This window comes from Allocatelliglobosispora scoriae (genome assembly GCF_014204945.1).
GTDB lineage: Bacteria > Actinomycetota > Actinomycetes > Mycobacteriales > Micromonosporaceae > Allocatelliglobosispora > Allocatelliglobosispora scoriae.
In genome coordinates this window covers 848126-905796 of sequence record NZ_JACHMN010000001.1, presented here as the reverse complement: position 1 = coordinate 905796, position 57671 = coordinate 848126, and the positions used below count along the sequence as shown (strand labels likewise).

Genomic DNA, 57671 nt, shown 5'->3' with positions numbered 1-57671 from the left:
TCGACTTGTCGGCGCTGCGCTACGGACGGGTCCTGATCATGGCCGACGCCGATGTCGACGGTTCCCATATCCGTACGCTGCTCATCACGCTCTTCGCCAAGTACATGCGGCCGCTCATCGAGGCCGGGCGGTTGTACACCGCGGTTCCGCCGCTGCACAAGGTGGTGACCAAGGGCCGCAACCCGGAGACCATCTACACGTACACCGAGGTCGAGGTGTCGAGCGTGGTGGCCCGGCTGCAGAAGGCCGGCAAGCAGGTGGTGACCCCGATTCCCCGGTTCAAGGGCCTCGGTGAGATGGACGCGGACGAGCTGTGGGACACCACGATGAACCCGGCGGTCCGCGCGGTTCGCCGCATCACCATCGACGACGTCGACGCCGCCCAGCGGGTACTGGAACTGCTGATGGGCGAGAAGGTGGAACCGCGCCGGAACTGGCTCATCGATTCGGCGAGCCGGGTCGACCAAGCAACGATCGACGCCTGAGAAGATCACCGAGGAGCGCGCAACGATGGCCCGCAGCCAGAGCACCAAGTCCCGAGTGGACCTCTCGTCCTTTGACCGGGCAGGGGCCCGGATTCTCGACAATCCGCTGGTCACGGAGGTCGAGGACTCCTATCTGGAGTACGCGTTCTCGGTCATCCACTCCCGCGCGCTGCCGGATGCCCGGGACGGTCTCAAGCCGGTGCACCGGCGCATCCTGTTCTCGATGAGTGAGCAGGGGTATCGGCCCGACCGTGCGCACGTGAAGTCGGCCCGCGTCGTCGGCGATGTCATGGGCAAGTACCACCCGCACGGTGATGGTGCCATCTACGACGCGATGGTTCGCCTGGCTCAGAACTTCTCGCTGAACGCACCGCTGATCGACGGCCACGGAAACTTCGGCTCCCCCGACGACGGGCCGGCCGCCTCCAGGTACACCGAGGCGCGGATGTCGCGCGAGGCGATGCTTCTGGTCGGCGAACTCGGCGAGGGTACCGTCGATTTCAAGCCGAACTACGACGGATCGCTGCAGGAGCCGACGGTGCTTCCGGCGGCCTTTCCGAACCTGCTGGTCAACGGCACGTCGGGCATCGCGGTCGGTATGGCGACCAACATGATCCCGCACAACCTGGGCGAAGTCGTCGCGGCCGCTCGGTGGCTTATCGAGCACCCGACCGCGACCTTGGACGAGTTGATGGCGTTCATCCCCGGCCCCGACCTGCCCACCGGTGGGCTCCTGCTGGGCCTGGATGAGGTACGCCGAGCGTACGAGACTGGTCGGGGTGTCGTCCGCATGCGGGCCCGGGTCGAGATAGGGCTGCTGGAAGGCAGCCGTGGGCGCCACGCCATCACGGTGACGGAACTGCCCTACGGCGTGGGAGCCGAGAAGGTCATCGAAGCGATCACCGAGGAGGTCAAAGGCAAGCCGATCACCACCGGTCCCCGCCGGGGCCAGCGTCAGCCCGCCCGCTTGCAGGGGATCGCCGACATCAAGGACCTCACCGACCGGGAGAACGGCACCCGGCTGGTCATCGAGTGCAAGGTCGGAGTGAACCCGCAAGCGCTGCTGGCGGATCTGTACCGTCTCAGTCCGCTGGAGCAGTCGTTCGGCGTCAACAACCTCGTGCTGCTCGACGGGCAGCCGCAGACGCTGGGGCTCAAGGCACTCCTGGAAGTGTTCCTGGCACATCGCTACGAGGTGGTCACCCGACGCAGCGACTTCCGCCGCCGCAAGCGCCAGGAGCGCCTGCACGTGGTCGACGGCCTGCTGATCGCGTTGATCGACATCGACAAGGTGGTCCGGCTGATCCGTGGCAGCGACAACGCGTCGTCCGCCAAGGAGAGCCTGATGCGGGAGTTCGCCCTGTCGGACATCCAGGCCGCGTACATCCTCGACACCCCGCTGCGGCGCCTCACGAAGTTCGACCGGCTCGAACTCGAAAACGAGCAGGGCGTCCTGCGCGGTGAGATCGCGGAACTCTCGCGGATTCTGGATGACGAGAGTGTCCTCAAGGCGGTGGTCTCCGATGAGCTGACAGCGGTCGGCACGGAGTTCGCCGCCCCGCGCCGGACGACCCTGATCGACGGGGACCTCAAGGAGGTGCTGGCAGCCTCGGCACCAGCGGGGCCGCTGGAGGTGGCCGACGACCCCTGCCAGGTGATCCTCTCCGCGACCGGCCTTGTCGCCCGGACAGCCGCCGAATCCGAGGAAGCCACCGAGGGTCGCCGCCACAGGGGCCGGGCCAAGCACGACGCGGTACGGGCCGTCGTTCACGTCACCGCCCGCGGCCAACTGCTGCTGGTCACGAACCGCGGCCGGGCATTCAAGGCCGACGTGCTGCCGCTGCCGGTGCTGCCGGCACAGTCCGGCACCGTCTCGGTGAGCGGCGGAATGTCGGCATCCGAAATAGTGCCCCTGGAAGCCGGCGAAAGAGTCATCGGCCTTGCCCCGCTGGGGCAGTCCACCGCGGGGTCGCCCGGACTCGCCCTGGGCACCCGGCAGGGCGTGGTCAAGGTGTGCGCCCCGGAATGGCCGGTCCGCTCCGACGAGTTCGAGGTCATCGCCCTCCGCGACGGCGACGAGGTCGTCGGCGCGACGTGGCTCCCCGACACGACGGCGACTCTCGCGTTCGTGGCATCCGACGCGTCGATGCTCAGATTCAGCGCGGGACTCGTACGCCCACAGGGCCTCAAGGGCGGCGGCATGATCGGAATCAACCTCGCCGCAGATGTCGACGTCGCGTTCTTCGGGGCGGTCCACACCGACGATCCACAACACGGCGAGCCCATGGTCGTCACCTCGACCGGCCGTGCGGTCAAGGTCACCCCCTTCGCGGAGTACCCCGACAAGGGACGGGCGACCGGCGGCGTACGAGCCCACCGGTTCCTGAAGGGTGACGCCCGCCTGACGCTGGCCTGGATCGGCCCGCGCCCGGCGGGCGCCAGCAGCGCCGGAGACCCGCTGGAGCTTCCGGCCCCGGATCCGCGCCGGGACGGCTCCGGCACCGCCATGGCCGCCCCCGACGTGGTCGGCCATCTCGTCGACCAGGTTTGAGCGCATGCGGGTCGACTCGCTACTCCTGGAGTCCGGTCGCCCCGTGCCTCATTCGAAGATCCGCAGATCGAGCAGGCCCGGCATCGCGGCGAGCGCGAAGTCGTACCGGTTCAGCGGCGTACGCGCTGCGACGATCATCGCCTCGAACTGCAGCTGCGACAGGCCCAGGGCAGGCGGCTCAGCCGGGGCGCTGGGCCGGCGCACGTACGCAGCTGGTGAGGCATCCAGGCCGCCGAGCCGCCAGCGGCTCGATGCCCCGCTCGGCGCACCAGCCCAGGACGACCCGTAAAGCAGCAGCGCGTCGGCTGCACCTGCAGCGCCTTCGAGCAAGGCGGTCATCACCCGACGATGGACGTACTCTCGCGACCGCTATGCCATCCCGCACCGCTCTGCATACGGCAGATGCGGACATTCTAGAAGGAGAATTCCTCCGGGGCCCCTTCGCCGACGCGGCCGTCTACCGCTTCACGGAGGATGTCGGCGTGACCCGTGTGCCGGGCGTACTCCTCGACCATGTCCAGGAGCATGGCGCGGACGGTCGGCGTGCGGCCGTCGGGCCAGGTGAAGGAAGCGAATCCGTCGAGCCCGCGTTCCCGGATGACCTCGGCCACGAGCTCACGCGACCGCTCGACAGCGTCTCGCCAGACCCTGTAGACCTCCTCCGGAGCGTCCAGCGCTCCGGTCCGCCATTCCCAGTCGGAGTCCGCGTCGAAATCCACGGCGTCCCACGGGGCTCCGTACTGCCGACCAGCCAGCTTCACCGCCAGCCAGTCCGCCTCGACCAGGGCCACATGTTTGACCAGACCGCCGAGCGTCATCGTGCTGGCGGCCGTCGTCGCCCGCAATCCCTTCTCATCGAGCCCCGACGTCTTCCAGGCGAAGGTCCGCCGGTTGCGCTCAAGAACGGACAGCAAGGACTCGGCCTCGGCCGAGTACGCCGACAGCGAAGGATCTGTCACGGACTCACTCATGATCGGAGCATAGCCAGCGGGTGGTGGCTATGCGGCGTGGCTGTTCGATGTCGGGACCGCGCCCTCTGCGCACGACTCGGCCGGTCCATGACGCTCAAGGAACCCGCATCTACGTCAGTGAGGTACCCCATGGTCGGCGGTGCTCCTGGCGGTGGCTGCAGGTCCTCAACGCGATCGTGTGGAAGATCCGGTCCGGGGTGCCGTGGCGGATCTGCCTGTGCGGTACGGGCCCGCCGGCTCGGCTGAAGTTCAGCCGGTGGGGGCGGTCGGGCCGATGACTGCGAGGAGTTGCAGCTTGTCGTGGCTTTCGCTGCCGGGTGCCGCGGTGTACACGAGAAGCGAGTGCGAGTCCTGTGGGTCGAGCAGGATCTGGCAGTTGAGCTCGAGCAGGCCGACCTCGGGATGCCGGTAGCGTTTGAGGTCTCTGGGGGTGAGACCGATCTGGTGTTCCTTCCACAGGCTGCGGAACTCCTCGCTGCGCGCGGTGAGCAGCTCGGCGAGGTGGGCGGCCTTCGACTCCGGGCCGCGGCGGGTGAGGACGCCACGCAGCCCGGAGACGTAGAGGCGGGAGTAGAACTCGTGATCTTCAGGCGGGTGCAGGTCGCGGGCGGCCGGGTCGGTGAACCACCGGTACCCGATGCTGCGTGACGGCCCGGCGTGGCGCGTGGCGTCACCGACGAGCGCGACCCCGAGCGGGGTCTGGCGCAGGGTCTCGCCGAGCTCGGTGACGATCTCGGCCGGAGTGTCGGTGAGGCGGTCGAATATGCGCAGCATGCCAGGACTGATGTGATCGCTGCCGCCGCCGCGCGGCGGCGGCTCGTGACCGGCGAGCCTGAGCAGGTGGTCGCGCTCGTCACGGGACAGGTGAAGGCCCTGGGCGATGGAAGCGATCATCTGGGCTGAAGGCTGCGGTCCGCGCTCGCGCTCGAGGCGTGAGTAGTAGTCGGTGGACATGTGGGACAGCGCGGCTACCTCTTCGCGGCGCAGGCCGCCGGTGCGGCGGCGCCGGCCACGGGGCAAGCCGACGTCCTCGGGTTGCAGCGCCTCGCGCCGGGTACGGAGGAACTGAGCCAGCCCTGCTCGATCGATCACACATGCATCCTCCCCCAGCCCGCGGCTGCTCAGCCACGGATCGTCAGGCCGTGGATAACCGTCGCGATGCCAGGCATCGTCGTTGACAAGAGCGGATCACCCATACACCCGGGAGCGGAACATGGCACGCAGGCAGCACGACATCGTGATACCCGATCTGAGCGGCAGGCGGGCGGTGGTCACCGGAGCCAGCGACGGCATCGGGCTGGGCATCGCGGCGAGGCTCGCCGGTGCGGGCGCCGAGGTGGTCATGCCCGTGCGCAACCTGCGCAAGGGCGAGACGGCCGTCGCGAAGATCCGGGCGAAGCACTCGGGCGCGAGGCTGTTGCTGGCAGAACTGGATCTGTCGTCGCTGGCGTCGGTCGCGGCGCTGGGCGAGAAGCTCATCGCCGGGGGTGAGCCGATCCACTTCTTGATCAACAACGCCGGTCTGATGACGCCCCCGTCGCGGCAGACCACGGCAGACGGGTTCGAGGTGCAGCTGGGCACAAACCACCTCGGACATTTCGCGCTCACCGGCCGGCTGCTGCCGCTGCTGAAGGCAGGACGTGCCCGAGTGACGTCACAGACGAGCATCGCCGCCCGCACCGGGAAGATCAACTGGGATGACCTCAACGAGGAGCAGTCCTACGACGCGATGCGCGCCTACCGGCAGTCCAAGCTCGCCGTCGGGCTGTTCGGACTGGAGCTCAGCCGCCGCAGCCGGGCCGAGGGCTGGGGCGTCACCAGCAACATCAGCCACCCGGGCGTCGCGCCGACCAGCCTGCTGGCCGCCCGACCGGAGCTGGGACGGGCCAAGGACACCACCGGCGTACGGGTCATCCGCTGGCTGTCGGCCCGCGGCATCCTCGTAGGCACTGTGGAGACCGCGCAGCTGCCGGCCCTGCTCGCCGCGACGTCGCCGCAGGCAGAGGACGGCGGTTTCTACGGCCCGCAGGGCCCAGGCAACGCCGGCGGCCCTCCCGGCGAGCAGAAGCCATGGGCGCCGCTGCGCGACGTAGCTACCGCGTCGCGGTTGTGGACCGCGTCCGAGGAGCTGACCGGCGTGACCTTCGGCTGAGCCGGGTCAACGGCGCACCCGGTACCGGATCTGGCTGGCATCTGATGGGCACGCGGGCCGTCTCCAAGGGCATCACGTGGGTGGCGAGATGCCCGGATCGACGGCCTAAGATCCGGTGCACGCTCATCGGCATGAGCACGCGGACAGCGGCCGATGCGGACGCGGGCCCCGGCGGCGGGGGACCGTGGTCGGATCACGGGGCGAAATCGGCCGCAATGTGTTCTACGTTGTCCGCATGCTTGCCGATCGTTCGACGGACGACCTCACCATCCGGCCGCTGACGCCTGACACCTGGCGTGCCTTCGCCGACCTTGTCGAGCGGCACAACGGCGTGTTCGGCGGGTGCTGGTGCACCTATTTCCACTCGCTGTCACGCGACCCGGACCGCACCTACGAGAGCAATCGCGACCTGAAGTGCCAACTGGTCGAGCAGGGGCGTGCACACGCCGCACTGGTCTTCGACGGCGACGAGGCCGTGGCCTGGGCGGAGTTCGGGCCGCCGGAGGAGCTGCCGAACCTCCACCATCGCCAGGAGTACGAGGCGGGCCTCGTGACGGCGCCCGACTACCGGATCACCTGCATCTTCGTGGATCGACGCTACCGCCGCGGCGGCGTCGCTGCACTGGCACTACGAGCAGCGCTGGACCTGATCTCCCAGGCGGGCGGCGGGGTGGTCGAGGGATACCCGCACGACATGTCGAAGCAGCCCGAAGGCAAGAAGATGTCGTCCTCCTTCCTCTACAACGGCACCCGCAGGATGTACGAGGAGGCCGGCTTCACCTACCAGCGGCCGAAGGGACTGAAGAACTGCGTCATGATCCAGACGATCGCTCCGGCCTGACAATCCTCGCGGACAACCAGCTGTTGCTGGTCAGGGCGTTGGTGACGGTGCGTAGTGGCGGGCGAGGTCGGTGGCGAGGGCGCGGAGGTGGGCCCTGGCTTCGGCGGGGCCGTGCACGGTGATGGCGCTCCCGAACGGCAGCAACGCTCGCACGTCCTCAAGCTGCATGAAGCGGATTGTCACCGTGTGGCCGGTGGCGGATTCCTCGTGGTTGTCCCGGACGAGTCGCGGGCCGAAAATCCGCTGCGCCCGCTCGATCTGGGTCTGGTCGATGGTGGCGCTGACCTCGATCGCGTGGCCGTGTGCCCACTGGTCGATGAGCGCTGCAGCGACGGTGGCCAGGGTCTGGTTCGGGCGGATCCGTCGTGGCTGGTCGAGTTCGTTCCACGTCGTGATCCGTTCGAGTCGGTACATCCGTGGCGCTCGGGCGCAGTCGGCGACGAGATACCAGACACCGGCCTTGGCGAGCAGCCCGTAGGGATCCACGACCACGCCACCTGGGGGTGACTCGCGTGGGCTGTCGTACGCGATCCGCAGTCGTCGGCCGCGCCGCACCGGTCCGATCAGCGAAGCCGGAGTCGCGCCGGACGGTCGCGACTGGAGCCAGGGACGGCTGTCCACGTGCACGACGTCGGCGAGCGGCAGGAGCTCGTGAACTCGACGTGACTGTGCCGCGGCGAGCTTGGCGAGCGCGCGCCGGCTCTCGCCCGATGCATTGAGCTCCGCGCGCTGCTTGTCGTCCAGCCCGATGAGCGAGAGATGATCACGCTCGCCGGGCGTGAGCCGCGTGAGGTCGGGCCCGGATCCGGGCAGCATCGCCACGCCGCCGAGTCGGCCCCGGTGCGCGGTCACCGGCAGACCGGCGTCGCGGAGCCAGTTCAGGTCCCGGGTGATGGTTCGCAGGGAGACCCCGAGCGCCGAGGCGAGCTCCTGGGTGGTCGCGCCATCCCTCGATTCGAGCAGCAGCATCAGTGCGAAGAAGCGGTCCGGGGTCACAGACCAAGTCTTCCAGTAATTACGACACCATACGGCGTATATTCTGGTCAGGCTGGTGGATGCGTACCTGCCACCTGCGAGAAGGAACAACCATGACCACATCCGTCGTGTCCATCGTCTATGTGAACGACGCGCCCGCCGCAGCCCGCTTCTACGGCGACCTGCTCGGCATCACCCCTTCGCTCGAGACTCCGGGATACATCACCTTCGACCTCGGGCCAGGCGCTGACCTCGCTCTGTGGTCCGGCCAGTTCGAGGACCTGTCGCCCGACGTGCCGCGTACCAGTGAGGTCTGCCTGGCCATCGAAGGCGGACGACCCGACGAGATCAACGCGATCTTCCAGCAGTGGCGGTCCAAGGGCGTCACCATCCTGCACGAGCCCCACGACGCGGGATTCGGCCTGACCTTCCTCGCGGCCGACCCTGACGGAAACCGCATCCGGGTCGCACCGAAAGACTGAAAGCGCCCATGCGGCAGGCGCGCACGTAAGTGTCGCGCCTGCCGTTGGCTGCCTTCGGCGCGCTTACATCGGCAGATCCGAGCGGACTTCAGGATTGGTTCTGGGGTCGGTGCCGTTCTGCCAGGGCGCCCGTACCGAGTCCGGAGAGACCGCCGAGCGGACGTCTGGGTGTGCTACTACGTTGATGAGCTGCTCGCGGAGGATCTCTGCGTGTCCGCAGTGCTGGGCGAGCTCGCGCAGCATGTGGAGATACACCCAGCGCAGTGGGACCGGACCCCGCCGGTGGCCGGTCAGGATGTCGTCGAGACCCAGCGACGACGTCGCGCGGCGGGATGCCTCGCATGCTTCGCGGTGGGCCTGCTGGACCGTGGCGATGGTGTCGGCATCATCGAGGACGAACGACTCGTCCGATGCCGCGGGGATGCCGATCTCGGCCCGCGACCGGCCCGTGATGGCCTCGTCGAACCAGATCTTCTCGACGAAGGTCGCGTGTTTTACCAGGCCCAGCAGTGTGGTCTGGGAGGCGACCAGCGATCGGCGTACCTGCTCCTCGGTCAGCCCGTCCAGATAGCCGTTGAGCGCACCGCGGTGCTCGTCGAGGAACGCCTCGAACTGGGCACCTGGCGGCAGCTCGACGACCCGGTCGGAGAAAGTAGGTGGGAAGGAAGGCATGGGCAGAGCATTCCAGACCGTCGCCCGGAGCCGGCGGCGGAATCGCGCAACCCGCACAGGCGCGGTGGTGGCGGCTGGTCTGTGTGGATCGGCCGCCGGTGGGTCACCGCTGGGACGAGCCGGCTTGTTCTCCGAGCATGATGCGGCGCTTGCCGACCTCGAACGCCTCTGTGCTCAGGGCTCCCGCGTCCCGCTGGTCGGCCAACTGTCGGATCATCGCGACGCGATCGATCCTCGGTTCCGCGACGGTGAGGTCGGCTTTGAGCGCGTCGAACTCCTCGCGGGTGAGGGCTCCCGTACTCCGCAGATCGTTGAGGGCCTTCAGCCGCGACCAGGGGTCGCGCGGGGCCTTCGCCGGACCGCCGGACCGCCGCGAGCCGCCGCCCTTGGTCCGTGACCCGTCGCCGCGCCGGCGGCGGACCAGCTGAACGACTCCGACGACCCCGACGACCAGGCCCATCGGGATGAACACCGCAGCCACGATGGAAGCACCGAGGCGCGCGTCCGGCGGCATCGACTCCTGGGTAAGCACCTTGATCAGCATGGCCGCGCCGCCGCCGGCGAAGCCGGCCGTCCACAGGAACTGCCCGGCGCCCGGTGCGGTGAAGTTGTTTCTGCTCACGATGATCCCTGCGATCCACATGAGCGCACCGGCCATCGACAGCCAGAACAAGGCATCCGAGCCCTCCGGGCAGGGACGCGCGATCTCGTACGGGCCGCCTGATGCGCAGCTGCCGATGTCGAGCACTTGGTTGAGCCCGATGCCCAGCAGCACGACGCCGGCCAGGCCGATCACCAGGCAGGCGACTTCACGTACGACGGGCTTCATCCACGCTCCAGAATGGGCTTCAGATACTTCGAAGGGTGTGCCACCAGGCCATCCTTCCTACTGGTCCTTCTCACAGGGTGTCGGATCTCGGGGGTGGAACTTCAGTCTGGTGACCAGTAGGAGTCAGGTGGCGGGCAGGTCATTGTGCTGAATGCTTGCTATGGGGGGAGTGGGCGGTTTTGGCCTTGCCTGGTGGCTGGCCGAGGCGTGGTTCGTCCTGGACCGGTCAACGGCAGTCGCCCTGGCGACACCGGTCGGTCCGCTGTCGACGACGCCGTTGGATGGTAAGCCACGCCGGAGATTACACCGGCAACATCATCCAAGGCACGTCACCCGCTTGGCGGACTCCCGGGCGCGATCTCAACGGATCACGTGGTCGTCTGCTATAGCCGCCGTAACGGGACCGCCTATGCCGAGCGGCTGGCCGGAGTTCCGGTTGCCGCCGGTGTGCCCGTCTGGTTCGACAGACAGATCTGCTCCGGTCACGTCGCTGCCGCAGCGTGCACCCACGTGCCGAGGTTGAGCGGGCCATGCTAACCGGCGTCGTCCGGTTGGATCCAGCGTGCGATCGTTGCGTACCTGGCCGCCTGCGCACCCGTGTGGAACGCCCAGTAGCGGTCGCCGTAGGACCAGTGCCACCACTGCGTCGGGTAGTTCACCAGGCCCACCGCTTGCAGGGCTCGGGCCAGCTCGTTGCGGTGACGCCGGGCCTGCGGCGGGAGGTCGGCGCAATCGGTGTAGCACGCCTCGGACGCGATGTCGTTGAGCTGCGAGCCGAGCCACAGCTCGGCGCCGTCGGCATCACACAGGGTGAGGTCGACGGCGGCGCCCGCGACGTGCCCGGAAACCTCCGGCGGGGCGACGAAGCGGCTGGTCTCCTGGCGCAGCCAGGCGGCGTTGCGGTGCGGATGGGCCCGAGTGAGGTTGTCCAACCGCAGTGTGTAGCTGTCGGCCTGCACCTCGAGCGGACGGTAGCCCTCCACGATGAGCAGTCGAATGCCGATCGGCAGCATGGTCTGGGCGGTGACGAGCCGGTCCACGACACCCGCGCGGAGGTGGGCGTACTCGCCGGCCGGGTCGGCGAGCCTCGGGTCGAGGCGCAGGGCGGGTGCCCGGCGCAGGTCTTGAAGCGGTTCACCGCACTCGTGCACGGCGATGGCGCTGATGGCTTGATCGCCTAGCAGCATGATGTCGGACATGATCTACCTCGGGTTGGGTTTGGCTTTCCGAGCACAATGACCGGGGCCGCTAAAGAGTTGCTTAAACCCGGCGGGTCAACGCGCGTTCGGGGGCACGGACCGCATGGTCCGTGCCCCCGGGGACGAGTTACGAAGATCTAGTAGGGGTACGGGGCACCCGAACCGGCCGAGCCGTAGCCGAAGACGTAGTCGGCGGTGCCGGCACTGTTGGAGTTCTTCAGGTAGAACGTGTGGCCGCCGGTCTCCCAGGTCCCGATGCTGGTGACGCCATCGCCGTTCCAGTCGCCGGCGACCGGGACGTGGCTGCCGCCGCCGTAGGCGATGACGTAGTCGGCGGTGCCGGCGCTGTTGGAGTTGTGCAGGTAGAAGGTGCCCGCGCTGGGTACGTAGGTGCCGATGGTGTCGATGCCGTCGTTGTTCCAGTCGCCGACCACCGGCTTGTGCCCGCCGCCGCCGTAGCCGAAGACGTAGTCGGCGGTGCCGGCACTGTTGGAGTTGTGCAGGTAGAACGTGGCCGCGCTGGCCACGTAGGTGCCGATGGTGTCGATGCCGTCGCCGTTCCAGTCGCCGACCACCGGGTAGTGCCCCGCGCCGCCGTAGCTGAAGATGTAGTCGGCGGTGCCGGAGCTGTTGGAGTTCTTCAGGTAGAACTGGCCTGAGCTGGGCCGGAAGATGCCGATGGTGTCGATGCCGTCGCCGTTCCAGTCGCCGGCCACCGGGATGTCACCGCACCCGCTGCAGCCGTAGCCGAACACGTAGTCAGCGGCACCGGAGCTGTTGGAGTTCTTCAGGTAGAAGGTGCTCGACGCGGTGTCCCAGCTGCCGATGGTGGTGGTGCCGTCACCGTTCCAGTCCCCGGCTACCGGGATGTGTCCGTTGTAGGTGTCGACAACGTTCTTGTACCCGAACGCGCTGTAGTTGGTGGCGGTCCACGAATCGATGGTGCCCGACGTGAGGCTGGCGGTGCGGTATTTGACGTCGTTGCTGCCGAACGAGTAGTACTCGAAGGTTGGATACGCCGGTGCCCACCGGGCGAAGAGCACCACGTGTCCGCTGGGGCCGCTTCCGCCGACGGTCAGGATGTCGCCTGCCTTCAGATCCTGCTTGGCGACCGGATTGGCGTAGGTGCTCGTTCCCAGGCCGACCGAGTTCGGGTCGGCATTGAGGTGCCAGGCCATGTCGATGAGCCCGGAGCAGTCGCGTCGATACATTCTCGTATTGCCGACGTCCCATTTGTCGGTGGCATTCGGGTTGTAGGTCACCGGGTTGGTGCTGAGCCAGTGCGCGGCGCGGTCGAGGATCTCCTGGCGGCTGATCTGTCCGCCGAGCGAGGACGCGGCGTGGGCGGCCTGCGGAGTCGCCGTCATGCTGGAGGCGGCCCCGCCGACGATGCCGAAGGCGGCTGCGGCAATGGCGGCCAATGCGGTGGTGAGGACTCGGGTAAGCGCTTTGTTTGTCATGCCGAAAGACTGCGGGCAGGCGCCAAAACTCCGCTAAAGCGCGGCTTAACCGCTCGGTTTAGTGCCGGTGAGCTCGGCATACTCCCGCGCATTGCGGTCGTGGAAGGCGCTCAGTGCTCGCGATTCAAGCTCCGCCGACAGGTCCGTTCTGCCCTGCGCGGCGTACACCAGGGACAGGTCGTGTTCGGTGCGCGCCGTCCACAGCGGGGCCTCCAAAACCGATAGAACCTCCCTGGCCGCGATGAGCTGGGCCTCGGCTTGGTCCAGCTCGCCTCGGGCCAGATACCACTCGCCGAGTACGCGCAGCGTCGCGCCCTGCCCCCAGCGGTCCTCCATCGTCCGGCTGACCTCCAGCGCCCATTCGAGCTCTTCGCGTACGTCGTCGCTCGGGTCAAGCCGGAAGCGTGCCTTGCACATGGCCCGCACGGCGAAGGCCTCCAACAGTTCGTCGCCGAGATCGCTGAATATCTGTCGCGATCGGCCGCACAGCTCGATCGACTCGGCGTAGTTGCCCAGAGCCCGATGGAAGAGCCCGAGCGTGCGTAGCGTCAGCGCCTCGCCGCGGCGGCTACCTGCCCGCTGGTAGCAGCTCAGGGCCTCCTGCAGGTCTGCCAGGGCCTGGCTGAAATCACCTGCTTCCAGGCGCACCGATCCGGCTAGGCGCTGGGCATAGCCGATCCCGATGTCGTCGTCGAGACCCCGCAGCAGGCCGACCGCCTGGTCCAGAAAGTGCAGTGCTTCCAGCAGGAAGCCCGATTCGCGGCATGCCGCGCCCAGCCCGGCCAAGGTGGCTGCCTGCCCACGCTCGTCACCCAGCTCGCGAAAGCGCCCGAGTGCCTCCCGGAACAGCAGGCGTGACTCGTCGAACCGGTCGTGCAGGTAGCGCAACTGGCCCATCTCTGCGGTCATCACCGCCTCGATGCGCAGGTCCCCGGCGGTGCGGGCCGCGTTGAGCACCGCGTCGATGATCCGGGCGCGGGTGTCGAAGCGATTGGCCCCGCTCAGCACGGCCGAGTACTGCTCGGGCGCGAAGTCGCAGGCCAGCTCGTGCAGACCCAGCGCCGCCGCCCGTTCCACCCCGGCCACCATGCAGATCTGCTCCGCTTCGAACCAGGCGCGCGGGTCGTCCAGCGGCGGACCGACCACACCGTGATCTCGCGTCACCCGCCAGCGAATGTCGTCAGGCTGCGTCTCCTTGGCGGCACGATCTACATAGGACAGCCAGCCGATCAGGACCCTGGTCACCGAGGCTCGTAACTGTTCGAGCGGCTCGGTAGCCTCTGCGTTCTCCCTGGCCCAGATGCGGACCAGGTCGTGCAGGCCGTAGCGCAGGTTGCCCAGCCGATCCACTCCCGAGAACTCGACGAGCTGGGCATCGACCAGGCGCTCGATCACATCTTCCGCGTCCGCCTCAGACACCCCGGTAAGCCAGCCCACGGTCCACGCCGCGAAGTCGGGTACGCCGAAGAATCCGATCCGACCCAGCGCCAGTTTGCTCACCGAGTCGAGGGCCTGGTGGCTCAGCTCGATGCTTGCCCGTACGCCCATATCCTGGATGGACAGCTCATCGAGCCTGCGTGTCTCATCGGCGAGCCGATCGGCCAGCCAGCTCAGCGGCAGTCGGCCGCGGCTGGCGAGCCGGGCACCGGCGATGCGGATCGCGAGCGGGAGCCCACCGCAATGCCCCACAATCTGCCGCGCCGCATCAAGGTCCTGGCGCACACGCTGTTCCCCGACCACGTGGCTGAGCAGCTCGATCGCCTCCCCCGCAGCGAGGACGCCGAGTTCGGTCAGCTGCGCCCCGGCCAGACCGGTGAGCCGGTCCCGAGACGTGATCAGCACTGAGCTCTGCGGTGTCGCCGGTATGAGCGGCTGGATCTGAGCCAGGTTGCGCGCATCGTCGAGCAGGATCAACACCCGCCTGCCCTCCAGCAGGCCCCGGAACAGCTCGGCCCGCTCGACGGTGGACTCCGGTATCCGGCCCGCCTCCACGCCCAACGCTCGCAGAAAGCGCGCCAGCACCTCAGCGGGCTCGGCCGGGTTGTCACTCATTCCGCGCAGCTCGGCATGCAACTGGCCATCGGGATACCACGATGCCAGGGACCTGGCGACGTGAGCTGCCAAGGCCGACTTGCCGCAGCCACCCTGCCCGGCGATGATCTGCAGCCTGCTTCGACCCGGGCGGGTCAGGACGGTGATCTCCTCGCTTCGGCCGGTGAAATCATCCGGTACGCGGGGAAGCTGGGTGGGTACCCGATGCTGCCTTTGCTGAAGGTCCCCACGCAAGATGCCCTCATGCAGCGCGACCAGTTCAGGCCCGGGGTCCAACCCCAGCTCCTGGGCGAGGTGTTCGCGGCACTCGCGGAAGGTGGCCAGCGCGTCGGCCTGCTTGCCCTGCCGCTGCAACGCGAGCATGAACTGCCCACGCAATCGCTCGTTGGCCGGGTGCTGGGCCACCAACCTGGCGAGCTCGCCGACGAGCTGGTCGTGGAGTCCGAGCTCCAGCTCTGCGGCGATCCGCTCCTCCGTGGCGGACAGTCGCTGCTGCTCCAGGCGGAGCGCCTCGCTCACCAGCACCGCCTGCTCCAGCCCGCCCAGCGCCGGGCCCCGCCACAGCTCCAGTGCCATGCGCAGCAGCCCGACCCGCTGGGCTCCCGTCACCGTACGGCTCTGCTCGACCAGGCGCAGGAAAACGTCTCGGTCCACCGCCTCGGCGGGAACCTGCAACACGTAGCCCGGCGCCTGGGTGACGATCACGTCAGGCAGGCCGTGGTCGGCCAGGTTGCGGCGCAGCGTCGAGACGTACACCTGGATCAGCGACCGAACCGTCTCCGGCGGATCCTCGCCCCAGATGATGTCGATCAGGCGGTGGGTGGCCACGACATGGCCTCGTTCGAGCATGAGCAGCGCCAGCAACGCCTTCGGTTTCGCCCCGCCGAGCGGCACCGACGTCTCGCCAGACCACACCTCAACCGAGCCGAGCAACCTGAACCTCAACACGCCCCCCGTATTTCCGGCTGCGTTGAACGTATGTGGCTCAGCGGTGAGCGTCAATCAACGAGGCACGCAGCCCGGCCGCTCCCACGCTGCCGCCTGTCATGCGCTCGGTATTGGAAAGCACCAGGCCGCGATGACCGCAGGCCCCGCCGAGATTGCCACCGCGGAAAGCGGCAGCCTGTCCGCAAGCCGACCGACCGGAGTCCGGCTGGCTCGGCCGCCATCGACACCGCGCGCCTCGACGCAACGGCAACAGGCTGCTCGCGCCGCCGGTAGAGTGAAGCGTTCGAGCCGGAAGGAGACACATGGCGAAGCTCATCTATTCGATGATCACCTCACTCGACGGCTACGCCGAGGCGGCGGAGGGCGGCCTCGGCACCGGGGCCGACGACCAGGAGGTGCACACCTTCGTCAACGACCTCTTCCGCCCGGTCGGCACGTACCTCTACGGGCGGCGGATGTACGAGACGATGGTCTACTGGGAGACCGCGCACACCGTGCCCGACCAGCCGCCGCACATCCTGCAGTACGCCCATGACTGGCAGGCCGCGGAGAAGGTCGTGTACTCCACGACGCTGGACTCGGTGTCCAGCGCGAAGACCAGGATCGAGCGGACCTTCGACCCGGACGCGGTACGCGCGCTCAAGGCCGAAGCCGAACACGACCTCACCGTCGACGGACCGAACCTCGCAGCCCAGGCGATCAAGGCCGGCTTGGTGGACGAATACCACCTGTTCATCACCACCAGCGTGGTCGGCGGCGGCAAGCGGTTCTTCCCCGACGGCGTGCGTCTGGACCTCGATCTGGTCGAGGAGCGTGCGTTCGCCAGCGGACTGATCTACGCGCGCTACCGCACCCGCTGAGCGGCACCGGCCGCGTGGAGCGGTCCTTCAGTTCGCGCCGGGCATGATCGACCCTCGACGGGGCGCTCGCCGCCCGGAATGAGCGGTCGGTGTCATCTCCGGCGATCTCGTCGCCGGGCCGGCTACGTTCCGTGCATGTGCCGTTGCGCATGGCGGTGAGCGGGATTCCCCTCGTTCGGCGCTTGAGCGTCTCTGCCTTGATCGTGGTCATGCAGATGATCGAACGGCCGTGGGGTGTCAGCGCCTACGGCGCGGCGAGCGTGAAGGCCCTGCCCGACCTCGTCCGGGTCCGGTTCCAGATCGTCCGAACGGAGCAGACGCCGTCCGCCGCATTCGAGGCCGCCAGCGCCGCCATTCGCAGCGTGCGGGGTGTGCTGCGGGACAAGGGCGTCCCGGATGCCGCCGTCGACGGGTCCCGGCTGGACCTCACGACGGCCTGGACCCATCGGGACGGAGTACGGGTATTCCTGGGCTACCGGTGCCAGGCGGGGTTTGCGGCGGAGTCGTCGCATCTGGACGACGTGGAGTCGTTGCTGATCGACCTTGTCGCAGTCGGCGCCCGCGACATCGAAGGAGTGGACTTCGATGTCGCTGCCAAGCGCGATCTCCGCGCCGATGCCCGCCGAAAGGCGGTCGCGGCCGCCCGCCAGTAGGCCGAGCTGGTCGCCGAAGCGGCCGGCGTCCGCCTCGGCGCCGTGGTCCACATCGAGGACGTAGACCCCGACCGGGTCGGCGCGGAACGGTATCGCGGCCACGGTTCCGTCTCGGGAGCGGGTTCGGATCAGGACCTCGCCCCGGGACATGTGGTGGTCTCGGCGGCGGTGATACTCGGCTTCGCTCCGGCGCAAGACTGACAACTCACAGGCCTGTTGCATCAGGATGCTTGTCGGCGAAGCTCGCCAGCCGCCCGGTGCCTGCCCGTATCCGTTGCCGCAGTGACGACGACGGTCATCGTCATTGGCTGTCAGGCCGGGCCCGTAGCTGCTGCAGCAGGAGGATCTCCAGTTGCTGGGGCAGGCGGAACCATCCCTTGCCGGTCAGCAGACGGTGCCGGGAGTTGTGCTGGTAGGAGTCGGCCACGATCTGACCACCGGTGACGGCGACGGCGCCGATGATGTCTTCCGGCGGCACGCGGCCGCCGGGGTCGGTGGTCCGCGCGTCGAGCAGGTACACGTACCCTTCGGCCTGGATCCCGGCCTCGCGTTGCAGGTTCTCGTCCTGGTCGAGATGGTCGAAGAGCACTCCCGACAACAGCCGCACGAACGCGGGATTCTCCTGGAAGTCTTCCGGGCCGGCCTGGTCGAGATGTACGCCCTCACGCAGTGAGCCCACGATCGCTTCTGGATGCAGACCGTGTTTGAAGACCCAGTCGGGTTCGAGGACGGAGACGAAACCGCGCTCACCTTCACCGGTGTTCACCTGATATACGAACACCTTGAGCCCATCAGTCATAACCCGGCATGCTACTGCCAGGAACCGTCGTCATGATCACAGAGCCCTGCCCGCGGCGCATAGCCGCTGCCCTGGATGTGCAGGCGGCCCTGGCATAGGCAGCCGGTGTGGTGGGCCTGCGCCGCGGGGCTACAGCTTGCACTCGACATCAGCCGCGCCGTCCTCGACGACTACGGGGTACCGCGGCATGAAGGCCCCGGTCGGCCCGGTACCCGCACGCGTCACAGGCGGGCGAGCTGCAGCGCCCCGGCGAGCCAGGCACTGACAATGGAGTGCCTGCCGTAGGAGCGGGACTCGTACTCTTTCTGGGTGAGCGGTAGCGATGACTATGTGAGTCTGCGAGAGACTTTCAACGAGGATGCTGAACGGTATGACCGTGCGCGGCCCCGGTACCCGGAACTGATATTCGATGATCTCCTTGCGGCCGGAGTGGCGCCCGGGGCGAGGGTGTTGGAGATCGGCTGTGGCACTGGGCAGGCGACCGTGCCGCTGGCGGAACGGGGCTACCGGATCGTGGCCGTCGAGTTGGGCGCGGACCTGGCCGCTGTGGCTCGACGAAATCTCGCCGGATTCGACTCGGTGGAGGTCGTGACGGCAGCGTTCGAGGAGTGGTCCTTGCCGGGGGAACCGTTCGACGTGGTCTTCTCCGCGACGGCGTTTCACTGGATCGATCCGGCCGTGCGGGTGTCGAAGTCTGCTGACGCCTTGCGTCTCGGTGGTCTGCTGGCCACCGTGGGAACCCACCACATCGCCGGTGGCACCTGGACCGAGGCGTTCTTCGTGGAGATTCAGAAGCTTTACGAGCGCTTCGATCCGTCGACCCCGCCGGGCCTGCGTCTTACGGGTGCTCAAGACATCGCGGAGGATGATCGGGAGCTGACCTCGTCGGAGCGGTTCGGGCCTGCGAGCTTCCACCGATACGAGTGGGAGTTGCCGTACTCGACGGCGGAGTACCTGGATCTTCTGTTGACCTACTCCGGCCACCGTGCCTTGCCGGACCCGCAGCAGAGCGCATTGCTGAACTCCATCGCGCGGCTCATAGACGTCAACTACGGGGGCCAGGTCGTCAAGCGCTACCTGACGGAGCTGAGGCTCGCCGAGCGTGTCCGGTGAATCGCTTCCATCGGTAGCGGTCGTCGGATTCGGCTGAGTGCACTCATAGAACGAGCGCACTCAGCGAGGGCGTCGAGGGAGTCGTTGCTCCCGGTCCCGTTGCGGAAGCGCAGCGACCGCACTTGATCAGCACCAGTGGCGCCGTGATGGTGGAGTGGTCCACCGAGGCCGGCCGCCGGGTCGTGCCGTCTCCGAACAGCACTGCGACCTCGCTGGAACAGTCCTAAGCCGTCGGCCGTGCCGTCAGAGGACGAAGTTGACCAGAATGGTCAAAAGCACCGAGGCGACGACTGAAACCAGTAGCATTATCAGGCATCCCCATCCGCCTCCCAGAAAGCGGACCTCGCTGTTTCCTATTCGCATGGTCGGATTATCCCCCGTGAGGACAGCCGCAACGGCTGCGACGACGCATGCCCGTTGCCCGTTCAGCGATTGGCGTGTTTCACCCTCTACCCACGGGGCATAAGGGCCTCCAGGGAGGAGGCCGTGAAGATCGAGTTGGCGACATTTGCGTCGTCCGTGGTGGACGGGCGTTGTGTGGTTTCCATCGCGGGCGAGCTCGACATATCCGGTGCGTCCAATGCGTTCGTCTGCCTCATGGCGGCCGTCGACGGCGGCCACGCCGCCGTCTGCGTCGACTGCGCGGAATTGTCGTTCCTGGATATGGCAGGACTGGCCAGTCTGACAGCGGCCGCGCGGCGCGCAGAGGCAGTCAAGGTCCCCTTTGCGCTGGTCAACGTGCAGTCCATCGTGCGACTTGTCATCGACGCTACCGGGACGGCTTACCTCCTCGGCGTCGGTGGCGCGGTGGGCCGGCACTGAGGGGAAGGTCCCGCACGACCGGGATCGTGCTTGGCCATCTGCCTGCAACCCCGACAGTCGAGACAGGGAGGAGCGCGCCCTGCTTCGTCACCGGCAGATGGCTGCCGTCTCAGCGCTGTCCGGCTGCGCTGGAACGCTGGTCGATCAGAAAGCGTCCAGTGGTGTCGTTCCACTTCACGCAGGCGGTCAGCAGGCAACTGAGCGCAGCGGCATGAGCCGGATCCGATCGCGCGGCAGCGGTCCGGAACCGCTGCAGGCTCTGGCTGAGCATCCGGGAGGCCTCCGCGATGGCGTCGGCGGCAGAACAGTTCCTTTCAGCGGCGAGCACGGTGAGGAGGTTGTGGTGCCCGTGCGAGGCGTCATTGCCGGCGGAGGCGAGATCGTTGGCGATGGCGATGGCGTCGACGAGGGCCTCTCGCAGGTCCGGTGCATCGGGCGGTGCCGAATGCAACGCCAGGCACTCCACGATGTCGATCACCGGGTAGATGGCGATGGTCCGGTGACGCAGCGGCAGGTATGCGATGAGGGTAGGTCGTCTCGAGCTGGATCGCAGGTCGGCCTCAGCCACGAGAGCGGCAGCGAAGTCCTGGTAGTGGGTGACGAAGGCGGACCGCCCTTGCGGTGTCATCCTCGGTGCTGTCCGCGCCCACAGGTCGGCGAGTGCCGCCTCGGCTGCAGGCAGGCAGGGGGCTGCGGTATGCCCGTCGAGGACGGCGATGAGGGCCGACATCGCGGCGCGGACACGTTCGGGCCGCCGTCCCAGCTCGGTCGTGTCGAGTTCGTCGTCGACGATGCAGATGAAAGCTGACCATTGAGCGACGAGGTCCCGCTCGGCGGTATCGCCGCCGGGCAGCGCGTCCGCGGCGAACTCCGCCAGGCGCATCGCGTCCAACCGCCGCCCCTGTTCGGCGGTGGTGACCAGGTCCCAGGCGCGGGCCCACCCGACAAGCTCCATGCGGTGATGGTGCGCGGCCAGGCAGAGCCGGACAAGATAGTGTTCCGTCCTGCGGAACAGGCACTATCCCGTGTGCCCGACCCGGCCGCTAATGGATTCGTGAACGCTGTCGAGCTGTCGCGGCTTGATGTCGACGACCCGGTGTTCCAGCGGAACCCATATCCGTGGTACGCGCAGATGCGCCGCGAAGCACCGCTGTGCCCGGTACCCGGACGCGACCTGTACTTCGCCGCGACCATGAACCTGGCCCGAGAGGTTCTCGCCGACCCCGCCCGCTTCTCCTCCAGAACCGACAAGCGGCCCCCGCCGCCACCGGAGGTCCGCGAGCAGCTCGCGAGACTGCGTGAAGGCCGTCCCCGGACGATCCACACCCTGCTCAACAATGACCCACCGGATCACGACCGCTACCGCCGGATGGTCAACCGGGCGTTCACCCCCCGGGCTTTGGCCTGGACCGCCGGCCGGGTGCGGGCCGTCGCGGAGGAACTGGTGGCGGCGTTGCCCGACGAGGGAGACCTCGTCCGGCACCTCGCCGTCCCGCTGCCCGTGTCGACGATCTGCGGGGTCCTCGGGCTCGGACCGGAGCACCGGGACCAGGTCCGGCGGTGGACCACCGCCATGACCTTGTCGGTCGGCGCCTCTCCCGGCCCCGAGGCTTTGCTGAGCGGCGAGCACGACCGGGCGGAGTTCGACGCCGTCATGGCGCACGAATGCGCCGCCCGCCGCCGCCATCCCGGCGATGACCTGCGATGACCTGCTGAGCCGGATGGTGGCGGCCGTCGACGAGACCGTCGACGACCCAGACGAACGCCTGGCCGTACTCCTCGGATTGATCCGACCGCTGCTGGTCGCGGGGAACGAAACCACCACCCGCCTGTTGGCCGAGGCGGTCGCACTGCTCTGCGACCGCCCGGCCGAGTGGAGGCGGCTCCGCGCCGACGCGGCCCACGCCACCCGGGTCACCCAGGAAGCCCTGCGGTGGTGCAGCCCTGTCCAGCAGATGCCCCGCCGGGTCACCTGCGCGACGCTCCTCGGCGGCACCGCACTGCCCGCCGGAGCGACAGTCCTGGTCTCCTTCGCCTCGGCCAACCGCGACGAGGCGGTCTTCGACCGGCCCGACCGCTTCGACCCCGACCGCGCCGACCTGCACCGGCACATCGCGTTCGGCCACGGCATCCACGCCTGTCTCGGCGCGGGACTGGCACTCCTGCAGGGCCGAATCGCCCTGCAAACCCTGGCGGCCCGCACTCGCCGGATCGAAGTCGCCGACCACGAACCGCGATACCTGCCCGGGTTCCTGCTGCGCGGCCGAGCACAGCTCCCCGTCCGGGTGCAGCGGTGACGGCGGTGGTCACCGGGGCGGCCCGCGGGATCGGCCGGGCCATCCTCCGCCGGCTCATCGCCGACGGGCACCGCACCGTGGCTGTGGACGTGGACGCCGAACTGCTCGCCGAGACCTGCCGGGAATGCGGTGCGCAACCAGCCGTCGTCGACGTCACCGACCGCGACGCGGTCTCCGCCTTCGCCGAACAGGTCCAGGTGTGCGACGTGCTGGTCAACAACGCCGGCATCTGGCGGTTCGAGCCGCTGCTGTCCGCCACCGCCGCACGCGAAGTACTGCAGGTCAACCTGCTCGGGCCCCTGAACCTCATGCAGGCGCTCACCCCTGCCATGCCCGCAGGCGGCGCGGTCGTGAACGTCTCCTCGGTCGTCGCCCGCAGGCCGGTCGGCGGACTCGGGTTGTACCCGGTGTCGAAAGCCGCCCTCGAGGCCCTCACCAGGACTGCCGCGCTCGAACTCGGCCCCCGCGGCATCCGCTGCAACGCCGTCGGTCCCGGCTTCATCCTCACCGACGGCACCAGCGCCCACCTTGAGAACGACGACCGCGCGAGCTCGATCCCGTTGCGCAAGATCGGACACCCCGACGAGGTGGCGGCAGTGGTGTCCTTCCTCTGCTCCGACGAGGCCCGGTACGTCACCGGCCAGATCGTCTACGTCGACGGCGGCTACGGCTGACCGGTCCCTCGGTACGAAACGACACGTCGCCTGGTTCGACCCGGGCCCGACCTCACCGCAACCGGAACTGCACAGGAGGTGTCACCGATGAGGGTGACCGCGATCCCCTCTCAACGCCCGTGGAGTGCCGAAGGCTTTCCTGACGGAATGGCCGCGGCCCGCGACAGCGTCCGGCGCGCGGTGCTCGCCCGCGTCGCCGGCGACGGGGCCGTCCGCGACCCCTGCCATGGCCGAGCGCTGGAAACCGCGCTGCTGCTCAGCCTCATGGACCGCGTCGGGTACACCTCACCGGCACGGGACTCCCTGGCCCGCTTCCTGGACAGCAGGCGACAACCCGCTCGCCTGCTGTCCGAGCAACTGCTCCGAGAGGTGCCCGACTTCACCGTCGATCGCAAGCGCGCCACCCTGTGCGCGTTCCTCGTCGCACTGGGCGAACCGCTGCCCCACGGTGCCCCCGACCCGGCGGATTTGACCCTCGAAGGCCTGCACCCGTGGGCGCGAGTGCAGATCACCGCCGTGAAGGCGATCCTCGCCGCAGCCACGGGGCGACCGGAGAGCATCACGCCAGATGATCACAACAGGCTCCTCGACACCCAGCAAGCCGAAGGAGTGTGGGAGCACAACCTGCTCGTGCACCTGTCGGTGCTGCACGGCCTCGCCCACCGCCCGGACACGACCCACGTAGTGCGAGCCGGAATCGCCAAAGCGCTCGACCATCAGCGCCACGACGGCGGCATACCGTTCGTCTCCGACGTCGACACCTGGTGCACCGCGACCGCAGGGGTGGCCCTCACCGCCGCTCAGACGGACCCCGCCGCCCTCCACCCCCTCGCCGAACACCTCGTGGGCAGGCAAGCCGCGGACGGCGGCTGGTCCTTCACCGATACGGTTCAGCTCACCGACACCGACGACGTGTCGGTGGCCGTCGAGTTCCTCCACGCCCTCGACCCCCACCGCTACCGCAACGCCATCAGCCGCGGGCTGGCCTACTTGCGCGGCAGGCAAGGCCCCGACGGCGGCTTTCCCACCTACGCGGCGACCCCCGCCGAAGCCTGCATGACCGCGGCGGCGGCGAACGCGCTCCTCTGCGCCCCGCAACACCATCGAACCCACCTCGATCAGGCACTCGGTCACCTCATGCGCTCGCAACGCGACGACGGTTCGTTTCCGGCGGACTGGAGCGCCAGCAGGCTCCACACACCGTTCCGAGCCGTCCTCGCCGCAACCCAGCGGGAGACCGCTGACGATCCCCGCGCCGTCAGGATCGCGGCGAAGGTGTCAGGTGCGATCCTCGGCACCCAGAATCCCGACGGCGGCTGGGGGCAGCGCATCGGAGACGCCAGCGACGCGATCAGCACCTCATACGCCGTGATCGCACTGACGCGCGGGCCCGAGTCCGATGCTGCGGCCCGCGGAGTGGAGTTCCTGCTGGGCAGCCTGCGCGACGACGGCGGCATCGCCTCCGTACCGGACTCGATAGGGCCCCGACCCTTCACCTTCACCGTCCCCGCGCTCGCGGATATCTTCGCGCTGCTCGCACTGGGTCACGTGCAGTCCCGGATCGAAGGGACAGCCCGACGGTGACCCGATGACGGAACAGAGGCCGGGTGTCCCTTGAGGCGACGGCCCGTGCAGCTCCATTCCAAAACGCCGGCCGGAGCGGATACTCCTAATCAGGGGACAAAGGGGTGTTCTACAGGTAAGCACCGTTCCCGGGGCCGATTTCGACCATCCAGATCAGTCACGCGTTCCATCGCGTCGCATTGAGGCGCGGCGCACTAACACCCCAAAAGCCAACAACAGGACACTTGCGGCTATTACAACGAACCACGCTGTTGTCGAATCAACTGTGAACCACACCATGCGCGAAGAGTAGCTTTGCCTACCAGCCCGCGCGGTGGCGGTCACCGGAGAATTCGGTCGGGCAGGCAGGATGCTTGAAATGGATGGACAACTGGTTGGCTCTGTTGGTGAACGATGGCCCCATCTACGCGCCATTTCTGGCTCCAGGCTCTCGCCTTGGGGATTCGTACGAGCGAGAGCTGGCCCCACCCAAGCCGACACCCATCGTTGGTATGCCGATGCACTCACGGTTACGACCGAGGTCGCTCGTCTCCGACCTGGTCGTACGGACTGCCGAGCGGATCGCGGCAGGTTCGGACGTCGGGCAGAGTGTTGCTGGTGGGCGTCACCGGGTGGCGGGGTGGTTCAGGTCTTGTCGAGGTGTTGTGCTCGTTCGCTGCGTACCTGTTCGAGGGTGGCGGTGTCGGCTGCGAGGTCTGGGTGTTCGATCTGGCGGTCGAGTTCGACGACGACTTCGAGTTCGCTGACGGCCTGGTCGAGGTCGCCGCCCGCCCGGTGGGTCATCGCAATGTTGTACCGGGTCACGGCTTCCCCGGCCCGGTCGCCGACCTCCCGCCGGATCGGCAACGCCTGCTCGTAGTAGGCCAGTGCCTGCCGCAGGTCACCCAGCCCGTCGTACACGGCGCCGATGTTGTTCAGCGTGGTCGCTTCCCCGGCCCGGTCGCCGACCTCCCGCAGGATCGGCAGTGCCTGCTCGTGGTAGGCCAGTGCCTGCCGCAGGTCACCCAGCCCGTCGTACACCATGCCGATGTGGTTCAGCGTGGTCGCTTCCCCAGCCCGGTCGCCGACCTCCCGCCGGATCGGCAACGACTGCTCGTGATAGGCCAGTGCCTGCCGCCGGTCACCCAGCCCGTTGTACACGGCGCCGATGTTGCTCAGCGTGGTCGCTTCCCCGGCCCGGTCGCCGACCTCCCGCAGGATTGGCAGCGCCTGCTCGAAGTAGGTCAGGGCCTGCCGCCGGTCACCCAGCCCGTTGTACGCCATGCCGATGTTGTTCAGCGTGGTCGCTTCCCCGGCCCGGTCGCCGACCTCCCGCGTGATCGGCAGCGCCTGCTGGTAGTAGGTCAGTGCCTGCCGCCGGCCACCCAGCCCGTTGTACACGGTGCCGATGTTGTTCAGCGTGGTCGCTTCCCCGGCCCGGTCACCGACCTCCCGCATGATCGGCAGTGCCTGCTCGTAGTAGGCCAGTGCCTGCCGCCGGTCACCCAGCCCGTTGTACGCCAAGCCGATGTTGTTCAGCGTGGCCGCTTCCCCGGTCCGGTTGCCGACCTCCTGCCAGATCGGCAACGCCTGCATATAGCAGTCCAACGCCTGCCGTGGGCTGCCGGTGGACGCCAGTGCCCAGCCCAGGTGGTACAGAGCGGCAGCGTCTGGGCCCAACGTCAGCGTCGCTTGCGCCATCGCCGCCACGTCGGCAAACCGGGACCGGCTCAGCCACACCCTGCCCACCCGGCGTCCTACGGCCCGAGCGATCTCCGGCTCCCGACCCGCCACCGCCAGCCGATGCACCTCCGCCCACCGCGCAACCACCACACCAAACCCACCACCAGCCAACCGCCCCGCCTCCCCACCGGTCGCGGCCGACGCCGACACATCCACCAACCCCCACCCCTCCCACGACCTCCGCCAACACCCCACGCCATGCAACCCCGAACCGAACAGGCAGACCCCACAAGCCCAGCTTGAACCCAAGATCCGAATAGGACAGAACCACCAGAATCATCCCGCAAACCCGAACACCGCCACAGCCACCGACCAGACACCTGCAACATCCGCTCATCGGCAGATCCGGACATGCTGCCCTCGTCGGTACCTTCCGGCGAGCGGTCGCCGACCGCTACCGCCGCCTGCCGCTTGATCGGCACAGCCGGGGCCGCTACTCGTTCCCGATCGGAGCCGCCAGAGGTCGGTATGTGGAGTCGGAACCCGCTCCTAGGTGGGGCCCGAACTCACTCTCACAGCCACAACGGGTCGCCGGGTGGCGGACAACACATCACACCGTGGTGTTCGGTCGGCCTTTCTGAGGAGTCAATCGTGGACTGCGGTGCGCCACTCGGATCGAGCAAGACCGGCCAACCACCGGCCGTGCTGACGAATGCGAGATGGGTCGTCGGGGAAGGAGCCTTCCCATGGGTGATCCAGGTTCTTCCAGGCGGCGGGCTGGCCTGGCTCGGCCACCAGCGCAGTCGCGATGTCGACGATCGCGGCGTAGGACAAACCTAATGTCGCCGGCATGCCCGGACGATACGAGCGGACGCTCGCGGCGGCTGGACGGGCCAGGAGCTCAGCATCCACCCCGGTCTCCTCCAGCGGCTCACGGCGTGCCGCTTCGCGAGGTGCCTCTCCGGGTTCAACCTTCCCGCCGGGCGGGACCCAGCCTCGCCAGGGATTGAGGACCAGCAGCACCTGGGAAAGACTCGTGTCGAATACCCAGACCTCGGCCCCGAGCGGGTCGGCTGGACTGGCGCCGACGGCGGCGAGCCAACCGTCGACGTCGTCGAATTCGACACGTGCGTTACCAACGTCGACCAGTGCGGCCTCCAACGACCGGCGCCGCAATTCGTGGCGATTCACGGCCGGAAGCTATCGCGAGCATGTGACATCGCCAGGCGGGCGAAAGCCCAGCGTCCCAGGACCAAATGCGTCACTGTGAGTGACTGCCGCCAGGGCTCGGGGTCACGGTACCGGCCGTCATCGATCTCCGAGCATCAGTTATTAGTGCGCCCAGGCTGCCTTCAAGGTGTGCGACTCGCCAACCGGGTAGTGGCTAACTGAGCGACTACAGACACGAACCACAGCGGACGGCCACGGATACCCGTGGACGGTATCGGTTGGTGACCGTCACCATGACCTCTGACCGTCAAACCACTGTTTGCATGCAGGACGATGAAGTCCTAACGCAGGAACGGGTGTGTAGTTTACGCAGGCTCACGCTAGCCGGGAAGGTACTGCGCCTGTCCGTCAGGAAGATACGACCGACGATGGATCCGCCGACGCAGTCAGCTGTAGCAGGCTATAGGCCGGGCGGTCCGTACGGGCACAGGAGGTCACGATGGCGGCGCAGACGCCTGATTCGTCGGTCGAGTCGATTCTGTACGCGTGCCTCGCCACGGTGCGAGAGCAGCGCTGGCTGGCTGCGCTCGATCTCCTCCGGCGAGCGGTCGACCAGTGGCGGCTGGCAGCCGATGCGGGCGACGTCGACAGTGAGGAGCTTGAGTCGGCTTTCGCATTGGCCCGGATCATCGAGACCGGCGCTCCCGGCCTGGACGACAGGGCTGACACGCTTCCGCTGGTATTCATGTTGACCGGCGCGTACGCCCCCCTCACCCTGATGGCCGAGCTGCCCGCGCTGGGCGGTGACGACGCGGCACTCGCGTGGATGACCGAGCACTCCCAGCGTGGGGAGAAGTTCGGCATCAAGGTGGAGCGCGGACCGCTGGACCTCTTCCACGATCGCACCGAGATCGCCCGTCAGCACACGGCCCGCGCCATCGAGACCCGTGACCGCGACACGCTCGAAGAGGCGCTGCGCCTCTATGAGCTGGCCTTCGGCAACCTGCCCGAAGACGCGGCCGCCGAGGCGCACGGCGAGTTCGCCGACTACGCCGTCGCGATCCGCTTGCTCGCCGACCTCGAGGACAGCTTCGAAGGCCTGGACGCCGCGATCGAGGCGGCGGGGCTCGCCGTCGAGCTGACCCCCGATGGCCACCCCGAGCTCGGGACCCGGTTGGCGAACCTGGCCCGGATGTTGCGGGACCGCTACGACCGGACCCGTGATCGCCGGGATCTCGACGACGTCATCTCGTGCGGTGAGGATGCCGTAGCGGCCCACGAGCACGGCGGGGATCCCGCCATCGCCCTGACCAACCTGGCCGCGGCCTTGTACACGCGCTTCGAACTCGACGGCGACGGCGAGGACCTCGACCGGGCTGTGGAGCTGTGCCGTTCGGCGGTGCAGGGATCGCAGCCCGGCGACGACCGGCTGTCGCGGCGTACCGCCATGCTCGCGATACTGCTGCGCGACCGGTGGACCGGTACCGCCGACCGTGCGGACCTCGACGGCGTGATCGCCGCGGCCGAGCAGCATCTGACGCTTCAAGGCGATCCTTCTCCGGTGGTGAGCCATTTCCTGCTGCTGAGCTTGCGGGATCGGTTCGCTCACGAGGAACGCCGCAGCGATCTCGATCGTGCCATCGAGATCGGCGAGCTGCTGACTGCGCGGCCCGACGCCGACGATGACGATGACGATGACGATGACGATGACGGTCACCAGCAGCATCTGCACGTCTTGCAGGAGCTTCTGATGGCCAGATACAGGCTCGGCGGCGATCCCGGCGACCTGAGAGCCGCAGCGGCTGTCATCGCCGGTGCGCTGGCAGAGGCAGCCGGCGGTCGGCAGCTTCTTGACGCGGAAGCCGCCCCGACCGTGGACGACGTCGCCCGGTGGCTGGCCAGGCCGCAGGCCGACCAGCTGCGGGACCTGCACACCAGTGCGCTCGACCAGCTTTTCGCGACCTCCGAGCCGATCACCGACCACGTGTGGCAGCAGGCCCACGGCACTTTGCGTCAGGTCGTGGCAGCGGCCGACGACCGGACGCGGCCGCGCTACCTCGCCAATCTCGGGTACGCGCTGTGGTGGCGCTTCCGGCACACAGGGGAGGCGGGCCTGCTCGACGAGGCGATCGTCCTGGCGCAGGAGGCGGTCGGGCAGATGCCGGACGGCCATGAGGACCGCGTCGCTGCCCTGACCACCCTGTCCGCGATGCTGCAGTCCAGGTACGACTGGTCCGGCGCGCCCGCCGACATCCGACAGGCCGTGGACATCCAGCGCGAACTAACCGGACAGGTGCCGCCCGACGCGGCGCGGGCGTCGATCCTCGGCAATCTCGGCATCGTGCTGATCAGCCGGTTCGACCGCCTCGCCTCGCCCCATGACCTGGACGAGGCGGCGGACGTGCTGCGCACCGGGTTGGCCGAGCTGGAACCGGACGACCCGGACCGGGCCCGCCTCCTGAGCAGCCTGGGCCTTGCCCTGCGGACTCGCTTCGGCCTGACCGGTGCCGGCTCAGACCTCGACGAGGCGGTCGACCTGGCCCGGGCGGCAGTCGACCTGGCCGCCGTCGACGATCCGAACCTGGCGACCTACCACGCCGGTCTGGCACTGGCGCTGGAGCAGCGGCACACCCGCAGCGGTGCGGTCGCAGACCTCACGGCCGCGGCCCACGCCGGGCGGCAGGCGCTCGCTCTGACGCCCGAGGGCCACGTCAGCCGGCCAGGGCTGCTGTCCAACCTCGGCATCGTGCTGCGGACCCTCGGCGAGACCGTCTCAGACCCGGAGCTCCTGGACGAGTCGGTGACGTTGCTGCAACAGGCCGTGGCAGCCTTGCCCGACGGCCATCCCGACCAACCCCTGTACCGTTCCAACCTGGGACTCTCGCTGCGAGTCCGCTTCCTCGATGGATCCGCCGCCGACGACCTTGATGACGCCGTAGCCTGCGGTCGCGAGGCAGTCGAGCTCGCACCGGCCGACCACACCGACATCAGCCGATTCCGCCTCGGCCTGGCCGATACGCTGCTCCTCAGCGCCCGCATAGGCCAGCGGCCCGGCCACCGGACCGAAGCCATGGTCCAGCTGCGGCAGACCGCGGTCACCGACGGCGGCCCGCCGGCACTGCGGGCACGGGCCGGGCGACTCTGGGCGCGCGAATCGGCCGTCGACGGCGACTGGGAATCAGCAGGCGCTGCGCACGCCATTCTGCGCGACATCCTGCCTCAGCTGGTCGGGCATCACCTGAGCCCGGCCGACCGCCGCCACCACCTCAGCGACCTGCAGGGCCTCGGAGCCGAAGCAGCATACGCGGTTCTGCGTGCCGGAGGCACCGCCGCAGACGCCTGGACGGCGCTCGAGGCAGGCCGGGCGATCCTGCTCGCGCAGTCCTTCGCCACGCGGCGCGACACCGCGAGCCTGGAACCGCTCGCGCCCCAGCTCGCGGCCGAGGTCACCGATCTGCGTCGGCAGCTCAACGACACCGCCGGACACACCGGGCAGCAACGCCGGGCGCTGTCCGGCCGTTGGCACGCGGTACTGGACGACATCCGGCGACTGCCCGGCTTCGAGCGGTTCGCGTTGCCGATCAGCATCGCGCAGGTCACCGCCTCCGCCCAGGCCGGGCCGCTCGTCGCCGTCATTGTCAGCGACCTCGGCTGCGCAGCGCTGATCGCCACGCCGGCTGGCGTGAGCACGCTCGATCTACCAGACGTCTCCCGGGCCGACGTCGACGAGTTGGCCGCGATCCTCAGCGATGCGCTCACCGCCAGCGACCACGCGCAAGTCGACGCCGTCCTGCACTGGCTCGGCAGGCGCATCGTCGGGCCCGTTCTGCACCACCTTGGCCACACCGAGCTGCCCGCTCCCGGCGGCCTGCCGCGGATCTGGTGGATTCCAACCGGCCGCCTCGCGCTTTTGCCCATGCACGCCGCGATGGTCGACATCGCAGGCCACACATGCTCCGCCCTCGACCTTGTCCAGTCGTCCTACACTCCCTCCGCGCAGGTTCTGCACGACCTGCGCGAGCAGCGGCGGACCCGCGGCACCGGAGCGCTCGTCGTCGGACTGGACACCACCACCGCTCGCGCGGAGCTGCCCCCGCTGCTGTTTGCCGAGGCGGAGGCCCAAGCCGTCGAATCCCTCCTGGGCGGAGCCACCACTCTTCTCGGCGCGCACGCCACGCATGCGGCTGTCACCGGTGCCCTCACCACGGCGGACATTGCGCACTTCGCCTGCCATGCGGCGGTCGACCCGGACGATCCGTCGCTGAGCTTCCTCGCCCTCGACGACCGGGACCTGACCGTGGCCGAGCTGAGCGGTCTCGACCTGGCCGGCGCCCACCTGGCGTTCCTGTCCGCCTGCACGACCGCGGTCAGCACCGACGGCCTCATCGACGAGGTGCTCCACATCGCCTCGGCGTTCCAGCTGGCCGGCTTCACCCACACGGTCGCCACGCTGTGGCCCATCCACGACCGATTCGCCCCGCAGCTGGCCGAGCTCATCCACTCAAGCTTCGGCGCGGGTGAACCGCCGTCGGCAGCGGTGCATTCCAGCGTCCGGGAGATGCGCGACCGCTACCCCCACCACGCGATACTCTGGGCATCCCACATCCACTTCGGACCATGAGCGTGCGTGCTCGCCGGCCTCCGGCCGACGCCATGAGGTGGCGGACGAGGGCGCTTCAAACCTGGCGGTCCGGTTCGGCGTTCTGGCTGCGGAGCTCGGGCGGGGCGGGCGCACGGTATGACGTAAGCGCGGTGTGTCACTGCGCTTGGAGTGGCCTGGTGGGCTGAGCGGCGGCGCAGATCGCCTGGAGCGTGGTCGTCCGCAGGAGCGGGATGGCCGCGCCGCCGAAAGGACCGCCGGTGATGCCGGTGCCACCGTGGGTGGGCAGTACCGGTGTGAAACCGATGTGCGAGTCGTTGACCTTCAGGATGCCGCCGTTGCCGAGATCGGCGCAGACCCGGTCGATGACGGCCTCGTCCCGCGCCCACAGCGAGTTGCGCAGACCATAGCGGTTGGCGTTCATGAAAGCGATCACCCGGGTCAGCAGTTTCCCGTCGTCGCTGGGCGTGGGAAGGACGATGCTGAGCAGCGGGAAGAACGTCTCGTCGCGTACCGCCGCCAGCCCGTCCGCCATCTCGAGCCCGTCGACCCGCAGCACCGTCGGCTCGAGGAACATCCCGCCGGAGCTGGGTCGCCCGCGGCGGTCCCACTGCCGCCCGCCCGTGACGATCGTTGCCCCGGCGTCGGTGGCCTGCCGTAGCACCGCCTGCATCGCAGGCGCCTTGAACACCGGGCTGAGCAGCACGTCGGGGTCGTCGGGCAGCCCGGGCCGCAGCGCCCGGGCGTGGGCAGCCACGGCGTCGACGAGCTGGTCGAACACCGCAGGATGCGCCACGGCATACCTGGGCACCATGCAGATCTGACCGGAGCCGTAGAAGCACTCGGCCAGCGCGGCTGCGGCCCCGACCACGTCGGCGTCGCGCCAGACGAGCACGCCGTCGTTGCCGGACAGTTCGAGCACCGGCTTCTTACCCCGGGCCAGGCACTCCTGCGCCAGCGCCAGGCCACGGGTCGAGCTGCCGAAGTAGTAGATGTCGTCGACATCGGCACTGTCCAACCACGACGCCAGCATGGGCCGGGTCAGCCCGCACAGGACGGACAACACCGCCGGGGGAGCACCGAGGGCTCCTAGCTGCGGGGCGACGATCTCCTGATAGAGATGGTTGACGCCCAGCGGGCAACTGCGCGGGGCGCCGACGACGAGGGCGTTGCCGCCGATCAGGGCCCAGATGCCGAGCGCGCTGTTGCTGGTGGCGGCATTCTGCGGCGGGCTGAGGCAGACCACACCGTCGGGCCGGTAACGCAGCCGAACGCGGTGCTGGCCGACCTGGTGGCGGCGTTCGGCCAGCTCGGCGGCGAGCGCCACGCTGTCAGGGTGAAACGACGCCAGCATCCCCGACAGCTCCCAGCGGGCAAGCCGGACCGGGTGTCCCTCGTCGACCAGTACGTCGATCAGCTCGTCGGCTCGACGGACCAGCTCTCGGTAGATCAGGCCGGCCAGCTCCAGCCGTTCTGCCAGCGGCCGACGGCCCCATTCGGGCTGCGCGGCGCGGGCGGCCCGGAGGGCTTCGGCCACCTGCTCGGCGGTGGCGACGGCCACCCGTCCGGCCAGCCGTTCGTCGTCCTCGTCGCCGCCGTCGCGTTCCCGGTTCAGCGTCAGCCGGCCGACGGTGAGCGGGTCGGCCAGGAGTGCGCTGGTCCGGGCGACGTAGGCCCAGCCCTTTCCCTCCCGGCCGTGCCCGCCGACCAGCACCCCGTAAGACTTCACGACGCGCCGAAGAACCAGTTGCCGACCGCATCGTCCTGGGTGCCGACGTAGAACTGCCGCACGGCTTCGGTCAGCTCCTCCACGGTGAGCCGACCGTCGCCGTCGGTGTCCATCCGTCGGAAGGCCTCGTCGATCTGGTCGTCGGCCGTGCCGAAGGCATTCTGGATCCGCACGAACTCGTCGCGGCTGAGCGCCCCGTCGCCGTCGACGTCGGCGAGGTCGAGCACGGCTTTCACCGCGGGCCGGAAGGTCTGCTCATAGTCGGCGGGCCGCTCGACGAAGGCCTCGGTCATGCCTCGGTGGTACTCCGCCGGGTCGATGCGGCCGTCGGCATCCTTGTCGCACTGCTGGGCCAGCGCGGCCCAGATCCCATCGAAGCTCCCGACGACGGCCTTGCCCTTGGCGGAAGTGGGCGAGTCCTCGAACTGCGACAGGATGCGCACCCCTAGCCCTTCCAGATCGGTGCGCTCGATATAGCCGTTGTGGTCCCGGTCGAAGTGACTGAAGGCCAGCCGGTGCTTGCGTTGCATCAAATCTTCCATAGAGGGAGCTCCTATCATGTAGCAACCAAAGCGGCACAAAATCAGGCTAGTGGTTGCAAAGGCGCGAAGGGCAGTCCCTCGTTGGTGCACAGTCACCCGGCCGTGACCCCCGGCCAGCCAGGGCATATCGGCGCCATGGATCCGCGGCGACCGCAGTTCTCGCCGGAGCTTGCCCGAGCTGCACGGTCGGCCTGGCTCGGTAGGTCGGCTCGGCGCGGAGCCCCGCCAGATTCCGCCGTGGACCTGCACGGCCCGCCGCTGTGTCAGCCACGCCCAGCCGACTCGGTGCAGCCCGCATTCGTCCAGTGGCACTCCGCTCAAGCAGGCGGGAATATGCCTGTGGTTCGCCGCGCGGACGTATCGTCGGCGGATGACAGAACAGATGCCCGCTGCGGTCGCCGCCTGGCACCGCGTCGTCGAGAGCCGTGATCTGGCAGGCCTGGCGCCCCTGCTCGCACCGGACGTGGTGTTCCGTTCGCCAGCGGTGCACGCGCCGCAGAACGGCCCCGACATCACGGCCGCCTACCTCGCCGCGGCTTTGGCCGTGCTCGGACCCACCATCCGGTACGAGCGCGAGTGGTACACGCCCGACGGAGCGGTCCTGGAGTTTCATGCCGACCTCGACGGCACCGCGGTCCACGGCGTGGACATGATGCGCTTGGACGCCGATGGCCGGATCGTCGAGTTCACAGTGATGGTCCGCCCGTTGCGAGGGCTGAACCGGCTCGTGGAGGAGATGGGCAAGGCCTTGGCCGCGCAGCGTCCAGCCGCCTGACTTCGGCCCGGTGGGGAAGCGTCGGCGGTCCGATCGGGTGTGCGGCGAGCTTGGTTAGGGTGATCTCGTGGGTTTGCGGTTCGAGACGCGGGCGTCGGACTCGCCGTGGGTGAGCACGGTGTGGACCTGTAGGAGCGAGCGGGTCGTGGAGATGACCTCCGTTGCGGCGGTGTGCTGGGGCCTGGTGTTCTGGGAGCGCGAGGGCGGGTTTTACGCGAGCGTCTCCGGCCCCGAGACCAGGACCGGCACCGCGCCGGTGCCGGAAGGGGCGTCCTTCGTCGGTATCGAGTTCGCAGTGGGCACGTCGCTACGGGCGGTGCCGACGGCGTCCCTGGTGAACAGCGGCGTCGAGCTGCCGGACGTCACCCGCAGGACCTTCCGGCTGGACGGTGCCCGCTGGGAGACGCCGGGCCCCGACGACGCCGAAGCCCTGGTCGGCCGACTCGTGCGGGCCGGAGCCGTGGTCCGTGACCCGCTGGTCGCCGAGGCGCGCCGAGGCCATCGTCCGACGGTCTCGGCGCGCACTGTCGAGCGGCGGTTCCGGGCGGCGACCGGGCTCACCCAGGGTGCGGTACGGCAGATCGAGCGCGCCCGTGAGGCCGCAGTGCTACTGGCAGCCGGTGCCCCGGTCTCCGAGGTCGTCACCGGACTCGGGTACTTCGACGAGCCGCACCTGGCCCGTGCACTGTGCCGGTATGTCGGTCGTACGGCGCGCCAGCTCCGCGACGGCGGTGGCGGTGCGATCGGCCTGGACCTGCATCAGGCGACGACGTCGTAGATCAGCTTGACGATGCCGTTCGGGTAGGCCGCGGAGTCCCGGAGGCGCAGCGCCTGCTTGTCCCTGTCCGCGCTGCTGAACAGGCTCTTTCCGGCCCCGAGCAGCACGGGGAAGACCAGCAGGTGGTATCGGTCGAGCAGGCCGGCCTCCGAAAGGCGTCGGGCGAGTTCCGCGCTGCCGTGGATGAAGATCGCGCCACCCTCGCCCTGCTTGAGCTCGGCGATGTCGTCGGTGGAGCGCAGGATCGTCGTCGGCCCCCATCCTTCGACAAGGGCGTCTTCGTCGAGCGTGGTCGACACCACGTACTTGGGTAGGTCCCGGTAGGCGGCGTGGTCGTCCGAGCCGGGCCAGGTCGTCGCGAACGCTTCGTAGCTCCGGCGGCCGAACATCAGTGCCGTGGTCTCCGCGAGTTCCTCGCCCTTGAGGGAGAAAGCCTCGGGCAGGAAGTCGATGCCGTTGATCACCCAGCCGCCGCTGCGGTGTTCCTCGCCCGGCCCACCGCCGGGGGAGTCCACCACTCCGTCCAGCGAAACGAAACCGGTAAAGACCAGATCACGCATGTGCGGTTCCCCTCAGGATCAGGCGACGAAGCCATCAGACAGTCGACAGCAGTCGGCAGCGCCGCGCTTAGCCCGGCGGCGGCTGCCCACCCCATGTTATGGAAACACCGCTGCGGTCGTCTTGGATGGAAACGACAACACGGAGCCGCGGGGATCGGCAGTTCCGGCGGCGCAGCTCAGCCGGCGGCGGCGACCGCGCCAGCCGCGCCTGTGGCAGACGAAGAGTCCCACATGGTGAGCACAACGGCGAGGACGAAGATCTGCACGGGTAGCTGCAGGCTGGGAAGGTCGGCCACCGCGTCGCCGCGCCACATGCTGGTCCGCCTGACCGAGCCCAGGCGCCGACCGTCGGCGGAGCGCAGCTCCTGCTCATCCCGCCACAACGACGCCCGGTGGAAGGCGTAGGTCTGCCCGCCCGCCTCGACCGTCCAGCTCTTGCGGCCCACCCGGCGCGCTGCGGCGACCGGTGTGTCGTCCTGGTCGACCATCCCGTACGTGCTGCCCCACATGTTGCCGCGCACCCTGTACCGCCGTCCGCCCAGCTCGAACGTTCCCCCGGCCGTCCACAGCGATCCGTCCCAGACGGCGAGGGGCCGACCATCGGCACTGATCGCGTAGCGGTTCTTCCAGACGCTGGTCTTTGTGGCCTCCAACATGCCCGTTCCCTTCTACGCTGTGGGCCTTGCCTTGTTCAAGTATGGGCGTCGACCGAGGCTGGGCTGTAGTGCCAGCACTCACCAGACCTGGTGAGCGGCGCACGGCATGGCCATGACATATGTCCTCGGGTTGGTCGTCGTACACGGCTCGCCCTGGACCGGCCGAGGGGTATGGAGCGGCCTATTCGATGAGCCGATCCAGCCGCAGCATCGGCTTCCGCCGCGCCGCAGCCGCACCAGCCCACGCCAGCACCGGAGTGACGCTGGGCGGAGTCCTCGGTGGCGGCGGCGGACTGCTCATCGGACTAGGGTCACGGGCCATCCCCGGCATCGGCCCAGTAGACAGCGGCGTACTGATGTGCGCGGCAATCAATCCGCTACTTCCCATATCGACGGCGAGCTTCAACGCCACATTTGGCACCTCTATCACGCAAACGGGAACCATCGAAGTGTGCACTCCAAATCCCTAACGTGAATTCACGCTGTCAGGGCATGGCGGTTGCGGGGGCGGGGCCCGCGCAGCGGGAGTTGCCGGCCGTGGTTTCGATGCGTCAGCCAGACCCGGCTTGCTGAGTGCCGCACGCGTGCGTGGCGAACCAGGGCGCGGCGCCGCGGCACCGTCGGCTGCACGAAGCGCGACGCTGCGTCCCCGCGTCGCTCGCAGCGGGTGCTGCCGCGGCGGGTGCCTTGACGATGGAGCGCCAGCCGCCACAACAGACCGATCACCGTTACCGCAAGGCCGGCCAGTTCCATGTTGGGCATGCTTCCCCCTCCGGGCTGACGCCTGTTACCCGGGATCCGCGATCCCGAACCCCTGTCCCGAACTCCCGCCGCGCACCGGGCATGTGCCGGACCGCTGCGGTGACGCCGAGTCACTCCGGTAGCCGGATCGCCGGTCTTGTGACGAGTCCCCGAGCCTGTCCTCAGCGGGGCATTCGTGGCTGATGAACTGTGCGGATGGGTTGTTCTCCGACTTTCATCCGATGGGGTGATCAAGCGGGCGGAATCCCGTCAACCCCGGGTCTGGCCGGCCCTCGACAACCGCCCTCATCGCCGTCGCTCCTCCTCGGGTCGCCGACGCGGGCCGGTACCCGCGACGGCGCGGATGACATCTGGGACGGCCGATGGATTCACTCGCGTGACCGGAGGAATAATCCGGCGCCAGGTGGGAAACACGCGCATCATGACGAATTCGAATTCGGCAGGGGCCGCGGAGGGAGCGGTCGTCCGGAGCCTCATACCAGCGCGGATCGACCGGCTCACGTGGTCGCCGTTCCACACCAGGATGGTGCTCGCGCTGGGGACCGCATGGGTCCTCGACGGGCTGGAGATCACCGTCGCCAGCGCTGTGGGCGCGGTCCTCAGCGAGGAGACCACGCTCGGCCTGAGCTCCACCCAGGTGGGGGCGATCGCCACCGTGTACCTGCTCGGCGAGGTGTTCGGCGCGCTGTTCTTCGGGCGCCTCTCCGACGCCCTGGGCCGGCGCAACCTGTTCATCGTCACCCTCGGCGTCTACCTCGGCGGCAACGCGTTGACCGCGCTCGTCTGGGGGAGCGGCCCGGCCGCGCTGGTCTTCCTCTACCTGACCCGGTTCATCGCCGGTGCCGGCATCGGCGGCGAGTACGCAGCCATCAACTCCGCCATCGACGAGATGATGCCGGCCAGATACCGCGGCCGGGTCGACCTCGGTGTGAACGGCACCTACTGGGCCGGCGCCATCATCGGCACCCTCGGCACCTACGTCCTTCTCAACAACGTCGAACTGGGGCTGGCCTGGCGGCTCGGCTTCCTCATCGGCCCGGTGATCGGCATCGCCGTCTGGGGCCTGCGCCGGCACCTGCCGGAAAGCCCCCGGTGGCTCATCCTGCACGGCCGCGAGGACGACGCGGAGCAGAGCATGAGGCAGATCGAGGACGCCGCTGTCGCCTCCGGCCAGACCTTGACGCCCCTGGACGACTCGCAGGCGATCTCGGTTCGCCCCGGCGCCCGCCACGGCTACCTGTCCCTGCTCAAAGTCCTGTTCCGCCGCTACCCGCAGCGGTCCGTCCTCGGCGCGACCCTGATGATCACCCAGTCGTTCCTCTACAACTCGATCTTCTTCACCTACACCCTGGTACTGGCGAAGTTCTACGGCGTCGAGGCCGAGGCGACCCCGATCTACCTGATCGCCTTCGCCATCGGCAACCTGGCGGGACCGCTGCTGCTGGGCCGGCTCTTCGACACCGTCGGCCGCCGACGCATGATCGCGGGCACCTACCTGATCTCCGGTGCCCTGCTGGCCGTCACCGCCATCCTGTTCCAATCCGGGGCGCTCACCGCACTGACCCAGACGATCGCCTGGTGCGTCATCTTCTTCTTCGCCTCCGCCGGCGCCAGCGCCGCCTACCTGACGGTGAGCGAGGTCTTCCCCCAGGAGGTACGCGCACAGGCGATAGCGGTCTTCTTCGCCATCGCCCAGTGCTTCGGCGCGATCGGCCCGATCTTCTACGGATGGCTCATCGGAGCGGGGGAGGACCCCTTCAAACTCTTCCTCGGCTACCTCATCGCAGCGGCGGTGATGGTCGTCGGCGGTGTCGTCGAGATATTCCTGGGCGTCGACGCTGAGGGCAAGGCGCTGGAGGACGTGGCACCGCCGCTGTCGGCCATCACCGACGACGACGCCTGACAGCGGACGGGGTGGACAGGTCACGGATGCACACGCAGGTGTCCTCACCGGTCCCGCAGGCGGGCGCACCGGGTAGTCGGCAGCATCTCCGTCGACAGCTCAACGACCTGAACCGGCGGTGTCGGGTGGAGAGTCGCCGCCGCGGCTGTCCGGCCTTGAAGTTAGACCGGTGCACGTTGGTGGTCGCCCCGGACTTCGGCAGCCGGGGCGACCACATGACCGACTCCTGCCGGCGCGGCGTAGCTGTTCAGCGGATGCGGACGGTGAGATCCAGGAACGACTCGGCGGTGCTGCCGTCGGCGGTGTAGGCGGCGAACCGCCGGGACTTGACCAGCTCCACGGTGAAGCGGGGGTCGTCCTGCCGGGTCACGCCGGTGGCCCGCTCGGCCCGCGACGCGGCCAGCGCCAGAGCGAGGCCGGAGGCCACGTCGTCGCCGAAGATGTCCGCGCTCGGCGGAACGCTGGCCGCATCCGGGCGCGGCCGCAGCGGCCGCAGTCGCTGGGGCGCGAGGGCTCGCCACGCGCCGGGCAGGTAGCGGAATCCTTCGGTGAGGTAGCTCCAGCGGATGCCGTCGCGCAGGTCGAGGACGGAGATGCCGCCTTCACCGACGACGCGGGCGTGCTCGTCCGGCGACCGGGGCGCGTCGACGATGAGCGCGGTGTTGGGGTCGAGTCCGAAGACGCGGTGGTGGCCGGTGGTCCGGGCCAGCGTGATCGCCCGTCCCAGCCGCCCGTAGGCGGTGAAGTGCGTGTCGAGCAGCCCGGAGGTGAGGAAGCCGAACCCGCCGGCGGGCCAGTAGCCGCTCGTGTCGGGGTCGTCGAAGTAGCCGGGCAGTGACCCGTCGCGCAGGGCGTTGTAGCTCTCGCCGCCGGTGACCATGTCGCGGCCCTGGTGGATCTGCGCGCCGGCGCTGGAGCCGGCGATGACGGCGCCTCGGGCGTGGCGGCGGCGGATCGCGGCGAGCACGAGGGAGTCGGTGTGCGCGTCGCCGTGCAGGAGGGTGGTGATGTAGCGGAACTGGTCGCCGCCGCCGAAGAAGAAGCCGGTCATCTGGTCGACCTGGGCGGCGAGGGCGGGGCTGTCGGCGTCGGCGATGTGGTCGAGGTCGATCGGGATCCAGGTCGCCTGGCCGGCGCCGTGGGCGCGGAGCAGGTCGGCGTAGTAGGCGCCGTTGGCCTCGCTGTTGCTGGCGTCCGGCGTTCCCGCGTCGGGGTCCTGGCTGGGCGGGACGGACGCGGCGGTGATCACGCCGATGCGGGCGCGGGCACCGCCGGCCCGGCGGATGATCTCGCCGTAGACGGCGGTGTTGTCCTCGGCGAGCGAGCCGCCGACCAGGACGAGGGAGCCGCGTGCGGCGCCGTGCGCGGAGGCGGCCGTGGCGGGGGCGAGCGAGGCGAGGGTCGCCGCGCCGAGTGCTCCGGCGAGGACTGTGCGTCGGTGTGTCATGGGGGACCTCCGGGGAGAGGGGCGGGCTCCGCCCGCCGCCGCGTGGTGGGACTGGGTTAAACGGCGGGCGGAGCCCTGGTGCACCGCGGTCGTCGCGGTGCACGCACGTTACAACGACTCAAGATTCCCGTCCAGATGTAATGGACATTACGAAGTCGGCGATGCGGATCTGTAACGTGAGATACAGGTTTACGAAATATTGGCGTGAATGTATTGTGCGGTACATCACATCGAAGCGTGGTGGCTGTCGATTAGGAGAACCACAGTGCGAACCCCGGTCACATCCGCGCTCGTGCTCGCCGCCGTGCTGGCCGCGAGTACGGTCATCGCGGCACCTGCCCAGGCCTCGGTGACCCGAACGCGCCAGGGCAGCGGCTCCGACGTCAGCCGGACCTCGTGGTCCGGCCCGGCCTTCACCATGAACGGCGCCGGCGCCGTCGTCCCCGCGACCATGACCAAGGCGATCACCGCCATCACCGGCGGCAGCGGGACGATGGACGTCACCGTCGTGGCCGGATCCGCCCCGACCTCGGGCAGCGCCACTCCCGAGTGCGACACGATCAGCGGCCTCAGCGGCGTCAACTCCTGCACCACTCTCACCCTCACCGCGACGAGCGACGGCAACAACTCCCAGGTGAACACCGACATCCGCAACGCGGAGTTCGTCTACTTCGCCGGCGGCGACCAGTGCCGCTACGCGCAGTGGAAAGGCACGTCGCTGCAGGCCTCGGTGCAGTCCGTCATCGCCAAGGGCGGCGGCGCCGGCGGCGGCAGCGCGGGGCACCACATCAACAGCGCGATCGTCTACGACGCCTGCAACGGCAGCGTCACCTCGGCCGAAGCCCTCGCCAACCCCTACGACAGCTACGTCAGCTTCACGACCGGCATGTTCGCGTGGCCGAACTATGCCAACACGATCAACGACTCGCACTTCGTCACCCGCGACCGGATGGGCCGCACGATGGCCTTCGTCGCACGGGCCATCAAGGACGGCCTGACCAGCGGCGGTGCGGCCTGGGGGGTCGGGGTCGAGGAGGGCGGCGGCTCGCTGTTCATCGACAAGACCGGCCTCGCCACCCTGTCGGGCGCCAACGCGTACGTCGTCCTCGGCGACCACCAGCCCGAGCGCGCCACCTCCGGCCAGTCGCTGACCTACTCCGGCTTCAAGATCTGGCGCCTGACGGCCGGGCAGACCTTCAACTTCGCCAACCGTCCCACCTGCGGCTACTACCTGCGCGGCGTCACCAACGGGGTGCCGGACGCCAACCTCTACAGTGGAACCCCGATCACGAACTGCGACCCGGGCCCCGGCCCCGGTCCGGGCGGCTCGACCTTCGCCGAGGTCGAGCCGAACGACTCGCGTACCACCGCCAACAGCGTCGCCGGGCTCGGCTCACCGACGACTGTCACCGGCGACATGCGCAGCAGCTCCGACCGGGACTACTTCGCGACCAGCCTCACCGGCGGGCAGTCCGTCTCGGTGAGCTGCGCGATCCCGTCCGCCTACGACGCGGACGTCTACCTGCTCGACTCCTCGGGGCGCACGCTGACCCGGTCGGTCAACGACGGCGCGGGCACCGATGAATCCCTCAGCTACACCCGGTCCGGCTCCGGCGGCGCCGCGACCTACTACCTGGACGTCGAGGCCTACTCCGGCTCCGGCTCGGCCGACTACAGCTGCGTCATCACGCGCAGCTGACGGTCTCGCCGCGGAGCCGGACCCACCCGGCCCGGCTCCGCGGCCCGGTCGCGTGTCGCAGCAGAGCGCGGCCGTGCGCCGCGACACTCCCACGCTCTGCTGCGAAACGTGACCCGGGGCGGCCCGGGACGGCGATGGCGTCACTACGCTGTGGCGCGGAGGTGGCTGATGTCCGCAGGCGACACCGGTGTGGCAGGGATGATCCATTCTCGGCTGGGCGAGTTCAGCCCGGCCGAACGGCGGGTCGCCCGGGTGCTGCTCGCCGCATATCCGACCGCCGCGCTGGAGACGGTCGCGGTCGTCGCCGAGCGGGCCGGGGTGAGCGGGCCGACCGTGCTGCGCTTCGCCAGCAGGCTCGGCTTCCGGGGCTACCCGGAGTTCCAGAAGGCGCTGCGCGACGAGCTCGGCGAGCGGGACACGTCGCCGCTATCGGCGTACACCGCTGATCCGCCGCCGGGGCCCGGAGGTGCGCTGGACCGTGCGCGCCAGATCCTGCCGCAGGCGGTCGCGGCGACGCTCGCGGAGCTGCCGCCGGCCGAGTTCGACGCCGCGGTGCGGCTGCTCGCCGACCCGCAGCTGCGGATCACCGCGCACGGCGGGCGGTTCTCCTCGCTGCTCGCGCACTACCTGGTCCTGCACCTGGTCCAGGTACGCGGCAACAGCCGACTGCTGCCCGCCGGGCCCGTCGAGCGGGCGGGTGCCCTGGCGGATCTGGGCCGCAAGGACCTGCTGGTCCTGTTCGACTACCGCCGCTACGAGCCGCCGACGCTGGCTCTGGCGCAGGCGGCGAAGGAGCGCGAGTCGAAGGTGGTCCTGGTGACCGACCGCTGGCTCTCGCCGATCGCGAGCGTCGCCGACGTGGTGCTGCCCGCCCGGGTCGACTCGACCTCGGCCTACGACAGCTTCGTGCCGTCGATGGCGATCCTGGAGACCCTGATCGACGGCGTGATCGCTCGGTTGGGAGCGGCGGCGGGGGAGCGGCTGGCGGCGATCGAGCGGGCGGCTCGGCGGCACGATCTGATCTGACCGTGCTGTTACACCGAATCGTAACTTCACAAAGTCTGTAACGTACGTTACGGTCCCCCGTACTGAGTTGTTCACTCATCCGGGAGGAACCATGCACGTCCGGCGTATCGCGCTCGGCGCCGCCGCCCTCGCTGTCGCGCTCAGCGCGACCGCCTGCGGCACGGCTGACGACACGGCCAGCTCGACCAAGACCCCCGACGCCACCGCGGTCACCGTGACGATCGACGGCATCGGCGAGGTGGGCACCGACGCGAAGCTCGCGGCGAAGCTGCCCGCGGACTTCCGCACCAAGGGCACGATCCTGGTCGCGACCAACGCGCCCTACCAGCCCTTCATCGACTTCAAGGCCGAGGGGAACACCTCGGAGTTCAAGGGCCTGGACTACGACCTGATCCAGGCCGCGTCCGCCCGGCTGGGCCTGCGCACCACCTGGAGCCAGCAGCCCTTCGACGGGCTCGTCCCGGGACTGCAGGCCGGCAAGTACGACGTGATCGTCGGCGGCGTCACCGACAAGAAGGCCCGCCAGCAGGTCGCCACCTTCGTCGACTACTCCGCCTCCGGCACCGGGTTCCTCGTCGCCGCCGGCAACCCGCTCGGCGTCACCGACGTGACCGGCCTGTGCGGCCGCAAGGTCGCCGTGCAGAAGGCGAGCAACCAGGCCAGACACCTCGCCGACTACAGCGCGGCGAGCTGCGCCGGCAAGGCGGTCGAGGTCAAGGAGTTCCCGGAGAACCCGCAGGCCGTGCAGGCCCTCCTCGCCGGAGTGGTGGAGGTCGTCGCCGCGACCCGGGTCAACCTCGTCGACACCGAAGCCCAGCTCGCGGGCAAGGTCGAACTGGTCAAGGACACCGCCAACCCCAACGGCTGGCTCGCCAGCCCCAACGGCTTCGGCTTCCTCAAGGCGCGCGGCGACATCGCGCAGGCCTACCAGGCCGCGGTGCAGTCCCTGATCGACGACGGCACCTACCGCCGCATCCTCGACCACTGGAAGCAGACCCCGATCGGGCTCACCAAGGCCACGATCGACCAGGCCATCGACTGACCGCCCACCCGCACCCCGCGCGCCGCGACCCCGCCCCGGGCCGCGGCGCGCGGACAGCCACGCAAGGACCCCTCATGACCCCAGAGATAAAAGCCGTCCCGGTACGCCACTACGGCCGCTGGATCGCCGCCGCCGCCGTGACCGGCCTGCTCGTCCTGCTGGCGAAAGCGCTGCTGAGCAGCCCCAACCTGGAGCCCGCGACCATCCGCGCCTACCTCACCAAGGACTTCATCCTCGACGGCGTGCGCACCACCCTGATCCTCACCGCCGTCGCCATGGTGTTCGGCGCGGCCGGCGGCATCCTGCTCGCCGTGATGCGCCTGTCCGCCAACCCGGTCCTGCGCGGTGCCTCCGCCGCGTTCATCTGGTTCTTCCGCGGCACCCCGCTGCTGGTCCAGATCGTCTTCTTCGGCTTCCTCGGCGCGCTGCTGCCCAGGATCACCATCGAGCTGCCGTTCACCGGCACCGTCCTGTTCGACCAGCCCACCAGTGTCGTCATCACCGGCACCACCGCCGCCGTCCTCGCCCTGTCGCTCAACGAGATGGCCTACGCCGCCGAGATCGTCCGCGGCGGCATCCTCGCCGTCGACGGCGGCCAGACCGAGGCGGCACACGCGCTCGGCATGACGCCCGCGCTGACGATGCGCCGCATCGTCCTGCCCCAGGCGATGCGGGTCATCGCGCCGCCGATGGGCAACGAGGTCATCACAATGCTCAAATCCACCGCCCTCGTCTCGATCATCGGCGGCCACGACCTGATGACCGCCGTCCAGGGCGTCTACGCCCTCAACTACAAGGTGATTCCGCTGCTCAGCGTCGCCGCCATCTGGTACCTCGCGCTCGTCAGCGCCCTGTCGGCCGTCCAGTTCCTCGTCGAGCGCCGCTTCGGCCGAGGCCACCTCAACCAGGCAGGGATGTTCCGATGACCGCGATGATCAAAGCCGACGGCGTACGCAAGAGCTTCGGAACGACCGAGGTGCTCAGCGGGATCGACCTCGAAGTCGCACCCGGCGAGGTCACCTGCCTGCTCGGGCCCTCCGGCTCCGGCAAGTCCACCTTCCTGCGCTGCGTCAACCACCTCGAGACCGTCAGCGCCGGGCGGCTCTGGGTCGACGGCGAACTCGTCGGCTACCGCCAGCGCGGCGAGCGGCTGCACGAGCTCCGGCCCCGGGAGGTCGCCCACCGCCGCCGCGACATCGGCATGGTGTTCCAGCGGTTCAACCTCTTCCCGCACCTCACCGCCCTCGCCAACGTGATGGAGGCGCCCGTGCGGGTGCTCGGCGAGGCGAAGGCCTCAGCCCGCGACCGGGCCCAGGCGCTGCTCGACCGGGTGGGCCTCGGCGACCGCGGGTCGGCGTACCCGTCGATGCTCTCCGGCGGCCAGCAGCAGCGCGTCGCGATCGCCCGCGCGCTCGCGATGCGGCCCAAGCTGATGCTCTTCGACGAGCCCACCTCCGCGCTCGACCCGGAGCTCGTCGGCGACGTCCTGGACGTGATGCGCGACCTCGCCGCCGACGGCATGACCATGCTCGTCGTCACCCACGAGATGGGCTTCGCCCGCGAAGTCGCCGACTCGGTCGTCTTCATGGACAGCGGCGCCGTCGTCGAAGCCGGACCGCCCGCGCAGGTCCTCGGCGCCCCACAGCACGAACGCACCCGCACGTTCCTGGCGAAGGTCCTGTGAACCCCGACGCGCTGCGGGCCGCCGCCGAAGCCCGCTACCCGGCGTTCATCGCCCGCCTCGCCGAACTCGTCGCGGTCGACAGCGGCTCCCGCCAGGTCGCCGGCCTGCACCAGGTCGCAACCCTGCTGTCCGGGTACGCCGAGAACGCCGGCCTGTCCGTCCGCCGCCACCCCGTCACCGGTCCCGACGGCGAACCGCTCGGCGACGCCGTCGTCGCCCGGATGCGCGGCACCGGCACCCGGCGCATCCTGCTCGCAGCCCACCTCGACACGGTCTTCCCGGCCGGGACCGCGCAAGCACGGCCGTTCACGGTCGACACCACCACCGGGCGCGCCCACGGACCGGGCGTCAGCGACGACAAGGGCGGCCTGCTCGCCGGACTCGCCGCGGTCGAGGTCCTGGCCGCCACGGGCAGTCTCAGCTGCGGCGAGCTGATCCTCATCGCCACCCCCGATGAGGAGATCGGTTCCATCGGCAGCAGGGAGCTGCTGACCGGGCTCGCCACCGGCGCGGACGCGGTCCTCTGCCTCGAGTGCGCCCGCGACAACGGAGATCTCGTCACCGCCCGCAAGGGCGTCGCCGACATCGAGATCGACCTCATCGGACGAGCCGCACACGCAGGCATCGAACCCGAACGCGGCGCCAACGCCGCCCTCGCCGCAGCCCACCTCACCGTCGCCCTGCAGCAGCTCAACGGGTCCGCTCCCGACCTGACGGTCAACGTCGGCGTGCTGCGGGCCGGCACCCGGCCCAACGTGGTCGCCGAGCGGGCACACCTCGTCGTCGACCTGCGTGCCGCCGATCCGGCCGTGTTCGACGCCGCGCTGGCGGAGATCTCGACGCTGGCCCGGTTGCCGGTCGTCACGGGGGTCGCGGGGAGCATGCGGATCGTCGCCCCGGCCCCGCCGTGGTCCGGCGGGGCGGGCACGGACCGGCTGCTCCTGGCCGCTGAGCGTGTCGGCGCGGCGCTCGGCCTCACCGTCACCCACGCGGCCACCGGGGGGTGCGCCGACGCCAACCTGCTCGCGGCGAACGGAGCACCGGTCCTCGACGGGCTCGGTCCGGTCGGCGGGGGAGACCACGGGCCCGACGAGTGGCTCGACCTGTCGTCCGTCGTCCCACGGGTCGCCCTGCTCGCCGGGCTCATCGAGGTCGTCGCCGCATCGTGAGCCGCAGCGCCGGGCCCGGCAGCCGGGCCCGGCGTCCCGGTCACCGAACTGCTGGCCCGCCAGCGCCGTGTTCCATGACGGCGCCGCCGCCCCGCGAAGCTGTCGGCGCGCCCATCCGGCAAATTCGCTATCCGGCGGCCGCAGCACAGTGGTAGACAACCGAGGTGCACAACACTTTGGAGTTTCTCCGAGGTCCTGCGGTTGATCGAAGACCGCTCGGCCGCGTTCCGCGCCGCGATCGCGTCCGCCCCCGACCTTGACGCCCAGGTCCCGACCTGCCCGGACTGGACGCTGCGCGACCTGGCGCAGCACCTGGGCGACGGCCGCCGCCGCCAGGCCGCCATCATCGCGGCGGGCCCGGGCGCGGAACCCCCGGCGAAGACGAACCCGAAAGGCGCCCCGACCGCGCCCCGCGACCGTGAAGCCCTGGACGCCTGGCTCGCCGAGTCGACCGGACTCATGCTCGACGTCATGCGCGAGGCCGGCCCGGACCGCGGCTGCTGGACCTGGTGGGGCCGCTCGCAGGCCCCGCAGAACAGCGCAGCCGTGGCCCGGCACCAGATCCAGGAGATCGCCGTCCACACCTACGACGCCCAGCTCACCCAGGGGTCCGCGCAGCCGCTGCCGACGGACGTCGCGGTCGAGGGCGTCGACGAGTTCCTCACGACCGTCTCGGCGACGACCGTCCCCTGGCCGTTCAAGCCCGCGACCATCGACCTGCACGCGACCGAGGGCCGCTCCTGGCGCCTGACCCTCAACGACGACGGCGTCCGCTGCGACGACCTCGCCGCCGACGCCGAGCCGGGCGACATGGCGATGCGAGGCACCGCCAGCGAACTGGTCCTCTACTTCTACGACCGCACCTCGTTCGACGGCCTGGAGACCACCGGCGACACCGAGCCGATGGAGCAGCTCGCAGAATGGGACCCGAACGCGTGAACGCGCACGTGTGACGTCTCGTTCGAGCGTTCCGCGGGGCGCTACCGGGACCGGCCCAGCGCAGCGCCTCGCGGCCGATGCGGATCACCCCGCCCTGCACTTTGCGCAGTTAGGCGAGCAGCTTGCGGACGGCGGGTGACGGGCTGGCCGAGCTTGGCCGAACGGGTGGCGGCCGTCTGAACAAAGTCAGGTGAGCAGTGCGGTCACCATCAGCCGCATGACGCGCAGCTGGGCGGCGAGGTGGGGTTCGCCGGTGGCGCGGCTGAGCAGGAACGCGCCTTCGAAGGTGACGAAGAAGTGGTCGGCGAGGCGTTCGGCGTCGATCCCGGTGGGCGGCCGGCCATGGAAGGCGTCCTGGATCAGGTCGGTGAGGGCGGCACGCCAGGCGTGGACGACCGCCACGATCTGGTCCGCCGTCCCGGTGTCGATGAGCTGGCGTTCGGTCAGGACGCTGATGTAGAGGCAGCCGGATTCCTCGGCGGTGACCGTGTCGGCCGACCGCTCGAAGTAGGCGAGGAACTCCAGCAGCCGCGCCGTCGGCTCGGTGAGCGGGGCGATGGAGTCGAGCGCTGCGGCGAGCACGTGGTGGTCGGCGGCGGCGATCCGGGCGACGAGGGCTTTGGCCAGGTCGTCCTTGCCGGCGAAGTGGTGGAAGAACGCGCCCTTCGACGTGCCCGACGCGGCCACGACGCCGTCCACCGTGGTCGAGCCGAAGCCGTACTCGAGCACCAGGCGCTCAGCGGCCTGAAGGATGCGCTCCCGGGTAGCCGTGCTGTCGCGTGCCATGCACATCCTTGTACCAGACTGTTTGGTCTGCTTCAATCAGACTAAACAGTCTGATCCTTGGAGGCGGCCATGACCTTCGACATATCCGGCGAAGCCCGCTACGTCACCGACGGCGGCCTGGAGACGGACCTCATCTACCATCACGGGCTCGACCTGCCGGGTTTCGCGTCGTTCCCGCTCCTGGAGCACGCCACCGGCCGCGACCACCTCACCAGCTACTACGACGGGTACGCCGCCATCGCCGACCGCGCCGGAGCCGGCCTGCTGCTGGAGTCGCCGACCTGGCGGGCCAACCCGGACTGGGGAGCAACCCTCGGCTACGACCCCGCCGCGCTGGACCGGATCAACCGGACCGCGATCGAGTTCCTCCGACAGTTCCGGCAGCGCTGGACCGGCATCGACCACGTCGCACTGTCCGGAGTGATCGGCCCACGCGGCGACGGCTACGTCGCCGGCGAGCGGCCCGAGACCGCCGAAGCCGCCCGCTACCACCGCCCGCAGATCGAGGCCTTCGCCGCAGCCGGCGCCGACCTCGCCCATGCCATGACCATGACCACCGCCGCCGAGGCGGCCGGGATCGTGCGTGCCGCCAGAGATGCCGGGCTCCCCGTCGCGATCTCGTTCACGGTCGAGACCGACGGCCGCCTGCCCGACGGGACCGCGCTCGGCGCCGCCATCGACGAGACCGCCGACGCGGGCCCGGTCGCCTACTTCGGGGTCAACTGCGCCCACCCCGACCACATCGCCCACGGCCTCGACGCATCCGCCACCCGCATGATCGCCGCGCTGCGGCCCAACGCCTCCCGGCTGACCCATGCCGAACTCGACGCCGCCGAGGAGCTCGACGAGGGCGACATCCCCGACCTGCGCGTCACGCTCGACTCGATCCGCCGTGACCTGCCCGCACTGCGTATCGTCGGGGGCTGCTGCGGCACCGACGCCCGGCACGTCGCAGCCCTCTGGGACGCCCGGTAGCGCTCGCACGCAGCCAGCCCGATGCCTGCTTCGTGGTTCGCCTCGCCGACCGGTGTCCGGATCGGCGAGTCGAACCGCTCGTCCGACCCGCTGGCCGCTCCCTGCACGCCTCCGCCCGCCGTTCACGTTCAGGTTCCACGTTTCGGTCGGGCGCCACCTTGTGCTAGCGAGAGATATTTCCCCGCCCGCCTGGACGCGCCGTCGAGGCTGGTCCGTGCGTCAGCGGACCTCAGCCTGGATCTCTCGCGCCATGGATAGGCAGGCAGCGGTCATGTGGCGTGGCACCGCGTCAGAGAGGGGCGATATCAAACAGGTCGGTCACTCCTAGAAGGCTGAGTGTGCGCAGGACTATCGGTGATGCCCCAACGGCCTTGATCCACACTCCGTGGGTTGCCGCCAGCCGGTGTCCCTCGATCAGGCTTCGCGCTCCAGAGGAGTCGATGAAGTCGAGGTGTCGTAAGTCCAGGACCAGTGATGTGCATTCGGTCGAAACAGCTGAGTTGAGCCATCGCGATAGCGCGTCGGCGTTGGAGAAGTCGACCATTCCGTGAATGCCGAGGGTTTGGGCGGACCCGTCCCTGGTCAGAGTGTGCGTCAGTGTCGGTGTGCTCGGCATTTGCGCCTCCTGTTGCATGTGACATTCCGTCAGTGGTTGCCGGTGGACGCGCAAGCGATAGTGGCTGCACCGGTCCTCGCCATGCGGTGCCAGGCGGGCGGCAGCCGAGCGGTGCCGTCACGGCAGACCGGATGACGACGAGGTATCTGAGCTGCCGGTAGACCACCTGCTGCAGCGGCAGGCTCCACAGCGGGCCGTGGTGTTCGCCGTCCAGCCGCAGGGCATGGGCGGCCGTCAGCCCTTGGCCCGACGGCTGGGACTCAACGACGGGGTCGCGGCGGAAGACGGGTGGTGGTTCCGAACTAACAGCGTCGTCGGTCCGCCGGCTGTCACTCTGCGTTGACAAATGCCGCATTTCTCCCGGGAGTGCTGCCGCTGTTCACAAGAAACCGCCGCGTCGACGCCGAGCACGTTCAGTATCTGGACGACCGAACCTGGCGGACCCGGAGTCTGCGCAGTCAATCACCGACAGTAGCTATTTGGTGGACTATGGTCACTTTGTGTGATTTTGAGGTTGGTTGATCACCTCCGGAGCCGGACGATGGGACGCTGACGTGCTCGAACTGGATGAGGAATTCGCAGGTTTCCTCGGCGACCCTGGCGCCGGGGTCACCGTGCGGCATGAGATCACGTGGATGGATACGGATGCCTCTTCCTACTGGCACAACACGACGGCGATGAGGCTGGTCGAGCAGGCGGAGTCTTTGCTGCACCGGTCGGTGGCGCCCGGCGAGCCGTTCCTCGGCCTCGCCCGGGTCCACGTCGAGGTGTCGTTCACGTCCCGGCTGGGCGTCCACGACCTGGCGACGGTCCGGCTCCTGGTCCTGCGGGTCGGCACCACGTCGATCGAGTACGCGTTCACCATTCGCGGCCCGATGCAGCGGCTCTGCGCGAAGGGTCGCCTGATCGCCGTACAGGTCGAGCACGCCACCGGGCGTACCCTGCCGTGGTCTGCCGAACTGCGCAGGCTCCTGCTCGCACCGACCCACCTGGAGGAGGCCGAGCATCGCGTCGCGGTGTAGATGCCGAGACGCAGCGGCAGGGCTCGCGCGATGCGCGGCTGGTCGTCGCCGCTCACGGCTGCGCACCGTCGGCTACGGCGCCACCCGGCGTCCTTCTTGCGGGGAGAAGACTACTGCGGGGCGTGCATGGCGGCGCCGACGATGCCGGCGCTGTTCTGGAGGACTGCCGGAACGACTTCGGTGTCGACGTTGATCAGCGGTAGGTATTTTTCCGACTTCTTGCTGATCCCGCCGCCGACGATGATCAGATCCGGCCAGAACAGCCCGTGCAGAAGGCGGAAATACTGCTCCAGGCGCTCGGCGTACTCCTCCCAGGACAGGTCGTCGCGCTCGCGGGCCGAGTCGGCGGCCCAGGCCTCGGCGTCGCCGTGGTGCAGGTGCAGGTGGCCGAGTTCGGTGTTCGGCAGCAGGACGCCGTCGGTGAAGACGGCGCTGCCGATCCCCGTCCCCAGCGTCACCACGATGACCACGCCGTCGCGTCCCGCCCCGGCGCCGTAGCGGACCTCGGCGAGGCCCGCCGCGTCGGCGTCGTTGACGACGGAGACACGGCGTCCGGTCGCGGCGGTGAAGAGGGCGGCTGCGTCCGTACCCATCCAGGATTTGTCGATGTTCGCGGCCGTGCGCGCGACGCCGTGCGTGACCACCGCCGGGAGCGTCACCCCGACCGGGCCGTCCGTCCCGATCTCCGCCAGCAGTTGGGTGAGCGTCGCCGCGACCGCTTCCGGGGTGGCCGGGCTGGGCGTGGGGATGCGCACTCGTTCGCGGATCAACGCCCCCCGGACCAGGTCGACCGGCGCGCCTTTGATCCCGCTGCCGCCGATGTCGACGCCGAGTGCTTCCGTGGCTGTCATGGCTGCTCCTGACTCCGGTGGTAATTCGTTCAGCCTGTCACAGCCCTGCCACCGGATGACCGGCAACCTCCACCCGTTTCAGGGCTGTCGGGTCGCATGTGTGAGCGTGGTGGTCGCGGGTCAGATCTACTGCGACGTGTCCAACGAACGATCTTGAGGACCCGCTGTCCCGCAGGTCGCTGCGATCGGTGGTCCCGTCCAGCAACGTAGGTCAGCAGCCGGCCGTCATCCTCCGTCGCGCCGCCTGCACCGCCGCGCTGGGTCTGACCCACCTCGGAGCAAGAGAGTGCGACCTGCCATCGGGCGGTTCATCAGCGTCGGCCGTCGAATCGAACTGGTGCAGTTTCATAGGGCAGGTCTCTGGGTACGGTCGGGTGATGTGCGCGAGGTGCTGGGCAGGTCGAAGGTGAGCGTGACCGGGACGGCGCCCGTGTCGCGCAGCAGTCGTCGTTCGACCAGGGCCATGCTGGCCGGGGCCGAGAAGGCCCAGGTGCACGCGGAACAGATGGTCAAGGTCGTCGACGCGGCGCGTGCGGAGGCCGTTGCGGCTTTCGACGCGGTCCGCGAGCGGCAGGTGTCGGCGCAGACGGAGAAGCTGTCGATCGAGTCCATTCGCGATGCGGGCGACGGCGGGCTGCGGCTGGACACGCTGCCGGAGAAGGGCTATTTCACGGTGGCCGATGTCCTGCGCGCCGAGCCGGAGAAGCTCGCTTTCGCGTGCGGCATCGGGGAGGACGAGGCCGCGAAGGTGATCGAAGCGGCGCAGCGGGTCCGGCAGGAGGCGCGGGACTCGCTGCAGTTCCGCATCGACTTCGACCCGTCCGACGCGCAGACCACCCGGCTGCTGCAGGCCCTCGCGGTGTGGGGGGCGGTGCGCCACGCCGGCGAGGCGCACCAGGCGCGGGGTGCGCACCTCGCCCGGGAGCTGGCGGCGCATCGCGCGCAGGCGCGGGAGGCCGGTGTCGGCAACGTGCGCCGGCTGTTCATGGCCGCCGGTCGAAAGCAGGCCGCGGACGGTGCCGCGGCACGGGTACGGGAACTGATGCAGGACGCCGCGTCGAGCGGTCTGCTGCGCGCGTCGCGGGACGTTCTCGCGGTCAAGGCTCCCACCGCGGCGGAAGTGTGGCGGGACTTCGAGCGGCGGTCCGCGGCCTACTACGGACTGCTCGCTCATGTCGTCGATCTCGGCGGCGACGACGCCGCGGCCGAGGGCCGTCTGCCGGCCGACATCGTGGAGCGGATCAACGCACAGCGGCTCGACACGTCCCACCTCTCGGACAGCCTGCGGCTGCGCGGCTATCAGTCGTTCGGGGTCCGGTTCGTGCTGGTGCAGCGGCGGGTCATCCTGGGCGACGAGATGGGACTGGGCAAGACGGTCCAGGCGATCGCGACCATGGCGCACCTCGCCGGGGGCGGCGCCACCCATTTCCTGGTGGTGTGTCCGGCCAGTGTGCTCATCAACTGGACCCGTGAGGTCGCGGCGCATTCGACGTTGCCGGTGGTCGCCCTGCACGGCGCGGACCGTGCCCAGGCGACGGCCCGCTGGCATTCCCAGGGCGGCGTCGCGGTCACGACGTTCGGTTCGCTCGGCACCCTCACCGGTACGCAGACGAAGCCGTCCCTGCTCGTCGTCGACGAGGCGCATTACGTGAAGAACCCCAACGCCCGACGATCGCAGGCCGTCAACGAGATCGCCTCCGCATCAGAACGGGTGCTCTTCCTCACCGGTACGGCCCTGGAGAACCGGGTCGACGAGTTCGTGGCACTGGTGGGGCACCTGAGGCCGGAGATCGCCGCCACGATGGAGGCCCAGCACGGTGTGAAGGGCGCCAAGGAGTTCCGTCGGGTGGCTGCTCCCGTCTACCTTCGGCGCAACCAGCGCGACGTACTCACCGAACTTCCGCAGGTCGTGCAGGTCGAAGAGTGGGAGGAGTTCGGCGCCGAGGACGGCGCGGCATACGAGGCGGCGGTGAACGAGGGCAACTTCATGGCCATGCGCCGCGCGGCGTTCGCGGTCAGCGACCCTCGCGACTCGGCCAAGCTCGGCCGGCTGCTGGAGATCACGGACGAGGCGATGGCGAACGGACGGAAAGTCGTGGTGTTCTCATACTTCCGCGACGTCCTGGAAACCGTATGCGCGGCCCTCGGCCCACGCGCCTGCGGGCCCATCACCGGCTCGACACCGACCATGGAGCGCCAGCGGATCGTGGACCGGTTCACCGCCTCGAACTCCGACGCCGTGCTCGTGTGCCAGATCGAGGCAGGCGGCGTCGGCCTCAACATCCAGGCCGCCTCCGTCGTGATCCTGTGCGAACCGCAGGTGAAACCCTCCACCGAGGCGCAGGCGGTCGCCCGCGCACACCGCATGGGACAGGTGCGGTCGGTCCAGGTGCACCGGCTGCTGATCGCCGACTCGGTAGACCAGCGGATGCTCGAAATTCTCGGCTCCAAAGCCCAGCTTTTCGACGCATACGTGCGGCACAGCGCCATCGCCGAAGCCTCCGCGAGCGCCATCGACATCTCCGAGGTCCAGCTCGCCCGCACCATCGTGGCGCAGGAGAAGCATCGGCTGTCCCACGCCTAGAACCACCATCAGTACGCAGGACCTGAACTCAGGTGACGCCGTCCGCTGCCGACGGACACTCCGAGGACGAAATTCGCGGTTTCAGCGTGGGGTCGGGACCTGGATGCTCACGCACCTGGGTAGCGCCGGGACGGGGTTCTCGACGTTGGTGAACATCGAGCCGGTGTCGCACGCCTCGAGCAGGACCCAGCCGGAGAAGAACCAGTCGTCGATGAAGGTGATATCGCCGTTGCAGTCGCCGCCTGTGACGGTCAGGTTGGTGCTCTGGACGCGGCCGGTGGCGCATCGGAACGCTCCCGGTTCCAGATCGGCGAGCACGCTGCGCTGGTTCTGCCAGGGCTGGTGCGCGCCGTTGCCGGTCAGGGAGACGGTCGGCCGGTGGAGTGCGAATTCAAAGGAGTGGTCGTCGGTGTAGGTCCAGGACGCGCCGGTGCCCACGGTGCGCAGCTGCGGGTCGTTGACCGAGCTGGGGACGGCGAAGGTGTAGCTGTGGTCGACCGTCGTGGTGCCACTGACGATCCGGTGGAACACGATGCTCAGTACGCCGGAGAACGAGGCGGTCGAGTAGCTCACCGAGGTGCCGTTACCGCAGACGGTCTTGTCGGCCAGCAGGGTCGAGCCGCCGTAGAGCACGACCCGCCCGCAGCGGCTGTCGGCGGCGATGTCGCTGATCGTACCGAGGGTGGTGCGCGTGCCGTTGCTGTCGGTGCCGTATCCGGTGAGCCGGATTCCGGGCAGCGTCGCGGTGTAGCGGTACGAAGTGGAGGTGTAGTAGTCCCAGGAGGCCGAGTATCCGACGCCGCTGGGCAGGTCTGCGAACGCCGGGGTGGACGCCGCGACGGTGGACGCGACGCCGCTGAGGGCCGCGATGACGAGCAGGGCGGCCCGGCGCGCACGGATACGGAGCATCCGTCAAAGATCGCGGCTGATCCGGCAGCTGTCCGCAGTACGTCCGCTATCGGACACGCGAATGGCGGGCGTGGGACAGAGCCTGATCTGAGCCGTTATCGAGGAGGCGGGACGGCACAACTCTCGACCGCTCCGACTGGCATTTCGGACCCATCGGCGGGCAGTCGGAGCGGTCGGCGTGTGGTGAGCTCGGCTTCGGTGCAGCCAGCTCTGAACGTCGCACCTGGTGTCGTTCGGCTCCTTGCCCGCGAGGGGGAAGGCGAGTCTAGTTGTTGAGCAGGTCCTCGCTGAGTTCCCAGAGCCGCCGTGCCGACGTCGGGTCGAGGGCGTGCGGGGCGGCGTCGGAGAGTATGACCGGCTTTTCGCCGACGGGGGTGGGTCCCCACGGGGTGGGGTCCAGTGGCGCGACGTCGCTGTTCTTCAGGTAGACCCCGCCGATGCCGTCGAGTAATGGGCTGGTCGCGCCGAACACGATCGTCGCGGCGGCCTGTTGCGGCGTCTTCTTCTCGTGCTCGGGGTGGATGATGGGCTGGCCCTCGTCGTCGATCAGTCCCATCGCCCGCAGCTGCTGCATGCTGAACGTGCCTTGCTCCATGTGCGCCAGATTCGAGGCGACGGAGATGCCCGGGTGCACGGAGAAGGCACGGATGCCGTCGCCGGCCCAGCGCCGGTCGAGTTCGACGGCGAACAGGACGCCGGCGGTCTTGGTCTGCCCGTAGGCGAGGTTGCCGTTGTAGCCCTGCTCGAAATGCAGGTCGTCCCAGCGGATGTCGCTGGTGCGGTGCGCGCCGGAGGACACGTTGACGATCCGGGCGCCGTGCGCAGCCTGTAGGGCGGCGTGCAGCGCGAGGGTCAACTGGAAGTGGCCGAGGTGGAACGCTGCGAAGCCCGCCTCGTAGCCGCGGGCGTCCAGGGTGTGCTTGCCGAACGTGTTGCCGGCGCTGTTGATGAGGATGTGCAGCGGGTGGCCGGACTCAAGGTAACGGTCCGCGAAGGCGCCGATCGACGCCGGGTCGAGCAGGTCGAGCTGACTGATCTCGACGCGGTGGATGCCGGCGAGCGTGGCCGCGGCCCGCTCCGGGTCGCGCGCGGCGACGGTGACCGAGGCGCCGGCCCTGCTCAGTGCCCGGGTGGCCTCGAGCCCGAGGCCACCCGCGCCGCCGGTGATGATGACGTGCTTGCCGGTCAGGTCGAGTCCGGCGAGCACGTCGTCGGCCGTCGATGCGGCGGTGAACGGTGTGCCGATGGGGCGCTGCTGTTCGGTGGTCATGGCTTAACCGTAGGCCGGTTCTCCGTACGATGAATGCTTGACGATCCGCATTTTCTTCGCGATAGTCCGGAGGTGGATGAGTTCTCCGAAGTCTTC

Annotated in this window: 51 protein-coding genes (2 of these 51 running past the window's edge); 28 read left to right on the top strand and 23 right to left on the bottom strand. The window is 69.2% G+C overall.

Annotated elements, in window-relative coordinates; genetic code table 11:
- Both F4553_RS04155 and F4553_RS04150 read left to right on the top strand, forming a co-directional pair.
- Positions 1-485, top strand: partial view of a DNA gyrase/topoisomerase IV subunit B gene (locus tag F4553_RS04155; RefSeq protein WP_184833222.1) — the end only. The gene continues 1552 nt to the left of window position 1, outside the view; only the last 485 of its 2037 coding nucleotides appear in the window; its start codon lies off the left edge, out of view; its stop codon occupies positions 483-485.
- A 25-nt stretch (positions 486-510) separates the two neighbouring features.
- Entirely contained in the window at positions 511-3036 is a 2526-nt protein-coding gene (locus F4553_RS04150; RefSeq protein WP_184832224.1) for a DNA gyrase/topoisomerase IV subunit A, read from the top strand.
- 48 nt (positions 3037-3084) lie between these two features.
- Here F4553_RS04150 and F4553_RS04145 read toward each other — a convergent pair whose 3' ends face one another.
- From F4553_RS04145 to F4553_RS04135, 3 genes are all read right to left on the bottom strand, one after another.
- Positions 3085-3375: a hypothetical protein gene (locus tag F4553_RS04145; RefSeq protein ID WP_184832222.1), complete on the bottom strand. Its 291-nt coding sequence runs from the start codon at positions 3373-3375 to the stop codon at positions 3085-3087.
- A gap of 74 nt (positions 3376-3449) precedes the next feature.
- Entirely contained in the window at positions 3450-4007 is a 558-nt protein-coding gene (locus tag F4553_RS04140) for a DinB family protein (RefSeq protein ID WP_184832220.1), read from the bottom strand.
- A gap of 249 nt (positions 4008-4256) precedes the next feature.
- Positions 4257-5099 (bottom strand): helix-turn-helix transcriptional regulator, encoded by an 843-nt coding sequence (locus F4553_RS04135; RefSeq protein ID WP_184832218.1) that lies wholly within the window; start codon positions 5097-5099, stop codon positions 4257-4259.
- 121 nt (positions 5100-5220) lie between these two features.
- On the opposite strand from F4553_RS04135, the gene F4553_RS04130 reads away from it, so the two are divergent.
- Both F4553_RS04130 and F4553_RS04125 read left to right on the top strand, forming a co-directional pair.
- Entirely contained in the window at positions 5221-6159 is a 939-nt protein-coding gene (locus tag F4553_RS04130) for an SDR family oxidoreductase (protein ID WP_184832216.1), read from the top strand.
- A 235-nt stretch (positions 6160-6394) separates the two neighbouring features.
- Positions 6395-7000 (top strand): GNAT family N-acetyltransferase, encoded by a 606-nt coding sequence (locus F4553_RS04125; RefSeq protein ID WP_184832214.1) that lies wholly within the window; start codon positions 6395-6397, stop codon positions 6998-7000.
- A 30-nt stretch (positions 7001-7030) separates the two neighbouring features.
- Here the strand turns inward: F4553_RS04125 and F4553_RS04120 are convergent, their stop codons facing one another.
- Positions 7031-7996, bottom strand: a complete 966-nt coding sequence (locus F4553_RS04120; RefSeq protein ID WP_184832212.1) for a helix-turn-helix transcriptional regulator — start codon at positions 7994-7996, stop codon at positions 7031-7033.
- A gap of 92 nt (positions 7997-8088) precedes the next feature.
- Between F4553_RS04120 and F4553_RS04115 the strand changes: the two genes are divergently transcribed.
- On the top strand, positions 8089-8457 hold the full coding sequence (locus F4553_RS04115; RefSeq protein ID WP_184832204.1) for a VOC family protein: 369 nt from the start codon (positions 8089-8091) through the stop codon (positions 8455-8457).
- A gap of 63 nt (positions 8458-8520) precedes the next feature.
- Here the strand turns inward: F4553_RS04115 and F4553_RS04110 are convergent, their stop codons facing one another.
- From F4553_RS04110 to F4553_RS04090, 5 genes are all read right to left on the bottom strand, one after another.
- Positions 8521-9129, bottom strand: coding sequence for a DinB family protein (locus tag F4553_RS04110; protein ID WP_184832196.1), 609 nt, complete (start codon positions 9127-9129; stop codon positions 8521-8523).
- A 103-nt stretch (positions 9130-9232) separates the two neighbouring features.
- Complete coding sequence (locus F4553_RS04105) at positions 9233-9958, bottom strand: SHOCT domain-containing protein (protein WP_184832194.1); 726 nt, start codon at positions 9956-9958, stop codon at positions 9233-9235.
- A gap of 533 nt (positions 9959-10491) precedes the next feature.
- A complete protein-coding gene (locus F4553_RS04100) occupies positions 10492-11157 on the bottom strand; it encodes a M15 family metallopeptidase (RefSeq protein WP_184832192.1) in 666 nt (221 codons plus the stop codon).
- A gap of 137 nt (positions 11158-11294) precedes the next feature.
- Complete coding sequence (locus F4553_RS04095; protein ID WP_184832182.1) at positions 11295-12617, bottom strand: FG-GAP repeat domain-containing protein; 1323 nt, start codon at positions 12615-12617, stop codon at positions 11295-11297.
- Positions 12618-12662: 45 nt separating this feature from the next.
- The gene (locus tag F4553_RS04090) at positions 12663-15602 is read right to left on the bottom strand and encodes an AfsR/SARP family transcriptional regulator (protein WP_221469687.1); all 2940 of its coding nucleotides are present in this window, start codon (positions 15600-15602) and stop codon (positions 12663-12665) included.
- 317 nt (positions 15603-15919) lie between these two features.
- On the opposite strand from F4553_RS04090, the gene F4553_RS04085 reads away from it, so the two are divergent.
- Both F4553_RS04085 and F4553_RS04080 read left to right on the top strand, forming a co-directional pair.
- Entirely contained in the window at positions 15920-16477 is a 558-nt protein-coding gene (locus tag F4553_RS04085) for a dihydrofolate reductase family protein (RefSeq protein WP_184832172.1), read from the top strand.
- A 209-nt stretch (positions 16478-16686) separates the two neighbouring features.
- The gene (locus F4553_RS04080; protein ID WP_221469686.1) at positions 16687-17130 is read left to right on the top strand and encodes an SIMPL domain-containing protein; all 444 of its coding nucleotides are present in this window, start codon (positions 16687-16689) and stop codon (positions 17128-17130) included.
- 301 nt (positions 17131-17431) lie between these two features.
- Here F4553_RS04080 and F4553_RS04075 read toward each other — a convergent pair whose 3' ends face one another.
- Positions 17432-17929 carry a hypothetical protein gene (locus tag F4553_RS04075; protein WP_184832170.1) on the bottom strand — a complete coding sequence of 166 codons (498 nt, stop codon included), beginning with the start codon at positions 17927-17929 and terminating at the stop codon, positions 17432-17434.
- A 309-nt stretch (positions 17930-18238) separates the two neighbouring features.
- On the opposite strand from F4553_RS04075, the gene F4553_RS04070 reads away from it, so the two are divergent.
- Both F4553_RS04070 and F4553_RS04065 read left to right on the top strand, forming a co-directional pair.
- Positions 18239-19042: a class I SAM-dependent methyltransferase gene (locus tag F4553_RS04070; protein WP_184832168.1), complete on the top strand. Its 804-nt coding sequence runs from the start codon at positions 18239-18241 to the stop codon at positions 19040-19042.
- Positions 19043-19528: 486 nt separating this feature from the next.
- Positions 19529-19864 carry an STAS domain-containing protein gene (locus F4553_RS04065; RefSeq protein ID WP_184832166.1) on the top strand — a complete coding sequence of 112 codons (336 nt, stop codon included), beginning with the start codon at positions 19529-19531 and terminating at the stop codon, positions 19862-19864.
- Between the two features lie 109 nt (positions 19865-19973).
- On the opposite strand, the gene F4553_RS04060 is transcribed toward F4553_RS04065, so the two are convergent.
- On the bottom strand, positions 19974-20819 hold the full coding sequence (locus F4553_RS04060) for a terpene synthase family protein (protein ID WP_184832164.1): 846 nt from the start codon (positions 20817-20819) through the stop codon (positions 19974-19976).
- A 99-nt stretch (positions 20820-20918) separates the two neighbouring features.
- Between F4553_RS04060 and F4553_RS04055 the strand changes: the two genes are divergently transcribed.
- The 4 genes from F4553_RS04055 to F4553_RS04040 all read left to right on the top strand — a co-directional run bounded on the left by F4553_RS04055 (position 20919) and on the right by F4553_RS04040 (position 24419).
- On the top strand, positions 20919-21572 hold the full coding sequence (locus F4553_RS04055; protein WP_184832162.1) for a cytochrome P450: 654 nt from the start codon (positions 20919-20921) through the stop codon (positions 21570-21572).
- Positions 21559-22161, top strand: a complete 603-nt coding sequence (locus F4553_RS04050) for a cytochrome P450 (RefSeq protein WP_184832160.1) — start codon at positions 21559-21561, stop codon at positions 22159-22161. Before F4553_RS04055 ends, F4553_RS04050 begins: the two co-directional genes overlap by 14 nt.
- Positions 22158-22835: an SDR family NAD(P)-dependent oxidoreductase gene (locus F4553_RS04045; protein ID WP_184832158.1), complete on the top strand. Its 678-nt coding sequence runs from the start codon at positions 22158-22160 to the stop codon at positions 22833-22835. The genes F4553_RS04050 and F4553_RS04045 overlap by 4 nt, the downstream gene beginning before the upstream one ends.
- A 147-nt stretch (positions 22836-22982) precedes the next feature.
- A complete protein-coding gene (locus F4553_RS04040) occupies positions 22983-24419 on the top strand; it encodes a prenyltransferase/squalene oxidase repeat-containing protein (RefSeq protein WP_184832156.1) in 1437 nt (478 codons plus the stop codon).
- A gap of 624 nt (positions 24420-25043) precedes the next feature.
- On the opposite strand, the gene F4553_RS04035 is transcribed toward F4553_RS04040, so the two are convergent.
- Together F4553_RS04035 and F4553_RS04030 are read right to left on the bottom strand one after the other, a co-directional pair.
- A complete protein-coding gene (locus tag F4553_RS04035; RefSeq protein ID WP_312875083.1) occupies positions 25044-26207 on the bottom strand; it encodes a tetratricopeptide repeat protein in 1164 nt (387 codons plus the stop codon).
- A gap of 519 nt (positions 26208-26726) precedes the next feature.
- Positions 26727-27272, bottom strand: coding sequence for an NUDIX domain-containing protein (locus tag F4553_RS04030; protein ID WP_312875082.1), 546 nt, complete (start codon positions 27270-27272; stop codon positions 26727-26729).
- Positions 27273-27750: 478 nt separating this feature from the next.
- Here F4553_RS04030 and F4553_RS04025 point away from each other — a divergent pair, with 478 nt between their 5' ends.
- Positions 27751-31872 (top strand): CHAT domain-containing protein, encoded by a 4122-nt coding sequence (locus F4553_RS04025; RefSeq protein WP_184832152.1) that lies wholly within the window; start codon positions 27751-27753, stop codon positions 31870-31872.
- A gap of 136 nt (positions 31873-32008) precedes the next feature.
- Here the strand turns inward: F4553_RS04025 and F4553_RS04020 are convergent, their stop codons facing one another.
- Both F4553_RS04020 and F4553_RS04015 read right to left on the bottom strand, forming a co-directional pair.
- Positions 32009-33580: an aldehyde dehydrogenase family protein gene (locus tag F4553_RS04020; RefSeq protein WP_184832149.1), complete on the bottom strand. Its 1572-nt coding sequence runs from the start codon at positions 33578-33580 to the stop codon at positions 32009-32011.
- On the bottom strand, positions 33577-34110 hold the full coding sequence (locus tag F4553_RS04015) for an EF-hand domain-containing protein (RefSeq protein WP_184832147.1): 534 nt from the start codon (positions 34108-34110) through the stop codon (positions 33577-33579). The genes F4553_RS04020 and F4553_RS04015 overlap by 4 nt, the downstream gene beginning before the upstream one ends.
- 382 nt (positions 34111-34492) lie before the next feature.
- On the opposite strand from F4553_RS04015, the gene F4553_RS04010 reads away from it, so the two are divergent.
- Entirely contained in the window at positions 34493-34897 is a 405-nt protein-coding gene (locus F4553_RS04010; protein ID WP_184832145.1) for a nuclear transport factor 2 family protein, read from the top strand.
- 67 nt (positions 34898-34964) lie between these two features.
- Positions 34965-35675 carry a helix-turn-helix domain-containing protein gene (locus F4553_RS04005; protein WP_184832143.1) on the top strand — a complete coding sequence of 237 codons (711 nt, stop codon included), beginning with the start codon at positions 34965-34967 and terminating at the stop codon, positions 35673-35675.
- On the opposite strand, the gene F4553_RS04000 is transcribed toward F4553_RS04005, so the two are convergent.
- Both F4553_RS04000 and F4553_RS03995 read right to left on the bottom strand, forming a co-directional pair.
- A complete protein-coding gene (locus tag F4553_RS04000) occupies positions 35657-36235 on the bottom strand; it encodes a dihydrofolate reductase family protein (RefSeq protein ID WP_184832141.1) in 579 nt (192 codons plus the stop codon). The two genes, F4553_RS04005 and F4553_RS04000, sit on opposite strands and share 19 nt — an antisense overlap.
- A 176-nt stretch (positions 36236-36411) precedes the next feature.
- On the bottom strand, positions 36412-36891 hold the full coding sequence (locus F4553_RS03995; protein ID WP_184832140.1) for a hypothetical protein: 480 nt from the start codon (positions 36889-36891) through the stop codon (positions 36412-36414).
- Positions 36892-38074: 1183 nt separating this feature from the next.
- Here F4553_RS03995 and F4553_RS03990 point away from each other — a divergent pair.
- Positions 38075-39556: an MFS transporter gene (locus tag F4553_RS03990; protein ID WP_184832138.1), complete on the top strand. Its 1482-nt coding sequence runs from the start codon at positions 38075-38077 to the stop codon at positions 39554-39556.
- A gap of 247 nt (positions 39557-39803) precedes the next feature.
- On the opposite strand, the gene F4553_RS03985 is transcribed toward F4553_RS03990, so the two are convergent.
- Positions 39804-41003 carry a cyanophycinase gene (locus F4553_RS03985; RefSeq protein WP_184832136.1) on the bottom strand — a complete coding sequence of 400 codons (1200 nt, stop codon included), beginning with the start codon at positions 41001-41003 and terminating at the stop codon, positions 39804-39806.
- 265 nt (positions 41004-41268) lie between these two features.
- On the opposite strand from F4553_RS03985, the gene F4553_RS03980 reads away from it, so the two are divergent.
- The 7 genes from F4553_RS03980 to F4553_RS03950 all read left to right on the top strand — a co-directional run bounded on the left by F4553_RS03980 (position 41269) and on the right by F4553_RS03950 (position 48562).
- On the top strand, positions 41269-42702 hold the full coding sequence (locus tag F4553_RS03980; protein ID WP_312875081.1) for a hypothetical protein: 1434 nt from the start codon (positions 41269-41271) through the stop codon (positions 42700-42702).
- Between the two features lie 168 nt (positions 42703-42870).
- Positions 42871-43728: a MurR/RpiR family transcriptional regulator gene (locus F4553_RS03975; protein ID WP_184832132.1), complete on the top strand. Its 858-nt coding sequence runs from the start codon at positions 42871-42873 to the stop codon at positions 43726-43728.
- A 91-nt stretch (positions 43729-43819) separates the two neighbouring features.
- Positions 43820-44770: a transporter substrate-binding domain-containing protein gene (locus F4553_RS03970; protein WP_184832130.1), complete on the top strand. Its 951-nt coding sequence runs from the start codon at positions 43820-43822 to the stop codon at positions 44768-44770.
- A 74-nt stretch (positions 44771-44844) separates the two neighbouring features.
- Positions 44845-45696 carry an amino acid ABC transporter permease gene (locus F4553_RS03965; protein ID WP_184832128.1) on the top strand — a complete coding sequence of 284 codons (852 nt, stop codon included), beginning with the start codon at positions 44845-44847 and terminating at the stop codon, positions 45694-45696.
- A complete protein-coding gene (locus tag F4553_RS03960) occupies positions 45693-46454 on the top strand; it encodes an amino acid ABC transporter ATP-binding protein (protein WP_281394940.1) in 762 nt (253 codons plus the stop codon). The genes F4553_RS03965 and F4553_RS03960 overlap by 4 nt, the downstream gene beginning before the upstream one ends.
- Complete coding sequence (locus F4553_RS03955) at positions 46451-47623, top strand: M20/M25/M40 family metallo-hydrolase (RefSeq protein ID WP_184832126.1); 1173 nt, start codon at positions 46451-46453, stop codon at positions 47621-47623. The genes F4553_RS03960 and F4553_RS03955 overlap by 4 nt, the downstream gene beginning before the upstream one ends.
- Positions 47624-47824: 201 nt before the next feature.
- Complete coding sequence (locus F4553_RS03950) at positions 47825-48562, top strand: maleylpyruvate isomerase N-terminal domain-containing protein (protein WP_246465811.1); 738 nt, start codon at positions 47825-47827, stop codon at positions 48560-48562.
- A 186-nt stretch (positions 48563-48748) separates the two neighbouring features.
- Here the strand turns inward: F4553_RS03950 and F4553_RS03945 are convergent, their stop codons facing one another.
- On the bottom strand, positions 48749-49348 hold the full coding sequence (locus F4553_RS03945; protein ID WP_184832124.1) for a TetR/AcrR family transcriptional regulator: 600 nt from the start codon (positions 49346-49348) through the stop codon (positions 48749-48751).
- Between the two features lie 69 nt (positions 49349-49417).
- Between F4553_RS03945 and F4553_RS03940 the strand changes: the two genes are divergently transcribed.
- A complete protein-coding gene (locus F4553_RS03940; protein ID WP_184832122.1) occupies positions 49418-50323 on the top strand; it encodes a homocysteine S-methyltransferase family protein in 906 nt (301 codons plus the stop codon).
- Positions 50324-50612: 289 nt separating this feature from the next.
- Here the strand turns inward: F4553_RS03940 and F4553_RS42855 are convergent, their stop codons facing one another.
- Positions 50613-50939 carry an STAS domain-containing protein gene (locus tag F4553_RS42855; RefSeq protein WP_376776190.1) on the bottom strand — a complete coding sequence of 109 codons (327 nt, stop codon included), beginning with the start codon at positions 50937-50939 and terminating at the stop codon, positions 50613-50615.
- A 554-nt stretch (positions 50940-51493) separates the two neighbouring features.
- Between F4553_RS42855 and F4553_RS03930 the strand changes: the two genes are divergently transcribed.
- Positions 51494-51961, top strand: coding sequence for an acyl-CoA thioesterase (locus F4553_RS03930; protein ID WP_184832112.1), 468 nt, complete (start codon positions 51494-51496; stop codon positions 51959-51961).
- A gap of 110 nt (positions 51962-52071) precedes the next feature.
- Here the strand turns inward: F4553_RS03930 and ppgK are convergent, their stop codons facing one another.
- Positions 52072-52812 (bottom strand): polyphosphate--glucose phosphotransferase, encoded by a 741-nt coding sequence (ppgK, locus tag F4553_RS03925; RefSeq protein ID WP_184832110.1) that lies wholly within the window; start codon positions 52810-52812, stop codon positions 52072-52074.
- 379 nt (positions 52813-53191) lie between these two features.
- On the opposite strand from ppgK, the gene F4553_RS40605 reads away from it, so the two are divergent.
- On the top strand, positions 53192-55396 hold the full coding sequence (locus tag F4553_RS40605; RefSeq protein WP_221469685.1) for a DEAD/DEAH box helicase: 2205 nt from the start codon (positions 53192-53194) through the stop codon (positions 55394-55396).
- Positions 55397-55477: 81 nt separating this feature from the next.
- Here the strand turns inward: F4553_RS40605 and F4553_RS03915 are convergent, their stop codons facing one another.
- Positions 55478-56305: a hypothetical protein gene (locus tag F4553_RS03915; RefSeq protein WP_184832108.1), complete on the bottom strand. Its 828-nt coding sequence runs from the start codon at positions 56303-56305 to the stop codon at positions 55478-55480.
- Between the two features lie 265 nt (positions 56306-56570).
- Positions 56571-57575, bottom strand: a complete 1005-nt coding sequence (locus F4553_RS03910; RefSeq protein WP_184832106.1) for an SDR family NAD(P)-dependent oxidoreductase — start codon at positions 57573-57575, stop codon at positions 56571-56573.
- 72 nt (positions 57576-57647) lie between these two features.
- Between F4553_RS03910 and F4553_RS03905 the strand changes: the two genes are divergently transcribed.
- Positions 57648-57671: the beginning of an AraC family transcriptional regulator gene (locus F4553_RS03905; protein ID WP_221469684.1), read on the top strand. 906 nt of this gene lie beyond the right edge of the window; only the first 24 of its 930 coding nucleotides appear in the window; it begins with the start codon at positions 57648-57650; the stop codon falls past the right edge of the window.

Excerpts from the sequence above, each read along its gene's own strand:
- F4553_RS04150 (WP_184832224.1), top strand. The coding sequence starts at position 511 with ATGGCCCGCAGCCAGAGCACCAAGTCCCGAGTGGACCTCTCGTCCTTT.
- F4553_RS04145 (WP_184832222.1), bottom strand. The coding sequence starts at position 3,375 with ATGACCGCCTTGCTCGAAGGCGCTGCAGGTGCAGCCGACGCGCTGCTG.
- F4553_RS04140 (WP_184832220.1), bottom strand. The coding sequence starts at position 4,007 with ATGAGTGAGTCCGTGACAGATCCTTCGCTGTCGGCGTACTCGGCCGAG.
- F4553_RS04130 (WP_184832216.1), top strand. The coding sequence starts at position 5,221 with ATGGCACGCAGGCAGCACGACATCGTGATACCCGATCTGAGCGGCAGG.
- F4553_RS04125 (WP_184832214.1), top strand. The coding sequence starts at position 6,395 with ATGCTTGCCGATCGTTCGACGGACGACCTCACCATCCGGCCGCTGACG.
- F4553_RS04115 (WP_184832204.1), top strand. The coding sequence starts at position 8,089 with ATGACCACATCCGTCGTGTCCATCGTCTATGTGAACGACGCGCCCGCC.
- F4553_RS04110 (WP_184832196.1), bottom strand. The coding sequence starts at position 9,129 with ATGCCTTCCTTCCCACCTACTTTCTCCGACCGGGTCGTCGAGCTGCCG.
- F4553_RS04105 (WP_184832194.1), bottom strand. The coding sequence starts at position 9,958 with ATGAAGCCCGTCGTACGTGAAGTCGCCTGCCTGGTGATCGGCCTGGCC.
- F4553_RS04100 (WP_184832192.1), bottom strand. The coding sequence starts at position 11,157 with ATGTCCGACATCATGCTGCTAGGCGATCAAGCCATCAGCGCCATCGCC.
- F4553_RS04095 (WP_184832182.1), bottom strand. The coding sequence starts at position 12,617 with ATGACAAACAAAGCGCTTACCCGAGTCCTCACCACCGCATTGGCCGCC.
- F4553_RS04085 (WP_184832172.1), top strand. The coding sequence starts at position 15,920 with ATGGCGAAGCTCATCTATTCGATGATCACCTCACTCGACGGCTACGCC.
- F4553_RS04080 (WP_221469686.1), top strand. The coding sequence starts at position 16,687 with ATGCAGATGATCGAACGGCCGTGGGGTGTCAGCGCCTACGGCGCGGCG.
- F4553_RS04075 (WP_184832170.1), bottom strand. The coding sequence starts at position 17,929 with ATGACTGATGGGCTCAAGGTGTTCGTATATCAGGTGAACACCGGTGAA.
- F4553_RS04060 (WP_184832164.1), bottom strand. The coding sequence starts at position 20,819 with ATGGAGCTTGTCGGGTGGGCCCGCGCCTGGGACCTGGTCACCACCGCC.
- F4553_RS04050 (WP_184832160.1), top strand. The coding sequence starts at position 21,559 with ATGACCTGCGATGACCTGCTGAGCCGGATGGTGGCGGCCGTCGACGAG.
- F4553_RS04040 (WP_184832156.1), top strand. The coding sequence starts at position 22,983 with ATGGCCGCGGCCCGCGACAGCGTCCGGCGCGCGGTGCTCGCCCGCGTC.
- F4553_RS04025 (WP_184832152.1), top strand. The coding sequence starts at position 27,751 with ATGGCGGCGCAGACGCCTGATTCGTCGGTCGAGTCGATTCTGTACGCG.
- F4553_RS04015 (WP_184832147.1), bottom strand. The coding sequence starts at position 34,110 with ATGCAACGCAAGCACCGGCTGGCCTTCAGTCACTTCGACCGGGACCAC.
- F4553_RS04010 (WP_184832145.1), top strand. The coding sequence starts at position 34,493 with ATGACAGAACAGATGCCCGCTGCGGTCGCCGCCTGGCACCGCGTCGTC.
- F4553_RS04000 (WP_184832141.1), bottom strand. The coding sequence starts at position 36,235 with ATGCGTGATCTGGTCTTTACCGGTTTCGTTTCGCTGGACGGAGTGGTG.
- F4553_RS03995 (WP_184832140.1), bottom strand. The coding sequence starts at position 36,891 with ATGTTGGAGGCCACAAAGACCAGCGTCTGGAAGAACCGCTACGCGATC.
- F4553_RS03990 (WP_184832138.1), top strand. The coding sequence starts at position 38,075 with ATGACGAATTCGAATTCGGCAGGGGCCGCGGAGGGAGCGGTCGTCCGG.
- F4553_RS03985 (WP_184832136.1), bottom strand. The coding sequence starts at position 41,003 with ATGACACACCGACGCACAGTCCTCGCCGGAGCACTCGGCGCGGCGACC.
- F4553_RS03975 (WP_184832132.1), top strand. The coding sequence starts at position 42,871 with ATGTCCGCAGGCGACACCGGTGTGGCAGGGATGATCCATTCTCGGCTG.
- F4553_RS03970 (WP_184832130.1), top strand. The coding sequence starts at position 43,820 with ATGCACGTCCGGCGTATCGCGCTCGGCGCCGCCGCCCTCGCTGTCGCG.
- F4553_RS03965 (WP_184832128.1), top strand. The coding sequence starts at position 44,845 with ATGACCCCAGAGATAAAAGCCGTCCCGGTACGCCACTACGGCCGCTGG.
- F4553_RS03960 (WP_281394940.1), top strand. The coding sequence starts at position 45,693 with ATGACCGCGATGATCAAAGCCGACGGCGTACGCAAGAGCTTCGGAACG.
- F4553_RS03945 (WP_184832124.1), bottom strand. The coding sequence starts at position 49,348 with ATGGCACGCGACAGCACGGCTACCCGGGAGCGCATCCTTCAGGCCGCT.
- F4553_RS03940 (WP_184832122.1), top strand. The coding sequence starts at position 49,418 with ATGACCTTCGACATATCCGGCGAAGCCCGCTACGTCACCGACGGCGGC.
- F4553_RS42855 (WP_376776190.1), bottom strand. The coding sequence starts at position 50,939 with ATGCCGAGCACACCGACACTGACGCACACTCTGACCAGGGACGGGTCC.
- ppgK (WP_184832110.1), bottom strand. The coding sequence starts at position 52,812 with ATGACAGCCACGGAAGCACTCGGCGTCGACATCGGCGGCAGCGGGATC.
- F4553_RS03915 (WP_184832108.1), bottom strand. The coding sequence starts at position 56,305 with ATGCTCCGTATCCGTGCGCGCCGGGCCGCCCTGCTCGTCATCGCGGCC.
- F4553_RS03910 (WP_184832106.1), bottom strand. The coding sequence starts at position 57,575 with ATGACCACCGAACAGCAGCGCCCCATCGGCACACCGTTCACCGCCGCA.